Source organism: Micromonospora sp. LHW51205 (assembly GCF_003315815.1).
Taxonomy (GTDB): Bacteria; Actinomycetota; Actinomycetes; order Mycobacteriales; family Micromonosporaceae; genus Micromonospora; species Micromonospora chalcea.
Genome location: NZ_QMEZ01000001.1, coordinates 1,632,832 through 1,689,534, shown reverse-complemented (window position 1 = coordinate 1,689,534; position 56,703 = coordinate 1,632,832). Strand labels below are relative to the sequence as shown.

The following is a 56,703-nucleotide window of genomic DNA, read 5'->3' as shown; positions in this document are numbered from 1 at the left end:
GACTCCTTCATCACCCGGGCCGCCTCGTCCAGCGGGGTCTCCGCCGGGAGGTAGATCACCTGCCTGGTCATCACGTCACTGACGCGGTACATGAGAGCCTCCGAACACCTCGGTCGATCCGTATGCGGTACCCGGTACCGCGTTCGCTACACCCCGTCGTGGCGCGTCGCGCCCACCTCGTCGCGCAGACGCTCCACGATGTCCTCCACCGGCACCTCGGCCCGTTCACCGGTGGCCCGGTCACGTAGTTCCACGTACCCGTCGGCGAGACGGCGGCCGACCACGACGGCGCGCGGAATGCCGATCAGCTCGGCGTCGGTGAACTTCACCCCGGCGGACACGTGCGTGCGGTCGTCGACCAGCACCCGCAGGCCGGCGGCGGCGAGGCGCCCGCCGAGGTCGAGCGCCGCGTCAAGCTGCGGCCCCTTTCCGGCGGCGACCAGGTGTACGTCGCACGGCGCGACAGCCGCGGGCCACACCAGCCCCCGGTCGTCGTGGTGCTGCTCGGCCACCGCGGCGACCGCCCGGGACACGCCGATGCCGTAGCAGCCCATCGTGGGCCGGACCGGCTTGCCCTCCGGGCCGAGCACGTCGACCGCGAACGCGTCGGTGTACCGGCGTCCGAGCTGGAAGATGTGCCCGACCTCGATGCCCCGCCGGATGGTCAGCTCACCGGCGTCGCAGGCCGGGCAGGGGTCGCCGGGCCGCACCTCGGCCGCCTCGATCGTGCCGTCCGGTACGAAGTCGCGCCCGCAGACCACGTCGGTGGCGTGCCGGCCCGGCTCGTTCGCGCCGGTCAGCCAGGCGGTGCCGGGCACCACGCGGGGATCGACCAGGTAGCGGATGCCGTGCTTGGCCAGGATCTGCGGCCCGATGTAGCCGCGGACCAGCTCCGGGTGGGCGTCCCAGTCCTCGAAGACCGCCACCGTGGCGGGGGCCAGCACCGCCTCGACCCGCTTCAGGTCCACCTCGCGGTCGCCGGGCAGGCCGATGACCAGCGGTTCAGCCTGATCGGCACCGGGCCTGCGGACGGTGAGGACCACGTTCTTCAACGTGTCGGCGGCGGTCCAGCCGGTGCGCCCGCCCAGCTTGCGGGCCTCGGCCAGCTCGACCAGCGCCGCGATGGTGGGCGTCTCCGGGGTGTCGTGCGTCTCGGCGGGCGGGTGCGCGTCCGGGTCACCGGCGGCCGGGGCGCGGGTCACCACCGCCTCGGTGTTCGCCGCGTAGTCGCAGGCGGTGCAGCCGACGAACGCGTCCTCACCGACCGGCGTGGCGGCCAGGAACTCCTCCGACGCCGACCCACCCATCGCGCCGGACATCGCGTGGACAGTGGTGAAGTCCAGCCCGAGCCGGGTGAAGACGCGCTCGTAGGCGGCCCGGTGCCGGTCGTACGCGGCCTGGATTCCGGCGTCGTCGAGGTCGAACGAGTAGGCGTCCTTCATCAGGAACTCGCGCCCGCGCAGCAGACCGGCGCGGGGACGGGCCTCGTCGCGGAACTTCGTCTGGATCTGGAACAGCGTCACCGGGAAGTCCCGGTACGAGGTGAACAGGTCCTTCACCAGCAGCGCGGCCAGCTCCTCGTGGGTCGGCGCGAGCAGATGGTCGGCGCCCTTGCGGTCGGCGAGCGTGAAGATGTCGTCCCCGTATTCGGTCCACCGCCCGCTCGTCCGGTAGGGCTCGGCCGGGAGCAGCGCCGGGAAGTGCACCTCCTGGTCGCCGATCGCGGTCATCTCGCCCCGCACGATCGCGGTGATCCGGTCCAGCACGAGCTTGCCCAGCGGCAGCCAGGTGTAGCCGCCCGGCGCGGCCCGGCGGACGTATCCGGCGCGCAGCAGCAGCCGGTGGCTCGGCACTTCCGCGTCGGCCGGGTCCTCGCGCAGGGTCCGGAGCAGCAGGGTCGACATGCGCAGCAGCATTGCCGCAGCTTATGGCGCGAGCGGAGGGCCGGGCGACCCCTTTCGGTGTCCGCGCGGACCGATCGTCGCCGGCTCGGCGAGGTGGCGGCATCCGACTGGTGTCGATGCCGCCACCCCGCCGAGATGGTGCGGATGGGCCGGTAAATGTCGCGGGTGCCGGGTAGGAATGCGGCATGGCTGAGCGACCGCTGATGAAGCTGACGACAACGGTGCTGGACGCGCCGTCCGCAGAGGACCTGGCCGCGTTCTACGAGCGGCTGCTCGGCTGGATCCGGCGCGAGAAGGAAGCCGACTGGGTCCTCCTCGCCCCGCCCGAGGGCGGCCACTGGCTGGCGTTCCAGGACGAGCCGGCCTACGTGCGGCCGGTGTGGCCGGCCGGTCCCGGCGACCAGCAGATGTCTGTCCACCTGGACATCAAGGTCGACGACCTGGAGGCAGCCGTGGCGTACGCGGTGTCCGTGGGCGCGACGCTGCCCGACTTCCAGCCGCAGGACGACGTCCGGGTGCTCCTCGACCCGGCCGGTCACCCGTTCTGCTTCTACCTCTCATGACGGGCGACGCAACCGCATCGGCGCGGGCGACCAGCCAGTACGCGACGACGACCGGCAACCTGACCGCTCGCATCGCGCTGCACGCGTACGGCACCAATCCGCAGAACTGGTACGCCTGGCTGGGCGAGCGGCTGCCACTGGCCGGGGACGTGCTGGAGGTCGGGGCCGGCACGGGCGAGCTGTGGCACCGGATCGGCCCACATGATCAGCGCGACGCGCGGCTCCCGCTGAGCCGGACGAAGGCCCGCCAGGCGTCGGGTGTGAAGGTGAGCACCGGCCCGGCCGGGTCCTTGCTGTCCCGCACCCCGACCACAGCGGCCAGGTTGTCCGCCACCTCGACACACTCGCTCTGCCCGCTGCGGGTTGACTTGCGCCAGAACGCGCCGATCAGCTCCATGACTCGACCACTTCCTTCATCAGCTCGATCGACTGCCGGCGGGAAAGCGCCTCACTGCGGACGCTCTCCCATCTGGACAGCAGGATAGCCACGTCTTCATCTTTGTCGATCACTGTTCCGCCGAGCTGGTTCTCCAGATAGCCGATCCAACCCCCGTCACCGCCGCGAGCCAGGGTGAATGGTCCGGTCAGTCCGATGTGCAGTCCGATGTCGGCCGGAATGACGTGCACCGCGATGTGTGGGTGGCTGCTCGCCTCGATCAGGTGCGTCACCTGTTGACTCATCAACCCGCGAAAGCTCTCGTCGGCGCGGCGCAGCACGGTTTCCTCGATCACCGCGACGAACTTGGGTGGATCGGCGCCGGCCAGAACGGTCTGCCGGTCGAGCCGGACCGCGAGTCGCCGTTCGGCTTCCTGCTCGGCGAGCATGTCGTCAGTGCGGATCATCGCCCGGGCATAGTTCTCGGTCTGCAACAGGCCAGGGATGAGGCTCGGCTGGTAACAGCGCAACTGTTGCGCCTGGCGTTCGGCTTCGAGCCAGGGGCGGAACCAGCTCGGCTGGCCGTCGCGCTCGGCGAGCTTGAGCAGCGACATCAACAGTCCGCCGGTGCCGAGCACCTCGTCGGCCCGGGCGAGGAAGAACCTGTCGAGCGGCCGGTGGCCCAGCTCGACCGCCGACACCTGGGAGCCGGAGAAGTGCACGAGCCTCCCGAACTCCTCCTGGCTCAGTTCGGCCCGCACCCGCAGCCGCCGCAGTTGCGCGCGGATCAGCTCGGCGGTCGGCTCGTTCTCCACACGCCCTCCTCAGATTGCGGCCGGTCTCCCGGCCTCTCCCCGGACCTGCAGCGAGGACTTCCGAGCGTAGTGGCGCGATCAGCAGACTGTCACGCATGAACCTTCCCGTACCGCGGCTCGGGCCGTACCCCGATCGGCCCCGCCCCTACCCGCCGGACCACCCGGCCCACCTGCCGATCCGGCCGCTCTGGCTGTGCCGCGCCTGCGGCGCGCCGTGGCCCTGTGCGCAGGCGCGCCTACTGCTCAAGGTCGAGTACGCGGACCACCCCGTCGACCTGGCCGTCTACCTGTCCGGGCTCTACCACGAGGCCACCCACGACCTGTTCCGCCTCAACCCGCAGGACGGGCCGACCCCGCGCGAGCTGTTCGAGCGGTTCGTCGGCTGGGGCCCGTACCGGCGCGGCATCACCGATACGATGCCCGCGACATGACTGCGCCCGGGGACTTCGACCTGACGATGGACGAGTTGCGCGAGGTGGCGCGGTACGCGGTCCGGCACGCGGAGGACGTCCTCCCGGTCTACGAGCGGGCGGTTCCCGGCGATCCGCGTCCCCGTGCGGCTGTCGACGCGGCGTGGACGTTCGCGCGCGGCGCCGCCCGGACGAAACTCCAGCGGGTCACGTCCCTCGACGCGCACCGGGCCGCCCGGTCCGCGCCCACCGAGTCCGCGCGCCTGGCCGCCCGGGCCGCCGGTGACGCCGCCGCGGCCGCGTACCTGCACCCGATCGCGAAGGCCACCCAGGTCGGCCACATTCTGCGGGCCGCCGCCAACGCCGCGCGCGTCGCCGAACTGGAGGCCGGCGGTGACGAGACCGTCGGCGTGGCAGCGCTGGACCGGTACCGGCAGCTCGCCACCCCCGTGCTGGTCGACGTGCTCCGCCGCTATCCGCCGGTGACCGGCGGCGGCAGCCGGGTCGCCCGGCTGATGAGCGCACTCGACCGCGACCTGCGCCAGGGCGCCGCCGGGCCGGAGGCCGCGTCGTGATCCTGCCGAAGGTCCGCGATCCCCGGTTCACCACGATCCGCCGGGGCGGCACGCTCACCGACGAGCACCACCATCTGCTGGCGCTCTGGGCCGCCACCTGCGCCGAGCACGTCCTCGGTCTGTTCGAGGCGGTCCGGCCGGACGACAGCCGCCCGCGCGAGGCGATCGCGTACGCCCGCGCCTGGGTGCGGGGCGAGGTCAGGATGATGGAGGCGCGCGCGGCGGGCGGGCACGCCATGGGCGCGGCCCGGGACCTGCGCGGGGCGGCACGCAACGCCGCGTACGCCGCCGGACAGGCCGCCGTCGTGGCCCACGTGGCCGCGCACGAACTCGGCGCCGCCGCGTACGCGATCAAGGCGGTACGCGCGGCGGCGCCCGCCGGTCTCGGCGAGGCGGCCGGGCGCGACGAGTGCCGGTGGCAGCGCGATCAGCTTCCGGCCGAGATCCGCGAGCTGGTCCTGGACGACCAGCGGCTGCGCAACGACATCTGCTGGTCGGTCTTCGACTGCTGACACCGGCCGGAGCCTGTCGGGAAAGTGCCACCGGAGGCGGCAACCATGGCGTGGCCGGGTGGCGTCTCGGAAGGCGTCACGCCGATGCACCACTTGACCCCAAGGACCGGCTCGTGTGGATCTTCTCCTGACTGAGTTCGACCTGTTCGTCCGAACTCGTACGCCCGCGCTGCTGCGCTCCGCCTACCTGCTGACCGGCGACCAGCACCTGGCCGAGGACCTCGTCCAGTCCGCGCTGGCCCGTACGCACCGTGCCTGGAATCGGTTGCACGAGACCGGCAACGCGGAGGCGTACACCCGGAAGGTCATGTACCACCTGCAGGTCTCCTGGTGGCGACGCCGCCGGGTGGCCGAGTCGATGCCGGGCGACGTGCCCGAGCCGCGCGGAGGCGACTCGGCCCCCGACCACGCCCAGCAGACCACGCTCCGGCTGACCCTCCGGGCCGCGCTGGCCCGGCTCTCTCCCAGACAACGGGCCGTGCTGGTTCTGCGGTTCTTCGAGGACCGCACCGAGAGCGAGGCCGCCGACCTGCTCGGTGTGACAGTCGGCACCGTCAAGAGCCAGACCTCGAAGGCGCTGGCGAAGCTGCGCAGCGTGGCACCGGAGCTCGCCGAGCTGTACGTCACGGAAGGAACCGCCCGATGAACCAGGACCGACTGCGTTTCGACCTGGCCGATCTGGCCGAGGAGGTCACCCCGGTCGACCTGCGGGACCGGGCACTGCGTACCTCGCGGCGGCTCGGCCTCCAGCGGGCCGCCGCCACTTCTGCCGCCGTGCTGGTGGTGCTGGCCGCCGCGACCGGAACGGCACTGGCGATCCGGCCGAACAGCCAGACGCCCGTGCCGGCCGGGCCGTCGGTCACAGTCACCGCCCCGCCGGTCGAGCCCACCCCGACCCCGTCCGCCGAGCCGTCGAGCACGCCGTCGACCAGTCCCAGCGAAACCACAGGCGGGGGGCCGAACGGTGACGCGACCTTCGGGCGGCTCGTCTACGGCCCGTCCGACCTGGCGAACGCCCCGTCCCCGACGAGCACCGTCCGGCTTCAGTCCTGGCGTCCGGGCGACGACCCGGTCCGCCTGCTCGGTCTCCCGTACGGGCCGGCGCAGGTAAACGTCTCGGTGTCCCCCGACGGACAGAGGGTTGCCTGGGTCGAGACGACCGGTGCGGTGTGGGTGTCGGCCATCGACGGCTCGGGGCGGCGCAAGCTCCGGGACGGCGTCGACGACGTCTGCTGGTCACCCGTCTGGCTGCCGAACTCGCAACAGCTCGTCGTGCGTCTGAACGCTGGCGGCGACGACCCGGCCACCGGCGTGCTCGACGTCTCCTCCGGGAAGTTCACCAGGGTGACGGGCCTCGACGGCTGTCACGCCGTGTTCGCGGCGGACGGGACGCTGGCGTTCGCCGACGGCTCCGACGGCACGATCGTCCTCACCGACCGGAACGGCAGGGCGCGCCGGACGGTGCCGGGCCTGGGCACCAAGGGCAGCCGGTACGTCTCCTTCGACCTGTCCAGTCTCTCCCCGGACGGCCGGCGGGTCGCGCTCCTGCGGATCGACCGGAACGGCACGTACGGGGACGCGGCACGGGAGCTACTGGTCAACGCCGTGCTCGACACCCGGACCGGCGCGGAGGTGTCGCTGCCGCTGGAGGGACGTCAACTGCGGCAGGTCTTCTTCCAGCCGGACGGGTCGATGGTGGTCCGGGTGCGCAGCGGTGACCGCTACACGGTGGTCCTGGTGGATGCGAACGGCAAGAAGATCACGGAGCGGGCGGAGCCCTCGGCGCTGCGGGACATGCAGATCATCACCGCAGGACCGTGATCGCCGCGTCCGCCGTGACCTGCTTCCACGGCACCAGCACCACTGTGCCGTCGCGCTCCAGCACCTTCGCGTCGCTGCCCTCGGTGCCGGCCGACAGCGGCGCCTCGGCCACCACGCCCACCTTCCCGGTGGCGGGGTCGATCCGGACCAGCCGTGGGGCGAGATCCCGCCGGTCACCCACCTCCCACGCCAGCACGCCCTGCCCGTCGAGGCGGACGAGTTCCACCTCGCTGTCGGTGTGCCCGGCCGACACCCAGCGCCGCTTCCCGGTGGCCAGGTCGATCGCCACCACCTGGTTGGCCTGGCGCATCTTGTCGCCCACCGGAGAGGGCTCGGTCGGCAGGTAGAGCGTGTCCGCGTCGGCCAGGTACGGCCGGACCGCCGGCCCGCTCACCGTGTTGGAACGGTTGACCGGCAGGTCGCTGAACCGCGTACCGTCGACGGGGTTGCCGAACGCGGCCCGCTCCTTGCCGGTGGCGTCGCGCGCGACGAACGTCTCGGTGTTCAGGCCGGGCCGGCTGACCAGCGGGTCGACGCTGAGCACCCCGTCGCTCTGCTGCGCGGCGGGCAGGTCCTGCTTCCAGCGCGGCTTGCCGGTGGCCGGGTCCAGGCCGAGCAGCGCGCCCCGGTCGCCGTCGCAGAGCGTGGTGACGACGGCCTGGTCCCCGGCGGCCTGCGCGTCGGTCAGGCGGCAGTCGCGGCCGGGCAGCAGCCGATCGGCGTCGGTCTGCCACAGCCGCCTGCCGTCGGCCAGCGAGTAGCCGAGGACGTTCCCGCCGCTGCGGACGATCACCTGCCCGGCGGCCACCGACAGGTCGGGCGCGACGGTCTCGGACCGGCCCGTCCGGCGTTCCACAGGGAACGTCGCCCGCCACGCCTGCGTGCCACCGGCCGCGTCGAACCCGACGAGCGTGTCGCACGAGTCGGCCGGGCCGAGCGCCACCACACCCCGCCCGTCGGCGAGGGTCTGCGCGGCCGCGCACAACGATGCCCCCTGCGGCGCGGGCACGCCCCACGCCTGGCCGCCGTCGCCGAGCCGGTAGGCGATGATCCCGTCCGGCTGCGCCCGGACCACCGCGTCGCCGACCAGCCAGGCGCCGAACATGTCCTGCCCGTCGTACGTCTTCAGGCCGTTGCGCTGCAGCTCCGGGAAGTCGAGCACCCACGCGGCACGCAGCTTCCTCCCGCCGTCGTCACCGCCGCCGACCAGCCGGGACACGCCGTAGGCGGTGCCGGCCGCGACCGCGAGCACGGCCACCAGCCCACCGGCCACCAGCAACGCGACGCGCCCGCGCCGCTTCGGCGCCGCCGGCGGCGCACCGCCCGGACCCGGCCGGCCCACCGGTGGGTACGCGGGCGGCGGGTACTGCTGGTGCTGATACGTCATCGGTCGTCTCCCGTTTCCGTCAGCCCGCCAGTTCGCGGACGTAGTCGGACCAGCCGGCCTGGAACTCGTCGAGCGACACGCCGAGCACGTCCCGGGCGGCGCGGTCGGTCGGGGTGCCGGCGTAGACGGCCTCGACGAAGCGGAACAGCTTCGGCTCACCGTGCTTCTCGGCGAGGTGCGTCATCGCGGTGTGCCCGAGCCAGTAGTGGAAGGTCAGCAGGCCGCTCTTCTGCCAGTCGGCGTTGCTGGGCAGCGTGCCGTTCCAGCCGTTCCCGCCGTCGCGGACCAGTTGCAGGGCGGGCGCGGTGCGCTCGCTGGCGGCCAGCGGGCGGCCGTGGAAGGCGATGTACTCGGCGAACCCCTCGACCACCCACTCGTCGAGCTTGCTGAACTCGTCCACGGCGGCCGGGTCGGTGCGGGGCGTCATCAGCGAGTGCGCGATCTCGTGCCGCAACACCATGTGGGCGTCGTTGTCGCCGCCGGAGCGGGTGAAGTAACGATCTCCGGTGTCCACCACGATGCGGGTGCCGCCGATCGTGTTCCTGCCGTCCTTGCGCTCGGCCGCGACCATGCCCACCGAGTAGCCCGCCTCGGTGGCCTTCTCGGTGCCGATCCGGTAGAGCGAGGTCATCTCGTCCTTGCCGGCGGCGAGCGTGACGACGAACTTGTCCGACACCGGCTCGGGCGGCGCGTTGGCCCGCCACACGGCCAGGTTGCTCGTCACCGCCTTGTCGACGGCCGGGGCGTACCGCCTCGCCACGGCCGCCCGGGCCGCATCGGTGATGATCAGGGCGTACGGGGTCCGCTCGACATGGATGTCCCGCCACTTGTCCCACGGCCCGGGGTAGTAGACGGTTTTCGAGTCGCCGTTGCCGCCGGCCGGTGCGCCGGTGACGGCGGTGACCTGGATCGGCGCGTCCTTGCCGGCGCGGACGACCGTCCAGCGGTACCACTCGGCGACCGGCGCCAGGTCGTAGCCGTCCAGCTGGTGCACGAAGGAGACGTCGAGCTGGAACGTGACGCCCTGCCCGAAGGCGTCGCTGACGCGGCCCTGCTTCTCGATCGTCTCGTAGCGGGCCACCGACAGCGGCAGTTTGCCCAGGTTACGGAACAGCTGGGTCTGCCCGGCGATCAGTTCCTTGCGGGCCGGGTCGAACGCGGCCAGGTAGCCGTCCAGGTCCTTCGCCGCCAGCGCCTTGCTGTGCCGGTCGAGCAGGGCGGTCAGCTCGGCGTCGGTGACGGTGACACCGTTCGCGCCGGCTGCCGCCTTCGGCGCGGAGCCGTCCTCGTCGTCGCCGCGCAGGCCCAGCCCGACGCCGACCGCCGTGCCGGCGCAGACCGCCAGCGCGAGCGCGCCCGCCGCGAGCCCGATCCAGAGCCCACGGCGGGACTTCGGCGCGCCCGGGGGCGCCCACTGCTGCCCGGGGGGCGGCGGTCCGCCGTACCGGGGGTCGGCGTTGCCGGGCGGTGGCCAACCTGCCGCCGGTGGGTGCCCCTGCGTCATGTGGTTCCTCGCTCGTGCCGGATGCGGGACCGGCCGGACGGTTTCGCGCGGCCGGATGACGGCAGCCATCATCCCCGGTCCGGACGACGGATTCTGCCCCGCCTGGACGGGTCGGGGCTTTTGTCCCCGGGGGTGGTTGTCGTGAACAGGACGTCGAGACATCCGCCACGTCCGGCGTCCAGGGCCAGCGGGAGCGGCCCGCGCGGTGACAGACTGTGCGACGCACTTCTGCCGGGACGTCTGAGGGAGGCGCCGTGCGCTGGCGCAGCTACGTGGCGGTGGGCGACAGCTTCACCGAAGGCATGGACGACGCGTATCCGGACGGCAGCTACCGGGGCTGGGCCGATCTGGTCGCCACCCGTCTCGCCGTCGAGGCCGGGCCCGACTTCGGCTACGCCAACCTGGCCATCCGGGGCCGGCTGTTCCCGAACGTGGTGGCCGAGCAGGTGCCGTCCGCGCTGGCCATGAAGCCCGACCTGATCAGCTTCGCGGCCGGCGGCAACGACGTGCTGCGCCGCACCTTCGACCCGGACGCGTTCGTCCCCCGCTTCGACTCGGTCGTGCAGCGGCTGCGCTCCGGCGGCAGCGACGTGGTGCTGTTCCGGTTCGCCGACGTGATGTCCCGGCTGCCCGGCCAGCGGCTGATGGCCCCGCGTGTGACGCTGCTCAACCGGGTGGTCGGCGAGGTGGCCGAGCGGCACGGCGCGATCCTGGTCGACCTGTACTCCGACGACACCTACCTCAACCCGCTGCTCTGGAGCACCGACCGGATTCACCTGTCGGCGGCGGGCCACCGCCGGGTCGCCGCCCAGGTGCTCACCGCGCTCGGCGTCGGCTGCGACGAGGAGTGGCTGCTGGTCCCGCCGCACCCGGCGCCCAGCCCGTGGCTCGCCGCGCGCGCCGCCGACCTGCGCTGGGCCGGCAAGCACCTGGCGCCGTGGATCAGGCGCCGGCTGACCGGGCGGTCCTCCGGCGACTTCGTCACCGCCAAGCGGCCGGTGCTCGGGCCGGTCGAGCGCGACTGAGCGTGCGTACCGTCCACGCCGCCGACCTGCTGCGGCTGACAGCCGACGACCCGCCCCGAGCGGGGCTGGCCGTCGTGGTCGCCGGTGACCGGGTCGAGGCGATCGTGCCGACGGACGAGCTTCCCGGCGCGTACCCCGGGATGCGGGTGCGGCGGTGGGCCGGCACGCTCGGGCCGGCGCTCGTGCACGACGGTCCGCTGCCCCCGGCGCCCACGCCGCGCGAGCGGGTGCACGCGCTGTTCCGGCTCGGCGTCGCCGCGGTGGTCGAGGAGCACGTGGCCGACCCGGCGCTGCGGGCTGCCGCGGCCCGCAACGACGTGGCGGTGCTGCCCGGCGTGCGGCCGCCAGCACTGGTGACCGGCGGGCGGGCCGACCTCGCCGTGTTCGGCCCGGACGGCGCCTGCCTGGCCACAGTGGTCGCCGGCCGCCTGGTGCACCGCCGCGCCTGACCCCGCCGCACGGCTCGACCTTCACCGCCGTTCGTCCGATGTGTCCGGTCGGCCGCTTATCGGGATCGCCCGATGTCCGCCCCACTGGATAGCATCCGCTACCCCCGTCGATCGAGTACGGGGCGAAATCGGGGAAAGGTGGATGAGGGATGACCCTCATGCCTGACAGAAATCCACGTCGAACCGCCCGGCGAGGCGTGCTCGCCGCCGCGCTGTCGATGGTGGTCGCGGCCGGAACGGTGGCCGCCACCGCGGCGCCGGCAGCCGCGTACGACATCCGCTACGAGACGAACACCTCGTGGGCCTGGACCGACTCGCACTCGCCCACCACGGTCGACATCGACCGGTCCGGGGACGTGCCGGTCGGCACGTGGAAGGACGGGAAAGGCCGCCCGCACACGTCGCGCGCCTACTTCACGTTCGACATCTCCCGCTACCGGGGAGCGGACATCCAGTCCGCAGTCCTCGACGTGAAGGAGACGGCAGGCGGCGACTGCACCAGACGTCCCGTGGTCGAGCTGCGGCGTACCGCCGCCTACACCGCCCGGTCGAGCTGGCGGAACCCCCCGGCCGACCTGGGGCTGGTCGACAGCCGCCAGCTCACCGACCAGACCGTCTGCCCGGCGCCCCGGGTGGAGTTCGACGCGGTCGACGGGCTGCGCCAGGCGCTCGCCGAGGGCCGGTCGACGCTGACCCTCTCGCTGCGGCTGCCCGCCGACGCCGAGCGGGACCCGGCACTGGCCCGGAAGTACGCCAGCAGGGTCGGCATCTCGATCGACTACAACTTCCGCCCCGGCGTGCCGACCGACCTGCGGAGCGAGACCGGCACGGCGTGCACCACCACCGAGCCGTACCAGGTGATCCGCTACCCCGTCCCCTCCGGAGTGGTGCACGACCGGGACCGCACCGACAGCGGCGGCACGGACCAGCTCACCGTCTCCTTCGCGGCCTGGCCGGTCGACCAGCCGGAGGCGCGGATCGAGCAGACCGACTACGCGCGCGACGGCGAGCGGGCCGTCGGCCGCTACGACACCATCTATCCGTCGCCGTTCGAGCACGACCGGACGTACGCCTGGCAGATGCGGGCGGCGGACAGCCGGGCCACCGGCGAGTGGAGCCCGGTCTGCTACTTCCGCCTCGACGTCCGGGGGCCGGCCACGCCGCCCGTCGTGACGTCGACCGACTTCCCCGACGACGACGGGTGGTACCCGGCTCTGCCCGGCGAGTTCACCTTCACCGCCAACGGCGCCGCCGACGTGGTGCGGTACGGCTACTCGCTGGACTCCGGCGTCGAGAAGACGATCGACGCGGACCGGACGGGCGGCACGGCCACCGTCACGCTCACCCCGGACAGCGGCCCGAACACCCTGCGGGTGTGGAGCCTCGACGCGGTCGGCAACCCCTCGGCGACCACCGAGTACACGTTCCGCGCCTCGGACGTGTCGCCGGTCGTGGAGGGACGGCTGAGTGAGATCGGGGTGCCTGCCACGTTCCAGCTGCGTCCGCAGATGGACGGCGTGGTGCGCTACCGCTACGCCCTCGACGGCGACCCCGAGCAGACGGTGGACGCGGCGGCGGACGGCTCCGCCGCGATCACCGTCACCGCGACCCGGGGCGGCTCCCGCACCCTCACCGTCACCAGCGTCACGGCCGACGGTGTGGAGGCCACCAGCAGCCGGCAGTTCAGCCTGCCGACCGCGCCGAAGGTCTCGGCCACCGTCTACCTGCCCATCCCCAGCGGTGGGCAGGGCATTCCGGGCGTCTTCACCTTCACCCCCCGCCTGCCCGGCACGGTCAGCTACCGCTACCAGTTCACCGGCGAGGACCAGCAGGTGGTGGCCGCGCAGGCCGACGGCACCGCGTCTGTCACCTGGGCGCCGACCGAGGCGGGCGTGGTCAACCTGGTCGTGCGCAGCGTGAGCGGGGACGGCACCGTGTCGGAGCCGGCGACCTTCTCCTTCCGGGTGCGGGACCTGCGCCCCGCCGTCACCGCCGACCCGTACCGGACGGACGTGCCCATGGGCGGTCCGGGCCAGCCGGGCGAGTTCCGGTTCACGTCGCAACTCACCACGACGGTGGCCTTCCTCTACCGGTTCGACGACGGCGTCGAGCAGCGTGTCGAGACCGGCAGCCGGGCGACGGTGAGCTGGACGCCCACCGAGGGTGGGACGCACACGCTCACTGTCGTCGGGGTCACCGCGGACGGCACCCGCTCGCCCGAGCAGGTCTGGACGTTCCTGGTGGCCGAGGGCTGAGCACCTGACCGCGCCGGCCCCACCACCTTTCCGAGGCGGTGGGGCCGGTGTCACATCCGTGGCCCGCGATCCGGCGTACCTTGGGGATCATGCCTGTGCCGAGCGATCCGCATCCTGATCTCCAGTCGTACGCCGACCCGCAGCGCCTGGTCACCACCGAATGGCTGGCCGAGCACCTGGGCGACGAGGGGCTCGTGGTGGTCGAGTCCGACGAGGACGTGCTCCTCTACGACACCGGCCACATCCCCGGCGCCGTCAAGGTCGACTGGCACACCGAACTCAACGACCAGGTCACCCGCGACTACCTGGACGCCGCGAGCTTCGCCGAGCTGTGCGCGGCCAAGGGCATCGGGCGGGACGACACGGTCGTCTTCTACGGCGACAACTTCAACTGGTGGGCCGCGTACGCCCTCTGGGTCTTCACCCTCTTCGGTCACCCGGACGTACGGCTGCTCGACGGCGGCCGGCAGAAGTGGATCGCCGAGGGGCGGGAGCTGACCCGGGACAAGGTGAGCCGGCCCCGCGCCTCGTACCCGGTGCCGGAGCGCAACGACGCGCCGATCCGCGCGTACCGGGAGCAGGTCATGGCGCACGTGGCGGCCGGTCGGCCGCTGGTGGACGTGCGGTCGCCGGGCGAGTACACCGGCGAGATGCTGCACATGCCGGACTACCCGCAGGAGGGCGCGCTGCGTGGCGGGCACATCCCGGGCGCGGTGAGCAAGCCGTGGAAGTCCGCCGCGAACGACGACGGCACGTTCAAGTCCGCCGACGAGCTGCGCGCCATCTACGCCGACCAGCTCGGTCTGAGCCCGTCCGACGACGTGGTGGCGTACTGCCGGATCGGCGAGCGGTCCAGCCACACCTGGTTCGTGCTGCACCACCTGCTCGGCTTCCCGCAGGTGCGCAACTACGACGGTTCGTGGACCGAGTGGGGCAACCTGGTCCGGGCTCCCGTCGTGAAGGGCGACCAGCCCGGCGGCCTGACCCGCTGAGCGTCCCGGCCGGTCCCGCCGTCACCGCGGCGGGACCGGCCGCGTTCCGGACCCGTCAGCGGGCGGCGATCGACAGGCTCCCGGGGACGTCGGCCGCCACCAGGTCGACAGCGCCGGTCTCCGGCCGCCACCGGGCCAGCCCGGCGTCGTAGCGGAACAGCAGGCCGCCGTCGGCGGTCCAGCCGTACACCTCGCAGCACGCCTTGGCCCGGCCCTCCCGGCCCAGGTCGAGCAGGCGCGTCACCGCGCCGGTGCGGGCGTCCAGCACCGCCACGCCCTCGCCCCCGCTCATCGTGCCGGCGCCACTGGCGGTGGTGGTCCACCCGGCCTGGCCGATCCGGTCGCCGCGCTGCCAGCCCCGCCCGTACACCTCGTCCAGCCGGTAGCCGGGGGGAAGCGCGCCGGTGGTCACCGGCCGCCGGTCCGGCGCGCCGCCGGAGGCGGGGAACCGGCGTACGGCCAGGCCGCCGTCCCCGGACCAGCCGCCCACTGTGAGCAGGTCGCCGGACCGGGCCGGCTCGGGTACGACGAGTGTCCACGGGTCGACTGTCAGCTTCGGCGCCGCTCCGGTGCGCCGGTCCAGCTCGTACGCGGTGTCGTTGTCCCCGACGATCAGCCGGTCACCGGCCCAGACCACGTGTTCCAGGTAGCCCGCGAGCGGATAGCGACGCACCTCGGCGTCGGTCAGGTCGACCACCACCACCTCGCCGGTCTGCGCGAACGCGGCGGTCCGGCCGTCCGGCGACAGGCTGCCCGGCTTGAGTGCCGTCGCCTCGTTGCCCTCGGCGTCGCGGGTGGGCGCGAGCGTGACCACGTCGAGTTCCCGGACGATGCCGTCGTCACCCAGCACCCGGACCGTGCCCGCCTCGCCGGTGGCCGGGTCGACCGGCTGGTACAGCGCCAGCGCCCGGCTCACCGGCCGGTCGGAGAGGCGGTAGGGGACCCGGTCGCCGAGCCGGCCCAGCGGGTCGCCCGCCTCGCCGAGCCGGTCCGGGGGCCGCTGCACGACCGGCGCGCTCGGTGCCGAGGTCACCGCCGGGCGGGGTGGCGCCGCGGGGGGCGGGCCGGAGCGGTGCAGGAGCGCCGTCGTACCGCCGCCGACAAGGACCACGGCGACGGCGGCGGCCCCGGCGGCGCGGCGGACACGACGGACCCGCCCGGCCCGTTCCCATCCGGCGGCGGCCGGCCGGGTCGGGCGGATCTCCTCGGTGGCCCGGGTCAGCAGCCGGGTCAGCTCCGTCTCGTTCACGGGTTCACCTCGCTTCCGGCGGCCAGGCCGTCGCCGGACCGGCCGGGGGCGGGCACCACGTCGCGCAGCCGGCGCAGCGCGTCGTGGCACTGGCTCTTGACGGTGCCGACCGTGACGCCGAGCGCCTCGGCGGTGGCGACCTCGGTCAGGTCCTCGAAGTAGCGCAGCACCACGACGGCCCGCTGGCGTGGCGGCAGCCGGTCCAGCGCGGCGCGCACGGTGAGCCGCAACGCGGGGTCGCCGTCCTCGTCCGGCCGTTCCGGCGGGTACGCGCTGAGCCACTCCCGCCGCCGGCGTCGCCACCAGGACACGGCGTCGCGGTAGAGGATGGCGCGCACGTACGCGGCCGGGTCGCCGTCGCGCACCGACGGCCAGCGCAGCGCCAGCTTGAGCAGCGCGTCCTGGAGCAGGTCCTCGGCCTGGTGCCGGTTGCCGCAGATCAGGTACGCGGCGCGCAGCAGCCGGTGCTGGTGCGACTCGACGAAGGCGAGGTAGTCCGCCCGCCCGTCGTCCGAGTCACGCCCCATCCGGCTCCTCCTCCGTCACCGGCCAGACGCGCGGGACGGGGGCAAAGGTTGGGTCAGGTAGCGCTGAATCGTCGGGCCGACCCAGGCGGTCAGTTCCTCCGGGTCGAGGTCCACCACGGGTGGCAGCCGGACGACGTACCGGGTGAGGGCCAGTCCGAGGATCTGGCTGGCCACCAGACCGGCCCGCCGCTCGGCAGTCGCCGGGTCGGCGCTCGACCGGGCCACCGCGGTGGCGAGCTGGCCGGCGAAGATGCCGCGCATCCGTTCGGCCGCGCCGGGGTTGGTGGCGGCGGCCCGGAGCAGGGCGACGAGTGTCCCGTCCGCCTCCCAGCGGCGTACGAAGTGCCGGGTCAGTGTCTCGCCGAGCCGGTCCGGCGGCACCTCGGCCAGGTCGGGCAGGCGCAGGTCGAACTCGGCCGCCGCGGCGAAGAGTCCCTCCTTGCTGCCGTAGTAGCGCATCACCATCGACGGGTCGATGTGGGCGTCGGCGGCGATGGCCCGGATGGTGGCCCGGTCGTAGCCGTCGGCGGCGAAGCGTTCCCGGGCGGCGCGCAGGATGGCCGCCCGGGTGGCGTCCGAGCGGCGGGTTCGGGTGGCGGGTTCGGTCACGTCCACGACTGTAGGCCAACACGTGTTGACATTGGTTCTACAGTGAAGTCAACATGTGTTGGCAAACAGTTGTTGACCGAGCCGGAGGTGAGAGCGATGCTGCCCGAACGCACCGACGTCCTCGTGGTGGGCGCCGGGCCGACCGGCCTGGCGGTGGCCGTGACGCTGGCCGGGCACGGGGTTGCCGCGACCGTCGTCGACCGGCTCGCCGAGCCGCCCGTCACGTCGCGCGCCGCCGTCGTGCACGCCGGCACCCTCGAAGTGCTGGACCGGATCGCTGTCGCCGCGCCGCTGGCCGCCCGAGGGCTGCGATCGGCCCGGTTCAGCGTCCGCGACCGGGACCGGGTGCTGCTCACCGTCCCCTTCGACCGGTTGCCGTCGCGCTACCCGTACGCGCTGCTGATCTCGCAGGCGGAGACCGAGGCGGTGCTCACCGACCGGCTCGCCGCGCTCGGCGGGCGCGTGCTGCGGCCGTACGAGATGACCGGCCTGGACCTCGACGGCGACGGCGCTCTCGCGCGCTTCGACGGCGGCCGTGCGGTCCGGGCGCGCTGGGTCGTCGGCGCGGACGGGATGCACAGCCGGGTCCGCGAACTCGCCGGCATCGGCTTCGGCGGCCCGGCCGACCCCGGGGAGTCGTTCCTGCTCGCCGACGTCCGGGTGGACAGCGCGTTGCCGCGCGACCAGGTGAGCCTCTTCCTGTCCCGGCGGGGCCCGCTGGTCTGGGCGCCGCTGCCCGACGGTACGGTGCGGCTGGTCGCCGCGGTGGCGGACGCGCCGCGCGACCCGCAGGCGCACCACTTCCAGGCGCTGCTCGACGAGCGCGGTCCGGCGCGCCGGCCGGACCGGATCACCGGGATGGACTGGTCGTCCCGGTTCCGGATCCACCACCGGATCGCGAGCACCTACCGCTGCGGGCCGGTGCTGCTCGCCGGGGACGCGGCGCACGTGCACAGCCCGGCCGGCGGGCAGGGGATGAATCTCGGCCTGCGCGACGCGGTCGCGCTCGGCGACGCGCTCGCCGCCGGTCCGCGGGCCCTCGACGGGTACGCGGCCGACCGCCGCCCCCGCGCCGAGGAGGTGCTCGGCTTCGCCGCCACCCTGACCCGCCTAGCCGCCGCCCCACCCCCACTCCGCCCGTTGCGAAACCTCCTGCTCCGCCTCGTCTCCACCCTCCCCCCGATGCGCGCCCGAATCGCAACCCGCCTCGCCGGCTTCGAACCCCCACCCCGCTGATCTTGCAGTTCGGGCCCTCGACGGGTCCTTTTTGTGCGCCTTCGACCGGGCGGAAAGTGCAAGATCAGCGAGGAGGTGGGTGGGCGGGGGAGGGATGAAACGGGTCGGACACTGTCGGCGCTGACCGGTACGGTGAGCGCCGAAATCCGAACCGGGAGCGCGATTGGACCGCACCTTCCAGGTGGACCTCCGTGGCGTGGTCGACCTGCTCAGTCACCACCTGTACGGCAGCCCGCGCGTCTACGTGCGCGAGCTGCTCCAGAACGCCGTCGACGCGATCACCGCGCGCCGGTCCACCGAGCCGAACGCCCCGGCCCGGGTACGCATCGAGCCGCCCGAGCTGACCGGCGACGGCACCCTGCGCGTGCACGACACCGGCATCGGCCTGACCGAGGCGCAGGTGCACGAGCTGCTCGCCACCATCGGCCGCAGCTCCAAACGCGACGAGCTGGGCTTCTCCCGGCACGAGTTCCTCGGCCAGTTCGGCATCGGGCTGCTCTCCTGCTTCCTGGTCGCCGACGAGATCCGGGTGGTCACCCGGCACGCCGACGAGCCCACGGTGCTCTGGACGGGCTGGTCCGACGGCCGGTACGCGGTGCGGCTCGCCGAGCCGGAGCAGGCCCGCGACGAGCCCGGCACCACAGTGACGCTGGTGCCCCGGCGCGACGCCGACCAGTGGCTCGGCGTACCCACCGTCACCGAGCTGGCCCGCCTCTACGGCAGCCTGCTGCCGGTCGACGTCCGGGTCGGCGACATGTCGACCACCTCCGGGCCGCCGCCGTGGCCCACCACACCCGGCGCGCCCGTCGACCGCGCCGGGCTCCAGCGGTACGCGCAAGAGCTGCTCGGGTTCGTCCCGTTCGACGTGGTGCCGCTGTCGGTGCCCGAGGCCGGCCTCACCGGAGTGGCGTTCATCCTGCCCACCGCGGTGAACCCGGCCGCCCGCGCCGGGCACCGGGTCTACCTCAAGCGAATGCTGCTCAGCGAGCACGCCGACGGGCTGCTGCCCGAGTGGGCCTTCTTCGCCCACTGCGTGGTCGACGCGAGCGAGCTGCGCCCGACCGCGAGCCGCGAGGCGCTCTACGAGGACGCGCTGCTCACCTCCGTTCGGGAGGCGCTCGGCGACCAGATCCGGGGCTGGCTGGTGCGGCTGGCCAAGCACGACCCGCGCCGGCTCGGCGAGTTCCTCCAGGTGCACCACCTCGGCGTCAAGGCGCTCGCGATGCACGACGACGAGATGCTGCGGCTGGTCGACCAATGGTGGCCGATGGACACCAACGTGGGCACGATGACGCTCGCCGAGTTCCGGCAGCGCCACGGCGTGCTCCGGTACGCCGCCGGCCTGGACGAGTTCCGCCAGCTCGCCGCCGTGGCCGCCGCGCAGGACCTGGCGGTGGTGAACGGCGGCTACACGTACGACACCGAGCTGATCGAGCGATTGCCCACAGTGGATCGATCGGTGCTCATCGAACGGCTGGAGCCGAGTGACCTCACCACCCGGTTCGAGATCCTCGACCCGGCGACCGAGCTGGCCCTGCGGCCGTTCCTGACCGGCGCGCAGCGGGCGCTGGAACGGCTCGGCTGCGAGGTCGTCATCCGGGCGTACGACCCGGTCTCGCTGCCCGCGCTCTACCTGGTGTCCCGCTCGGCCGCGTTCCACGACCAGCTCGCCGCCAGCCGGGACAAGGCCGACGAGCTGTGGGGCGGCGTGCTCGACGCGCTTGCCGCCTCCGCCCCGCCGGACCGCCCGCAACTCGTGCTCAACCACCGCAACCCGCTGGTCCGCCGGGTGACCACGCTCGCCGACCCGGAGCTGGTCGGGCTGGCCGTCGAGGCGCTCTACGGGCAGGCCCTGCTGCTCGGGCACCACCCGATCCGGGCGGCCGACGCCGCGCTGCTGAACAGTTCCTTCCTCGGCCTGCTCGGCCGGGCCGTACCGGGAGTGACCCGTGACTGACGACGACCTCTGGCGCATGCACCACGAGATCGAGACCATGCCGTACGGCCCGGGGCAGATCGCCGCGCTGGAACAACTGCTGCGCCGCGCCGACGCGGGCGACGACCGGCATCTCGCCTTCGCCGCCCGGGTCACCGGCACCACCGCGTACGTCTACGGCGGCGAACCGGCGAAGTCGTTCGTCACGTTCTCCTGGTGCCTGTCCGAGTACGACAAGGATCCGCAGCCCTACCACCAGGGCTACACGCACCAGCTGCTCTGGGCCTTCAAGTACATGGTCAACGCCATGGTGAAGTTCCCGGAGCTGCCGCTGGACCGGACGTACGCGGTGCTCGACGACATGGAGCGGCGCTACCGCGACGCCGGGCACTCGTTGCAGGCGGTCCACAAGCACCGCTACCTGGTCGCCGCGCACGTGGGCGATGAGGACGCGGCGGAGCAGTGGTACCGCAAGTGGATGACCACGCCCCGCGACACGCTCTCCGACTGCGCCGGCTGCGACCCGACCACGCAGGTCGCGCACCTGGTCCGGCTGGGCCGGCACGAGGAGGCGGTGGCCCTCGCCGAGCCGGTGCTCGCCGGCCGGCTGACCTGCAGCGAGCAGCCGCAGGGGATCCTCACCGCGCTGCTCACGCCCTACCGCGAGACCGGCCGGGGCGACGCCGCGCGGGACGCGCACCGGGAGGCGTACCGGCGGCTGCGCGGGCACCTGGCCAACCTGTGGGACGTCGCCGAGCACATCGAGTTCTGCACCGCGACCGGCAACGAGGCCCGCGCGCTGGAGCTGGTCGAGCGGCACCTGGACTGGCTGGACCGGGCACCCACCCCGGCTGCCGCGATGCACTTCGCGGCCGCCGCGTCGGCAGCGCTGCGTCAGGTGCCGGCCGAGCTGACTGTGCACCGTCGCGCCTCCGGTGACCGGCCGGCCGCCGACGTGCCGGTGGGCGCGCTCGCCGACGAGCTGGCCGGTACGGCCACCGGGCTGGCCGGGCGCTTCGACGCGCGTAACGGCACCACGCACCAGTCCGCGTTGATCGCCCGGAAGCTGGTGGCCGGGCCGGAGGGCGAGCACCTGCCGCTCTCCGCCAGCGTGCGCCGTCCGGTGGTGCCCGCGCCGCGTACCGCGCCGGACGACCGGGCGACGACCGAGCCGCCGGTCAGCGTGCCCGCCGACGCCGGCGCCGACGAGCTGCTGGCGCTGGCCGAGGAGTGCTGGCGCACCAACTGCCGGGAGGGGCTGGGCACCGTACTGCGCGCGTACGACGAGCGGTACGGCGACGCCGACCTGCCGCCGGCCACCCGGGCGTGGCGGCTGGAGCTGCGGGCGGGCGAGTTGTCCCAGGAGGACGACGACGGCGTGGCGGTGGCGACCGCTGTCAACCGGGAGGCGCTGGCCGCGTGGCGGGAGGTGCCGGACCCGCTGCGGGCGCAGGTGGTGGCCGGGCGGCTCGGTGTGCTGCTGAGCATGACCGAGGAGAGCGCGGACGAGGGGCTGACGCTGGCCCGGGAGTCGGCCGCGTACCTGGCCGCGCACGGCGAACCGCGGGATCGGGCCGCCGGTTGGGACCGGCTCGCGCTCGCCCACGTGCACCGGGAGCGGTGGGCGGAGGCGCTCGACGCGCTCGACCGCGCCGACGCGGAGGCGGACGCCGATCCGTGGCTGGCCGGGCGGGTCGCGCTGCACCGCACGCACGTGCTGGAGCAGTTGGAGCGGGCCGAGGAGTTCCGGGACGCGGCGGCACGGTCCCGCCGGCTGGCCGGCGAGCTGGGCGACGCCGAGATGCTGACCAGCGCCTGCCTGGCGTACGCCCGCTCCACCGACGATCCGGCCGACGCGGTGGCCGCCTGCGACGAGGCGCTGACTGTCGCCCCGGCCGGCGCCCACCTGCCGCTGCGGGTGACCCGGGGCCGGGCGTTGCTGGCCGCCGACCGGGCCGGCGAGGCGGTGGACGATCTGGCCGAGGCGGTCACGCTCTGCGTCGAGCAGGGGCTGGAGGGCGACGCGCTGCTGCGCTGGGAGCTGGCCGAGGCGTACCGGATGGCCGGCCGGCTGGCCGAGGCCGCCGAGGTGGCCGAGGAGGCGGTGCTCGGGCTGGACCGGGCCGGCGCGCAGGCGGAGGCGGACCGGTGCCGGCACATGCTGTCGGGGATCTACGCGGGGCTCGGTGAGACGGATCTGGCGCTCGCGGTGCTCGACACGTTGGCGGAGAACCTGGACGGGCCGGACAATCTTCCCCGCCGGGCGCAGGTGCTGGAGGAGTCCGGCGGCCTGCTCTACGACGCCGACCGGGACGCGCTGGCCGCGCAGCGGTTCGCGGCGGCGGCCAGCGCGTGGCGGCTGGCCGGATTCCAGGTGGACGAGTTGCGGGCCCGGCGGCGGGAACTCCTCGCCCTGCACTGGTCCGGTGACCTGCCGGCCGCGGTGGCCGCGATCGAGGGGGTGGACGCCGCGGCGGCCGCGGTCTCCGGTCAGCCCGACGAGCCGCCCGTGGTCACGTACGAGCGGGCGATGGCCGCCGACGCGGTCGCCCGGGTGCTGATCGGCGAGGACCGGCTCACCGCCGCGCTGGACCGGCTGGAGGGTGTGCCGGGGCGGCTCCGGTCGATCGAGGCGTTCGGCGAGGCGGCGCAGGTCGAGGTGCTGACCGGCGAGCTGCTGTTGCGCGACGGCCGGCCGGAGCAGGCCGAAGGGCTGCTGCGTCCGGTGCTGGGTGGTCTGCCCACCGGCTCCCGGCCCGCCGCGCATGCCGCCTGGCTGCTGGCCCGCGCGCTCGACGACCAGGGCCGGCCGGCCGAGGCGGCGACGGTCCGCGCCGAGCACGGCATCGAGGAGGACTGAGGCGACTGCCGGGTAACCGCGGCTGCTCTAGATCGACGCCGAGGTCTAGGCTGATCCGGTGGCGGTGGAACAGCAGGCACGGGGGACGGCGGGCACGGCCCGGCGCCGATCCCGGCGGGACGAGATCCTGGAGATCGCGGTCGGCCTCTTCGCGGCGCGCGGCTACCACGGCGTGTCGATGGACGACATCGGCGCGGCGGCCGGTGTCACCGGGCCGGCTCTCTACCACCACTTCGCCGGCAAGGAGGCGATGCTCGTCGCCGCGCTGGTGCCGGTCAGCGAGGGGCTGCTCGCGGGCGGGCGGGAGCGGGCCGCCGGGCACCCGGACGACCCGCGTGGCGCGCTGGAGTCGCTGATCGACTTCCACGTCGAGTTCGCGCTGGCCAACCCGGCGGTGATCGCCCTGCACCTGCACGAGCTGGACCGCCTGCCGGACGAGCCGCGCCGGCGCATCCGCCGGCTTCAGCGGATGTACGTCGAGGAGTGGGTGACGGTGCTGACCGCGCTGCACCCCGGCCTGCCGGACGGCGCGGCCCGGGTGCTCGCCCACGCGGCGTTCGGCCTGATGAACTCGACGCCGTTCCTCGGTGGCGAGGTCGATCGCCGGCGCCGGGCCGAGCTGCTGCGCGGCGCGACGCTCGCGGCCCTGCTCGCGCCCACCGATCCGACCTGACACGCCGCCCGGACCTTAACGCATGTTAAGAAGAGACCCCGGCTTTGCGTCGAGAAGGGGTCACGTCCGTGCAGAAGATGATCGAATCGTTGTTGGTCGCCAACCGGGGGGAGATCGCGCGCCGGATCATCCGTACCGGCAGGCGGCTCGGGATCCGGACGATCGCTGTGCACTCGGAGGCCGACGGCGCGCTGCCGTTCGTGACCGAGGCCGATGAGGCGGTCTGCGTCGGCCCGGCGAACCCGGCGCAGAGCTACCGGAACGTCGAGGCGATCCTCGAGGCCGCCCGCAGCACCGGCGCGCAGGCGATCCACCCCGGCTACGGCTTCCTGTCCGAGAACGCGGACTTCGCCCGTACCGTCGAGGGGTCGGGCCTGATCTGGGTCGGACCCGGCGCGGACGCGATCACCGCGATGGGCGACAAGATCAACGCCCGGAACCTGATGGCGGCGGCCGGGGTGCCGGTCGCGTCCGGCACCACCGAGCCGGCGGCCGACCTGGACGCGGCGGTCGCGGCCGCCGCGGAGATCGGCTACCCGGTGATGGTCAAGGCCGCCGCCGGTGGCGGTGGCATGGGCATGGGCGTGGCCGCCGACGAGGCGGCGCTGCGCACCGAGTACGACAAGGTCCGCGCGTTCGCGGAGCGGATGTTCGGCGACGGCTCGGTGCTGATCGAGCGGTACTTCCCCCGGGTACGCCATGTCGAGGTGCAGATCCTCGGCCTGGCCGACGGCCGGGTGGTGGCGCTCGGCGAGCGGGAGTGCTCGGTGCAGCGGCGCAACCAGAAGCTGGTCGAGGAGTCGCCGTCCCCGGCGGTCTCGCCGGAGCTGCGCGAGCGTTTCCTGGCCGCGGCGGTACGGGCCGGCGAGGCGGTGAACTACCGCAACGCGGGCACCGTGGAATGTCTGCTCGATCCTTCGACGCAGGAGTTCTTCTTCCTGGAGATGAACACGCGGCTGCAGGTCGAGCACCCGGTCACCGAGTACGTCTACGGCGTCGACCTGGTCGAGGAGCAGCTCCGGGTGGCGGCCGGGCTGGTGCCGACGTTCGACCCGGACGCGCTCGCCCCGCGCGGCCACGCCATCGAGCTGCGGATCAACGCCGAGGACCCGAAGCGTTTCCTGCCCGGCCCGGGCGCGATCACCACCTGGAACGAGCCGGCCGGCACCGGCGTACGGGTGGACTCCGGCTACGTCGCCGGCAACACGGTCACGCCGTTCTACGACAGCCTGATGGCCAAGCTGATCGTCAGCGGGGACACCCGCGAGGAGGCGGTCGAGCGGGCCCGGGCGGCGGTCGCCCAGTTCGAGATCGCCGGCCCGAAGTGCAACCTGCCGTTCTTCGCCGAGCTGCTGGAGAACCCGGAGTTCCTCTCCGGCGACTACGACACCGGCATCGTCTCCCGGATGCGCTGACCTTCGACCCGAACGAGGTGAACCTGATGGCGGAACTCCCCGACTCCGTGAGCATCCGTGAGGTCGGTCCCCGGGACGGCCTCCAGAACGAGGAGCCCATCCCCACCGACGCGAAGGTGCGGCTGCTCGACGCGCTGTCCCGTACCGGGGTGCGGCGCATCGAGGCCGTCTCCTTCGTCCACCCCCGGGCGATTCCGCAGATGGCCGACGCCGACGAGGTGTGGCAGCGGGCGGAGAAGGCCGACGGGGTGCGCTACTCCGCGCTGGTGCCGAACACCCGTGGCGCGCAGCGGGCGCTGGCCGCCGGCTTCACCGAGATCGAGGTGGTGGTCTCGGCCAGCGACACGCACAACCGCCGCAACGTCAACCGCTCCACCGACGAGTCGCTGGACGACATCGCCGAGCTGATCGACCTGCTGCACGGCGCGGGCGCGACCGCCGAGGTGATCGTGGCGACCAGCTTCGGCTGCCCCTACGAGGGCGACGTGGACCCCCGCCGGGTCGCCGCGATCGTGGACCGGGTCGCCCGCGACGGCGCCGACCGCGTCGCCTTCGGCGACACCACAGGCATGGGTACGCCCCGGCGCGTCCGCGAGCTGGTCACGGCGGTGCGGGACCGCAACGCCCACCTGCCGGTGCTGCTGCACTTCCACAACACCCGGGGTACCGCGCTGGCGAACATGCTCACCGCGATGGAGCTGGGCGTCACCGAGTTCGACGCCAGCGTGGGCGGCCTCGGCGGCTGCCCGTACGCGCCGGGGGCCAGCGGCAACCTGGCCACCGAGGAGGCGGTGCACATGCTGCACGACATGGGCATCGACACCGGCATCGACCTGGACGCCCTGATCGCTGCCGCCGAGCTGGCCGAGACCCTGGTGGGCAAGAAACTCCCGTCCGGACTCCTCCGAGCCGGCCCCCGTACCCGCCTGACCCCCCTCCCCTCCTGACCATTTCGCGCGTTGATCAAGGAGTTTGTGTCCTCATTCGGCCGCGCGGAGGACGCAAACTCCTTGATCACGGGAGTGGATGGGTGGGGGTGCGAGGAGCGGGTCGCCGGAGAGGGCGGCGGTGGGGTAGCCTAACGATCGTTCAGGTCGGTGGCGCCCTGCGCGGGCGGTGGCAACGGGAGTCGGCGTGACGCTCGACGGTGAGGCACTGGAGCAGCTGCGCAAGCGCGCCCGCGCCGGTGGTGCGGACAAGTACCACGCGGCGAACGCCGCGAAGGGCAAGCTGTTCGCCCGGGAGCGGGTGGCGTACCTGGTCGACGAGGGCTCCTTCGTCGAGGACGGGCTCTACGCCAACGCGATGGCCGACGGGCTGCCCGCCGACGGCGTCGTCACCGGCACCGCGAACATCGACGGCCGCCAGGTCTGCCTGATGGCGAACGACTCCACGGTCAAGGCCGGAAGCTGGGGCGCGCGTACCGTCGAGAAGATCATCCGGATCATCGAGCGGGCGTACGCGACCGGCGTGCCGATGGTCTACCTGGTCGACTCGGCCGGGGCCCGGATCACCGACCAGGTCGACCTGTTCCCCGGTCGGCGCGGCGCCGGGAAGATCTTCTGGAACCAGGTCCGCGCCTCCGGCTCGATCCCGCAGGTGTGCGCGCTGTTCGGGCCGAGCGCGGCGGGCGGGGCGTACATCCCGGCGTTCTGCGACGTGGTCGCCATGGTGGACGGCAACGCCAGCATGTACCTCGGCTCCGACCGGATGGTCGAGATGGTCACCGGCGAGAAGACCACGCTGGAGGCGATGGGCGGCGCCAAGGTGCACTGCGCCGAGTCCGGCGTCGGTCACTTCCTCTGCAAGACCGAGAACGACGCGCTCGACGTGGTACGGACCTACCTGTCGTACCTGCCGTCGAACTGGAAGCAGGACCCGCCCGCCGCCGACGCGGTGGACGCGCCGGAGAAGGCCGACCTGGCCGCGTTGGTGCCGGCCAGCGAGCGGCAGGCGTTCGACATGCGCCGGTACGTCAAGGGCCTGCTCGACTCCGGCAGCTTCTTCGAGATCCAGGCGCTGTGGGCCAAGGAGCTGACCATCGGGTTCGGCCGGCTGAACGGCGAGGTCGTCGGCGTGGTCGGCAATAACTCGATGTTCAAGGGTGGCGTGCTCTTCGTCGACTCGGCCGACAAGGCGACCCGGTTCGTGCAGCTCTGCGACGCGTTCAACGTGCCGCTGCTGTTCCTGTCCGACGTGCCCGGCTTCATGGTCGGCAGCGCGGTGGAGAAGCAGGGGATCATCAGGCACGGTGCGAAGATGATCACGGCGATCTCCGAGGCGACCGTACCCAAGATCTGTGTGGTGGTCCGCAAGGCGTACGGCGCGGGTCTCTACGCGATGGCCGGCCCCGGCTTCGAGCCGGACGCCACGATCGCGCTGCCCACCGCGAAGATCGCGGTGATGGGCGCGGAGGCCGCCGTCAACGCGGTCTACGCCAACAAGATCGCCGCCATCTCCGACGAGGCCGAGCGGGCCGCGTTCGTGGCCGCGAAGCGCGAGGAGTACGAGCGCGACATCGACGTGGTCCGCCTCGCCAGCGAGCTGGTGGTGGACGCGATCGTCGAGCCGCACGAGCTGCGCGCCGAGCTGGTACGCCGGTTCGCCGCCGCGCGCGGCAAGGAGCGGCACTTCTCCCGGCGCCGCCACGGCGTCACCCCCGTCTGACCCGGTAAGGAAGGGCCCCCTCTTAACGCCTGGTGCATGTAAAGGGGCCCCTCCTAACGCTTCAGCCGCTCACGGCGTCACGAGCGCCCGGCGGCCCGCCCTTTCCAGGAGGATCGACATGGACTTCCGGCTCGACGAGGAGCAGCAGGCGCTGCGGGAGAGCGTCCGGGAATTCGCCCGCGAGGTGGTCGCGCCCACCATCGCCGAGCACTACGAGCAGCACACCTTCCCGTACGAGATCGTCCGTCAGATGGGCAAGATGGGCCTGTTCGGGCTGCCGTTCGCGGAGGAGCACGGCGGTATGGGCGGCGACTACTTCGCGCTCTGCCTGGCCCTGGAGGAGCTGGCCCGGGTCGACTCCAGCGTGGCGATCACGCTGGAGGCCGCGGTGTCGCTCGGCGCGATGCCGATCTACCGGTTCGGCACCGAGGAGCAGAAGGCGCAGTGGTTGCCGAAGCTGCTCAGCGGTGAGGCGCTGGCCGGGTTCGGGCTCACCGAGCCGGGCACCGGGTCGGACGCGGGCGGCACCCGGACGCGGGCGGTCCTGGACGGCGACGAGTGGGTGATCAACGGCTCGAAGGCGTTCATCACCAACTCCGGCACCGACATCACCGCGCTGGTCACCGTCACCGCAGTCACCGGTACGCGGCCGGACGGCGGCAAGGAGCTGTCCACGATCATCGTGCCGTCGGGTACGCCCGGCTTCACCGTCGCGCCCGGCTACTCGAAGGTCGGCTGGACCGCGTCGGACACGCACGAGCTGACGTTCGACGACTGCCGGGTGCCGGCGACCAACCTGCTCGGCGAGCGCGGCCGGGGCTTCGCCCAGTTCCTGCGCATCCTGGACGAGGGCCGGATCGCCATCGCGGCGCTCGCCGTCGGCCTGGCCCAGGGCTGCGTGGACGAGTCGATCAAGTACGCCAAGGAGCGCCAGGCGTTCGGTCAGCCGATCGGCAACTACCAGGCCATCCAGTTCAAGATCGCGGACATGGAGATGAAGGCGCACACCGCCCGGCTGGCCTACTACGACGCCGCCGCGCGGATGCTCGCCGGTGAGCCGTTCAAGCGCCAGGCGGCGATCGCCAAGCTGCACGCCTCCACCGTCGCGGTGGACAACGCCCGCGAGGCGACGCAGATCCACGGCGGGTACGGCTTCATGAACGAGTACCCGGTGGCGCGCTTCTGGCGCGATTCCAAGATCCTGGAGATCGGTGAGGGCACCAGCGAGGTGCAGCGCATGATCATCGCCCGCGACCTCGGCATGTGAGAGGCGCACTCGTCCGCATCCTGTCGGATAACGGCAGGGGACGGTCGGGTGGGTGACGATGGGCTGTGGAGCGTCGGAGTCGATCCGTACTCTTCGTGCCCATGACTCCGGATCATGACGGTGCGCGGAGCCCAGGCGGTCGCACCGGTCTGTCCGATCTGTTGCGCGGGCACCGGCTCGCCGCCGGCCTGACCCAGGCCGAGCTGGCGGGCCGGGCCGGCGTGGGCGTGCGGACGGTCCGCGATCTGGAGCGAGGGCGGGCCGTCCGCCCTCAGCGCACCACAGTGGACCTGCTGGCCGACGCGCTCGGCCTGGCCGGTGACGACCGGCGGGAGTTCGTCGCCACCGCCCGGCCCACGCCGGCCCGGCCCGGACCCCGCCTCCCCGACACCGCAGCCGCCGGACCGTCGGCCGCGCCGGTCGCGTTGCCCCAGCCCGTACCCCTGGTGGGCCGCGACCGGGACGTCGCCGAGGTGTCCGGCCTGCTCGACGCCCACCCGGTGGTGAGCCTGGTCGGGCTCGCCGGGGTCGGCAAGACCGCGCTCGCCGTCACTGTCGCGCACGCGGTGGCGGCCCGGCACCCGGGCGGTGTCAGCGGGGTGCTGGTCGGGGAGGGCTCGGACGTCGCCGACGTGCTCGCCGCGTCCGCGTCGGTGTTCGGTGTGAACCGGCTGGCCGACCTCGCCTGCCGGCTCGACGGCCGGCCGGCGTTGCTGGTCGTCGACGCGGTCGACCGGGCACCCGAGCCGGTGGCCGGGGCGCTTCGCGCCCTGACCGCCGCCGCGCCGGATCTCCGGGTGCTGGTGACCGGCCGCCGCCCGGTCGGGTTGCCCGGCGAGCTGGTCCGCCCGGTCGCGCCGCTCGACGTGCCACCGGCGGACGCCGCGCCCGCCGACCGGGCCGACCTGGATCGCTGGCCCGCTGCGGCGCTGTTCGCCGCCCGCCTCGCCCAGGCCCGCCGCGAACCACCCACGGCGGCCGAGCTGCCGGCGCTCGCCGCGCTGGTACGCCGCCTCGGCGGGCTGCCGCTGGCGATCGAGCTGATGGCGGCGCGGGGACGCATCCTCGACGTCACCGAACTGCTCGACCGCTACGGCGACCGCGTGCTGGACCTGACCGGCGCCCATCCCGGGTGGGAGCCCGCCGCCGACCGATCGGCCGGCACGGTGACGCTGCGCGAGGCGGTGGCCAGCAGCTACCACCTGCTCGCGCCCGCCGACCGGGCCGCGTTGCGGCGGCTCTCCGCGTTCCGTAACCGCTGGTCGGTCGAGCTGGCCGAGGATCTGCTCGCCGGGGAGCTGCTCGCCGGGGAGCTGCTCGCCGGTGGCGGCGAGCGGTGGGACGCGGCGCCGATGCTGGACCGGCTGCGCGAGCTGGGCCTGCTCAGCGTCCGGGGCGCCGGCCCGTTCCGGTTCCGGTTGCTGGACGCGGTCCGTGACTTCGCGGCCGAGCAGGCCGACGTCGAGGGCGAGACCGCCGGGATCCGGCTCCGGCACGCCGCGGTGATCGCCAGGTTCGTCCACCGCACCGCGCCCGGGCTGGTGGGCGCACAGTTGTCCGGCGCGGTACGCCTGCTCGACGAGGCGACGAGCGACATCACCGCCGCCCTCGCGTACGCCGCCGAGCATGCGCCGGAGACGGCGCTGCTGCTGGCCGCGTCGCTGCCCCGGTGGTGGCGGCTGCGCGGGCGGGACGTCTCCGGCCGGCGCTGGCTGCGGCGGCTGCTGGCCGATCCGCGTACCGCCGGCACCCGGTCCACGCTGCGGGCCTGGGCGATGCTCGGCGCGGCCCGGCTGGCCGCCGAGCACGGCGCGGGCGCGGAGGAGTTGCCGGCCGCCCGGGCCGCGCTCGTCATCTTCGCCGAGGCGGGTGACGTGGTCGGGGAGCTGTCGGCCCGGTCCGTGCTCTGCGTGCTGCTGCGCGGGCTCGGTGCGCACGACGAGGCCCGTGAGCAGGCCGAGGCCGCGCTGGCGACGGCCACCCGCCACGGCCGGGTACGCGAGATGGCCGTTGCCCAGTCGCACCTCACCTGGCACGACGTACGCGCGGCGCGGCTGGCCGACGCCCGGCGGCGGCTGGCCACCGTGGACCGCCTGGCGGCGCAGTGCGGCGACCGGCGCCTGCGCCTGCTGGCGCGGGCCGATCAGGCCGAGCTGACCCGTCTGGAGGGCCGGTACGCGGAGGCGGTCGAGCAGGGCCGCCGGGTGGCGACCGCGCTCGCCGAGCTGGGCGATCCCCGCCGACAGCGGCGGACGGTCGGCAAGGTCGCGCTGGCGCTCGCCGGCCAGGGCCGGGGCGACGAGGCGCTGGCCGCGGCCGCCGAGCTGTGGCCCTCGGGTGCGGTGCCGGGCCAGCGTCGGCCGCCGGTCATGGAGAGCCTGAATCCACCCGGCGCGGTGGCGGACGCACGCGCCGAGGACGCGCTGCGTGGGCTGATCGAGGGGCACGTGGCGCTGCGCCGGGGGGACCGGGAACTGGCGGTGGAGTGGTTCGCGGCGGCGGCCGACGCGGCGGCGGGCGGCGCGGGCCGGCGCGACCTGGTCGAGGCGCTCGTGGGGCTGGCGGTCAGCAGCGGGGACCCGGCCGTGCTGGACCGCCTGGACGCCGCTCGGCGGGCCACCGGCGTCAGCCTGCTGCCGCAGGAGGAGGAACTGCTCTTCTCCCTGGCGGCCCGGCGTCAGAAGGCACGCTGACCAGCGGCTGCGTGCGCCAGGAGGCGGAGGGCGCGGGGGTGGCGCGAACGAAGTAGCCCCCTGGTGCTGCCCCTCGCTCGACGCTCGCGCCAGCACCCCCCGGTGCCCCCCGCTGCGGGAAGACTACCGATGGGCTGCAAGAGATATGGGGGCTTTTGCACCCTTTCGCCCGACTGTTTGAGCGGTTCTGCCGGTCATTCTGCCGGTGACCCGCCGGTATCAATCGGCGGACAGTGGAGCTGTGGACCGTCGGCAGTGGACTGTCAGGCGGCGTCCTCGTCCGGCTCGGTGCTGCCGGCCGTGGCACCCGGGTGGACCGCGTCCCGGACCCGGCGCAGCCCGTCCAGCAGCCCGTCGAGCTGGCTCGGGTCGAGCTGGCCGGTGAACCACTGCTCGATGATCCGCAGGTGGCCGGGAAGGATGGCGTCCAGCCGGCTCAGGCCCGCTGCGGTCACCACCGCGAAGGAGCTGCGGCGGTCGGACGGGCAGGCGCGCCGGCGGATCAGCCCGTCCCGCTCCATCCGGTCCACCACGCGGGTCACGCCGCTGGTGGAGAGCGAGGTCTGCGCCGCCAGGTCGGTCATCCGCAGCTGGTTGTTGGGTGAGCGGGCGAGTCGGGTGAGCACCTCGAACTCGACCGGGGAGAGGCCGTGCTCGTCGAACTGGGCGGCGAACCGGGCGGAGAGCCCGGCGTGCGCCTCGACGAGGAGGCCGACGGCGGTGATCCGGGGATCGTCGAACACGTTCTGGTCCACGCCACCATCCTAGCAACACTTGACACAGGGAATATTGCTGTAGCTATAGTTGCTCAGTCAGTCGTTGGGATACTAAAGCGTTTTCCCCGGAGGAGAGCACCATGACCAGCAGCACCGAGGCGACTACCCGCGACTGGGAGGGTCTCACCATCCCCACCCCCGGCACCTATCTTCTGGATGCCGCGCACAAGCGTGTCGGATTCGTCGCCCGGCACATGATGGTCAGCAAGGTACGCGGTGAGTTCGCCGACGCGACCGCCACCATCACCATCGCCGACGACCCGATGCAGTCCACGGTCACCGCCAGCATCCAGGCCGCCAGCATCAACACCGCACAGGCGGACCGCGACGCGCACCTGCGCAGCCCGGAGTTCCTCGACGTCGAGCAGTACCCGACGCTGGAGTTCCGCAGCACCGAGGTGAAGTCCCGCGACGGCAACGAGTTCGTGCTCGTCGGCGAGCTGACCATCAAGGGCGTGACCCGTCAGGTCGAGCTGGAGGTCGAGTTCGAGGGCGTCGGACGCAGCCCCTTCGGGCAGGACATCTTCGGCTTCTCCGCCTCCACCGAGATCGACCGCGAGGACTTCGGCCTGACCTGGAACGTGGCGCTGGAGACCGGCGGCGTCCTGGTCGGCCGCAAGGTCAAGATCGAGATCGAGGGTGAGGCCATCCGCCAGGGCTGAGCCCGGCCAGGCCCGCGGGGCCCGCACCGTCCGCCGACGGTGCGGGCCCTTCCCGTGTACGCGCATCGGGTGCGAATCGTCACCCGATGTTCTCCGGCCGACGGCGCTGGTGGGGGTGCCGACGGGGTACAGGTGCAGATCTGCCGCCCGTACAGCGGGCTGCGGACGGGGCGCACTTACGCGCACCACGTGAATGGTTCACAATGCGTTGCGGAACGGTACGGTTCCGTCGCACCGGCGTCGGGAGGACACATGGGCAGAGACGTCGACCAGGGCGCCTTCTCCCGCGAGGATCGGGTCCGCTACCGGCAGAAGGTCCGGCGCTGCCTGGACGTCTTCGCACTGATGCTCGACGACTTCGGCTTCGACGCCGACCGGCCGATGACCGGGCTGGAGATCGAGCTGAACCTGATCGACGCCGCCGCCGAACCCGCCATGCGCAACGACCAGATCCTGGCCGACATCGCCGACCCGCTGTTCCAGACCGAGCTGGGGCAGTTCAACCTCGAACTGAACGCCTCACCCCGGCTGATCGAGGGCAGCGGCTTCGCCGACTACGAGCAGGACCTGCGCAGCAGCCTCAGCCGCGCCGACGAGCGGGCCGCCAAGTCCGACGCGACGATCATGATGGTCGGCATCCTGCCCACGCTCACCGAACGCCACCTGGTCGCCGACAACCTCTCCACGAACGAGCGGTACCGCGTCCTCAACGACCAGATCGTGGGCGCCCGGGGCGAGGACATCGAGCTGGACATCAACGGCGTCGAGCGGCTGCGTACGCACACCGACTCGATCGCGCCGGAGGCCGCCTGCACCAGCCTCCAGTTCCACCTGCAGGTCGCGCCGGACAGCTTCGCCGACTACTGGAACGCGTCCCAGGCGATCGCCGGCGTCCAGGTCGCCGTCGGGGCCAACTCGCCGTTCCTCTACGGCCGGCAGCTCTGGGCGGAGACCCGGATCGCGCTGTTCCAGCAGGCCACCGACACCCGCCCGGACGAGCTGAAGGCCCAGGGAGTACGCCCCCGGGTGTGGTTCGGGGAGCGCTGGATCACCTCGATCTTCGACCTGTTCGAGGAGAACGTCCGCTACTTCCCGCCGCTGCTGCCGATCTGCGAGGACGAGGACCCGGTCGAGGTGCTGCACGCCGGGGGCGTGCCCCAGCTCGGTGAGCTGCGGCTGCACAACGGCACCGTCTACCGCTGGAACCGGCCGGTCTACGACATCATGAACGACCGCCCGCACCTGCGGGTCGAGAACCGGGTGCTGCCCGCCGGCCCGACAGTGGTGGACATGCTCGCCAACGCGGCGTTCTACTTCGGGCTGGCCCGCGGCCTCGCCGAGGCGGACCGTCCCATCTGGAGCCAGCTGACGTTCAGCTCGGCGGAGGAGAACTTCCACGCCGCCGCCCGGCGCGGCATCGAGGCGGTCCTGCACTGGCCGCGCCTCGGCGACGTACCGGTGACCAAGCTCGTCCTCGAGACGCTGCTCCCGGTGGCCGAGCAGGGGCTGGACCGGTTCGGCGTCGCCCCGGCCGAGCGGGACCGTCTGCTGGGCGTGATCGAGGGCCGTTGCCGTACCGGCCGCAACGGCGCGGTCTGGCAGACCGAGACGGTGTGGGCGGCCGAGCGGCACCGCGGCCTGGACCGCGAGGCCGCCCTGCACCACATGGTCAAGCGCTACGCCGAACTCCAGCGCAGCAACGAGCCCGTACACACCTGGCCCGCCGACTAACCCCGCCCCCGCCCCCGCCCCCCGCCCTCCCGCCCCCGCCTCGCCGATCTTGGAGTTGTGGCGCCTCGGATGCCCTTGTTGGGCGGTTTGGGAGGCACCACAACTCCAAGATCGATGGGAGTGGGCGGGATTCGGGCGAGCGCTGAGGAGCCTCGGGGTGCTACGAGGGCTTGTCTGAACGTGACGAAGGACCGTCCTGGCTGGTCTGCGGGTGGTCCAGGGCTTCGGGCTGGCGCTGCGGCGGGACGGCCCGACCCCGACGGCCGGTAGCCGACCGGGTGGCACGGCCCTTCTCCGTTCCGGTCCGGCCGACGGCTACGCCAGGCTCGGCTGCGGCCGTCGCCTCACGCGTGCCGGCCGAGGTGTCCGGTGCCTTGTCCGTCCCGGCCGCCCAGTCCGCCGACCGGTCCGAAGCTGACCGGTCCGACGCCGACCGGTCCGACGCCGACCGGTCCGACGCTGACCGGTCCGACGCTGACCGGTCCGATGCTGGCCGGCCGACCGCTGACGGGCTCGACGGATCTGCCGCTGACGGGCGGGCCTTCCGCGCCCCGAACAATCCGGTCGAGCGCCGGCGCGACACACCCGACGGGCGCTCGCCGGAACTGCCCGCCGACGACGTGCCGGACGGGTCCGACGCGGATCCGGCCGGCTCCGACGGCCCGTCCTTCGAGGCCGGGTCGCCGGTCGCCGGGTCGGCCTCGCCGACGACCGGGTCCGGCTCGCCGGTGCGCTGGCGCGGAACGGTGACCCGCTCGGCGGCGCGACGCTCGGCGGGCTGGGCGAGCGCGGCCGTCAGCATCGAGCCGCCGACGCCGGCGATCACCGCGTACGGGGCGATCAGGTGGGCCGACAACTGCTCGGCGGCGATCCCGGCGAGCCGCGGTACGGCGAGCAGGTACGCCAGTGCCACGAGCAGCGGTCCGGCCGCTCCGGAGGCGGCCGCGCCGACCCGTACCTCGGCGGCGCGGGCCGCGCGCCGGGCCGCCAGCACGCCGATCACGAGCGCGGAGAGCACCGACAGCAGCGCGCCGGGCCAGTAGAAGTAGTCGCGGATCCAGAACGCTCCTCGGTCCGCGCTGATCTGCCAGATGCCGAGTTGGGCGGTGGTCAGGCCACGGCCGGCGATCACCCCGTCGACCACCGACACGACGGCGAGCAGCCAGAGCCAGCCCGAGGTGGCGATGAGGTTGGTGGCGGCGGCGCGGGTGTGCAGCGCCCAGGTGGCGAGCAGCATCCCGAGAAGCAGTCCGGCTCCCGCGTACGCAGCGGCGACGGTCTGCGGCGCGGACACGTCCGGCACCTGGGCCGCCCGCGCCGGCACCGCCACCAGCAGTACGGTGACGAGCGCGCCGACAGCTGCGGCGAGCACCAGCGCGAACCGGGGCGGCCGGCCCTGCGACTCGTCGTCCCGGCCCCGCAGGCGCTGGGCGCAGACCGCGCCGGCGATGACCGAGGTCGCCGCGATCCAGGTCGCCCACGCGAGGCTCGCCACCCAGGCCGCCTCGATCCGTACCGCGCCGGTCGGCGCCCAGTTGATGATGCCCAACCCGTACCCGAAACCGAGCTGCGCGGCGCCCGCGCCGGCAGCGACGCCGAGCGCGGCGGCGGTCGATCCTCCCCAGCCCCGACTGACCATGCCGGGGAGCGTAACGTCCCGAGGTCGGCGCGGCGAGTCGTGGCGACACGCCGTGACCGTTTGGCAGCGGTGGATACGGTCGTCGATGAGCGGGGGCGGGGGACATGACGGACGAGCGGCAACCGGACGGCGACGGCACCGGCCCGGGACGGGCCCGGCTGTTCCTCGGGGGTGGCCTGGCAGTGGTTCTGCTGGCGGTGATCGGGGGCAGCGCCGGCTGGATCCTGGCCGGCGACCCGGACCGCCCGGCCGCCTCCGGCGAGGCCACGCCGGTTGTCACCGCCTCGACGTCCGCGCCCGCCACCACGCCTCCCGCGACCACGGCCCCGACCGGTACGCGGACGAGCACGCCCGCCGGGCTCACCGTGCCCGAGGTGGTCGGCGTCGACTTCGAGCAGGCCCGCCGGGAGTTGCGTGACCGCCGGCTCGGCTGGCGACTGGTCTTCGGCACCGGCGCCGGACGCTCGGTGGAGCGCGCCTCCCCGGCGCCGGGTACGCCGGTGAAGCGCGGCGTCACCGTCTCCCTGTTCGTGACCGGACCGGCTCCGGCGGTCAGCGTGCCCGACGTGGGTGCGCTGTCCTGCTCCGACGCCGCGGACGATCTGGTGGACGCCGGGCTCTATCCCCGCTACGGCACTGGTCGCCAGGGCCCGGTCACGGCACAGGAGCCGGTCGCGGGCAGCCCGGCGCGGTGGAACGACCAGGTGGTGCTGACCTGCGGCGACACCCGGTCCGAGTCGCCGTCCGCCACCCCGTCGCCGACTGGCTGACCGGCGCGGGCGCGCTGATCCCGGCCGACCTGGCGGTGGCCCGTTACGGTGGACGATCGAGGGCCGTGCGCCCCGTCCCGGTGGGGAAAGGACGTGCCATGAGCGACGACCGTCAGGATCCTCCCGCCGGTGACGCGGACGAGACCCGCGCCATGCCCCGGCATCCGGCCGGGGAGGACGCCGACGCCACCCGCGCGATGCCGCGCGACTCGGGCGGAGAGGACGTCGACGCGACCCGCGCCATGCCGCGCAATGCCGCCGGGAGCGACGAGACCCGGGCGATGCCGCCGGACGCGGGCGGTGACGCAACCCGTCCGCTGCCCGGCGGGCCGTCGCGGCGTCCGTTGGACGCCACCGCACCGCAGGAGCCGGTGGGCGCCTGGTCCGGCCGGGCCGGGGTGCCGCCGCCGCGACCGGCCGGCTATCCCGAGCCCGGGGGCGAGTGGTACGGCGACGAGCAGGCCGGACGCCGCTGGTGGATGCCGATCCTGCTGGGCATCCTGGCGCTGCTCCTGCTGGGCTTGATCGGGGCGGGCGTGTGGCTGGCGCTGCGTGCCGCTGACCGGGATTCGGATCCGGGCACGGTGCCGTCGGCGGTGCCGAGCACCTCGGCGCAGACCAGTGCCGCCCCGACGAGCGCCGCGCCGAGCAGTTCCCCGCCGAGCACGCCACCCACGACCGAGGCGGTCGAGGTGCCGATGCCGCCGCTTGTGGGGCTGCCGGAGGCCGCCGCCCGGGCGGCGCTCGACCGGCTGGACGTGGACTACCGGGTGCAGCGGCGGGCGTCGGACCGGCCGGCCGGCACGGTGATCTCGACCGATCCGGAGGCCGGCTACCCGGTGGGTGAGGACGACCGGGTCACCATCGTGGTGGCCGTACCCGCGCCGCCGACCGCCGGCCCGAGCTCGCCGGGTTCCGCCCCGGCGACCACCACCACGCCCTGACGTCCACGACCGGCGTCGGAACGTTCACCACTGACGCCGGCGGGCGCCGACCAGCCCGAGGCCGGCGAGGGAGATGGCGAGCCCGAGCAGGCCGGAGTAGAACAGTGACCGGCTGAGGTCGTCGGTGGGGTCGGTGGGCCGCTCGGCGAGCGTGCCCTCGCCGCCTCCGGTGCCCGCGGGCGGCGCGTCGGCCTCCGGATCGTCCTCGTCCTGCGACGGATCGGTGGGAGACCAGCCGTCGTCCTCGCCGGCCGCCGCCCGGGCGTCCTCGCCGGATGCGGCTCGGCCGTCCTCACCGGCCACGGTGATCTCCGGGGCCGGTACCGGCTCGGCGAGCTGCTGGGTGGCGGAGAAGGCGGGGTGCCGCACCACGAGCGCGAGCGCGGTGGCCACGACGAGGAAGGCGAACAGCCCGAGGGCATAGCCGACACGGGACCGGTGGTGCCGCCGCGCGGCGGGCAGATTGACCATGACCATCCCAGGTTCAGGGTCCGTGGCGCGCGGGTGGAACATGCCGGGGTGGGCGTACCGATTCTATGGCGTCGGCACGCCCTCCCGACCGGGAATCGTGAGGTCAGCCCACCCGGACCGGAGTCCGGACCACCGGGCGGCGGGCCGTCCGGACGGTGTGCTGCCGGGGAACCGGCGCAGCGTGGACCTGCTGCAACCCCTCTTCGAGTACGAAGATCGACCGCCGGTTGACCGCGTCCCCCGCCGCGTTCAACTCGTAGCCGTCGAGCCAGAGCCAACCGTCGTAGGTCGGCCAGTCGAGAATCCGGATCACCCGGAACATGATCGGTCGGAAGAACTGGACACTCGCCGCGCGCGTCACGTGCAGTACGTCACCGGAGCGGGGAAGCACATGGGCTCCTGGGGAGGGTCGGCCGGTCGTCGGGACCGGCGAGGCTGAACGAGGTCGGTGCGGTCCGGTGACGGGGGTCTGCCTCGTGGACCGGCGGTCGTTTGGCGGTGCTGGTCGGGCCGTACCCGCGGTGGCGGACCGCCACCCGACCATCACCCGGCTGCTCCCGGTTACCGCTCCCGCCGCCGCAGCCAAGCTGGCTTGCAGCGACGGGGTCTTCATTCCGGGGCAGGTCGCACGGCGCGGGACGGCTCCCCTCCGGCCGTCCCACGGACTGCGGTGTCACCACGCCCGGAGATCGTTCGAAGACGGTGAGTAACCCGTGCCATACGGACAGAGTGCTACAGCGACGTGCGACATGCAAGTTGCACGTCGTGTTTTGCGGATAGGTGAGGAGGACACGTGAACGGGAAACTTGAAGCGTCAGGTATCGGGGCGTCACACTGGACGCCGGTTTCGCCCGTCGCGGCCGGTCGACGACCGGCACCACCCCTGCCGCGAACGCTCGCCCGCCGCCCGCCGGTCGCGCCCGCGGTGGGTGCGGAATCGGGGCGCGACCGACCGGAGGTAGCCGGGTGACTGTGACGCAGTCGCGAGCCGAGGAGATGCCGTGACCGAACGGCGCAGCCCCACCATCCGGCGGCGCCGGCTGGGGGCGGAACTCCGCCGGCAGCGCGAGGCCGCGGGCATCACCATAGAAGCGGTGGCCGAGCAGTTGGAGTGCTCGGCGTCGAAGGTCTCCCGGATCGAGACCGGCCACACCACCGCCACGCCGCGCGACGTGCGCGACATGCTCCGTATCTACGGAGTCGTCGGCGCGGAGAGCGACGAGCTGGTGCAGATCGCCCGTGAGGCCCGGCAGAAGGGCTGGTGGCATCCGTACAGCACGGTGCTGGTCGGGGCGTACGTCGGCCTGGAGGCCGCGGCCAGCTCCATCCGGGCGTACGAGCAGCAGGTCGTGCCGGGGCTGCTGGAGACCGAGGAGTACGCCGGCGCGATGATCCGGGCGGCCCGGCCGGACTTCACCGCCGAACAAGTAGACCAACGGGTGCGTGTCCGATTGGGCCGTCAGTCGTTGTTGACGCAGGACGATCCGGTCGATCTGTGGGTGGTGCTCGATGAGGCGGTGCTGAGCAGGCCGGTTGGCGGCGACGCGGTGATGCGTGGTCAGCTCAAGCGGCTGGTGGAGGTGGCTGAACTGCCGAACGTGACAGTGCAGGTCCTGCCCTTCGAGGTGGGCGCGCACGCGGGCATGGACGGCACCTTCACGATCCTCAGCTTCCCCGAGCCGAGTGATCCCGATGTCGTGTACGCGGAGAACGCCACGGGTGGGCTCTTCCTGGAGAAGAGCGACGAACTGCAGAAGTACAGCTTCATCTTCGATCACATTCGAGCAGCGGCCATACGCCCGGAGGAATCCATCGCACATATCGCGAAACTGGCAGAGGAGCCACTGTGGAAATGGCGACCAAGGAGTTCCCCGTGGACCTGACGCAGGCGACGTGGTTCAAGAGCTCGAAGAGCGGGCCGAACTGCGACAACTGCGTGGAGGTCGCGTACGTGACCGGGGCGGTCGGGGTCCGGGACTCGAAGGACAAGACAGGCCCGGCCCTGATCTTCGCTCCGGACGACTGGCAGACCTTCGTCGCCCGCGCCCGGGGCGGCGCGTTCGGCCGGAGCTGACCGGCACCGCAGCGTGGTCCCGTCCGGCAGCGTCGCCGGGCGGGACCATTCGCGTCCGGACGCCGCACCCGTCGCCAGTTTCGATCCGCCTCGTTGAACCGCACGGATCGGCAACCGAACGAGGCAGGCGAGACGGATGACGACGATCGGTTCAGAGAACCTCACCAGCGGCCCGGGCAAGCCCGAGCGGTTCGGTGGCAAGTACCGCGGCGCCCGCCGGGACACCGTCCTCACCGAGGTGGTCTCCGGCGACGGCGAGGAGGCCCGCGAGGGTGGCGTGCCCGAGCAGGCCGCGACGCCGCTGTCCCTGCCGTCGCTGGACCCCAACCCGCTCACCGAGCCGTCGTTCCCGCCGAGCGGCTGGCCGATCGAGCAGCAGGAGTCCCTGGTGGACCATCCGCTGCTGCGCGGTCTGCTGATGGAACTGCCGCCGAAGGGCAGCGTCCCTCCGCCCGGCTGGCTGGACCGTTGGTTCGAGGCGACCCGCGCGATCCTGGAGCTGCTATACGTGCAGGGCGCGAGCCGGTCGCGCTGACACCGGCTCGGCCGCCGGCATGGCCCGCTCGGCGAGCCGGTTGTGCCGCAGCGCGTGGCGTACCCCGATCGCGCACACACCGAGCACCGCGACGGTGATCACCGGGCCGGCCACTCCGGGCGCGGCGAGCAGGTCGACGCCGAGCGCCGGCAGCACGGCCACCAGCACCGCGAGCGCTGTCGCCTGCAACGGCAGCGCGATCAGCGGATGCGCCGCGGCCGCGCGCAGCCCGTGCGGGGCGGGCGTTCCCGGCGCCGCCGCGAACGCGCCCGCGCCGGAGCGCAGCCGCCGGACCCGCCGTACCGTGCAGACCGCCACCACGGCCGCCGGCGCCGCCGCGAGGCCGAGCGCGGCGGCGGCCCGGTCCACAGCGGTGTCGCCGGCGCTCTGCAGGCCCGCGGCGAGGACCGCCGCGGTGAGCGCGAGGCCGGTCAGCACCAGGGCGGACAACCATCCGGTACGCCGGCGCAGCGCGCGGGCGCGGTCGAGCCCGGGCAGGCCCTCCGCGACCAGTCCGGCGGCCAGCCAGACGGCGGCGACGGGAAGCAGTACGGCGAGACGGTCATCCATGCCCCTCAGCCTTGCCCGTTTCGACGTTCGCCGAATCCGGGACGGCACCCCGGTTCGTCCCGTATCCGGGCCCGTAGGGGTCGTCGGGGCGGGTCAGACGTCGAAAGTGGCCGGTCGGGTGGTGGCCGGCGCCGGCGGGGTGGCCTTCCACAGCCCGGTCTTCTGGGCGGCGAGCCGGGCCAGGTAGGCCGGGTTGAGGATGACGTACCGGCGCCACAGGCGCTTGGGCTCCAGGCCGAGGCGCCAGAACCACTCCAGCCCGGCGCGCTGCATCCACGGTGGCGGGTTGCGCAGCAGACCGGCGTGGTAGTCGAACGCCGCGCCGACAGCCATCAGCGGCATGTCCAGCAGCGGGCGCATGGCGTACGCGAAGACCTCCTGGCGCGGGCAGCCCAGCCCGACCAGGACGAGGCGGGCGCCGCTGGCCCGGATCCGGTCGGCGATCTCGGCGTCCTCGCCCGGGGTGGCGGCGCGGAACTTGGATGGCTCGACCCCGGCGATCTTCAGCGCGGGGAACTTGCGCTCCAGCGCCGGGACGAGCCGGGACAGCGTCTCCTCGGTGGAGCCGTAGAGGTAGACCGGCAGCCCCTCCTCGGCGAACCGGGCGAGCACCCGCAGGGTCAGCTCCGGGCCGTAGACGCGGTCGGTGAGCCCGGCGCCGTGCAGCAGGTTGAGCGCCCAGCGCACCGGCTGACCGTCCGGGGTGACCACGTCGAACGAGTTGAGCCGGGCGTTGTGCGCCGGGTCGAGTACGCCGGTCATCACGCCGTGCACGGCGAGCGCGGTGAGCGCCAGCGGGCGGCGTTCGTGCGCGGCCGAGACCACGGCCTCGGTGGCCCGGGCGTAGTCGGTCGCGTCGACCCCGACGCCGAGGACGTTGCGCTTGGTCCCGGCGCTCATGCCTTCGGCACCCACTTGTCGACGTTGGCCTCGTAGATCTCGCGGAGGATCATCGGCACGTCGTACGTGATCTTCCAGGACGGGTAGTGCTCCTCGAAGCGGGCCATGCTGCTGACGTACCACTGGTGGTCGCCGGTGCGGGCCTGCTCGACGTAGTTGATCCGGGCCTCGCGGCCGGTGATCTCCTGGGCGATCCGGAACGCCTCGATGTGCGAGGTGTTCGAGTGCCGGCCGCCGCCGAGGTTGTAGACCTGGGCCGAGCGCGGCTCGCGGAAGAACGCCTCGAACGCGGTGAGCACGTCGTGCGAGTGGATCGCGTCCCGGACCATCTTCCCCTTGTAGCCGAAGAGGTTGTACGTCCGGCCCTCCATCACGCAGCGCATCAGGTACGCCAGGAAGCCGTGCAGCTCGGCGGCGGAGTGCGCCGGGCCGGTCAGCGTGCCGCCCCGGAAGCAGGCGGTCTTCATGTCGAAGTAGCGGCCGTACTCCTGGACCATCACGTCCGAGGCGACCTTCGAGGCGCCGAAGATCGAGTGCAGCGACTCGTCGATCGACATGTCCTCGGTGATGCCGTCGTACCAGCGGTGGTCCTCGGGCAGCTCGTAGCGGGTCTCCAGCTCGATCAGCGGCAGCGAGTTGGGCCGGTCGCCGTACACCTTGTTGGTGGAGCAGTGGATGAACGGCGCGTCGATCGCGTGCCGCCGGGTGTACTCCAGCACGTTGAGCGTGCCGCCGGCGTTCACGTCGAAGTCGGTGAACGGCTCCTTGGCGGCCCAGTCGTGGCTCGGCTGGGCGGCGCTGTGGATCACCACGGCGATGTCCTTGCCGTACCGCTTGAAGACCTGCTCCAGGCCGTCCCGGTCGCGGATGTCCACGGCGTGGTGGGTGTACGCGGAGCCGAGGTCGGCGGCGAGCCGGTCCAGGCTCCAGGCGGTCGAGCCGTCCTCGCCGAAGAAGTACCGCCGCATGTCGTTGTCGATGCCGACCACGTCGAGACCCAGTCCGGCGAAGTGCCGGGCCGCCTCGGAGCCGATCAGACCGCCGGAACCGGTCACCAACGCGACAGTCACACGCCACTCCTGGTCCGTGGGAGGCAGGGAAACCATCGGAGCATAGCGTGACGTCCGAAACGCCCCGATACGAAGCAAGGGCCCCGCTGTGTGCGGAGCCCTTGTTCTGGTGGGGATGGGGGGAGTTGAACCCCCACGTCCTTTCGGACACACGGACCTGAACCGTGCGCGTCTGCCATTCCGCCACATCCCCGTGGCACGACCCGGAACACCATATCGCATCCCGCGCCCGCCATCTGCGACGGGTGCCGGGACATATTACGCTGTCCACTGGCCACGCCACGAACGATCACCGCTCGTGGCGGGCGAAACTTTAGCACGTCCGCGGGCCTGGTCACGAACGGGCCGACGGCAGCCGGCCGAGCGGCGTGTGAGCTGCGGAGGCGGTGTCCGGATACCATCATTGCCTCGGGACCCGAGGAGGAGCCGGTGAGCGTGCTGCAACGCTTCGAGAAGCGTCTGGAAGGCCTGGTCGAGGGGGCCTTCGCCAAGGTCTTCAAAGGGGTGGTCCACCCCGTGGAGATCCTCAACGCCATGCAGCGGGAGGCCGAGGCGCACAAGGCGATCCTGGCCGGTGGGCGCACCCTTGTGCCCAACCGCTACGTGATCGATCTCTCGCCCTACGACCACAGTCGGCTGGCGCCGTACGCTGCCGCGCTGGCCCAGGAGCTGGCGCAGTCGCAGGCCGAGTTCATCGGCGAGCAGGCGTGGACGGTCTACGGCGACGTGATCGTCGAGGTCGAGCGCGGTGAGGGCCTGGACACCGGCATGTTCCGGGTCACCGCCGAGGTCTACACCGGCGGGGACGTCGCCCCGGTCTCCGCGCCCGGCGGCTACGACGCCGGCCCGGCGTACCCGGCGTACGACCAGGGCGGCGGCTACGGCCCTCCGCCCGGTCACGGCGGTGGCCGCAACGTCCGCCTGGTCTCCGGCGACGGCCGCACCTACCCCCTCCAGATGGGCTCGACCGTGATCGGCCGCGGCGACCAGGCCAACCTGCGCCTGCCCGACGTCGGCATCTCGCGACGCCACGCCCGGCTGGACTTCGACGGCGGGCAGGTCGTGCTGACCGACCTGGGCTCCACGAACGGCACGATGGTCAACGGCCAGCGCGTCTCGGCGGTCGCCCTCAACCCCGGCGACATGATCCAGCTCGGCACCACGACGCTGACCTTCCGCGTGGACGGCTGATCCCCGTTGCCGGAGCTCGTCATCACCGTCGCCCGGTTCGGGTTCCTCATCCTGCTGTGGATCTTCGTGTTCACGGTCGTCGGTGTGATCCGCCGGGACCTGTTCGCGGGCGCCCGGTCGGGCCGCCTGGTGGCCGCGCCGCGGGGGATCGGCGCGTCGACCGGGCAGGCGGGGAAGCCGGCGAAGGCCAAGCGCGGCCGGGCCGCCCACCAGCTCGTGGTCACCGCCGGCCAGCTGGCCGGCACCCGGATCACGCTCGGCGAGGCCCAGATCACCATCGGCCGGGCGGAGGACTCGACGCTGGTGATCACCGACGACTACGCCTCGGCGCGACACGCCCGGCTGGTGCCCCGTGAGGGGCAGTGGTACGTCGAGGACCTCGGATCGACTAACGGCACCTATCTCGATCGCGCTAAGGTCACCGGACCAACCCCCGTCCCCCTCGGCGTGCCGATCCGGATCGGCCGCACTTCCCTCGAATTACGGCCATGACTCTGACCCTGCGCTACGCGGCCCACAGCGACCGCGGTCTGATCCGAGACGGCAATCAGGATTCCGTCTACGCCGGACCGCGGCTGCTCGCCGTGGCCGACGGCATGGGCGGCATGGCCGCCGGTGACGTCGCCAGCAACATCGTCATCGGTGCCATGGCGCCGCTCGACGAGGACGTCCCCGGTGACGCCCTGGTCGACGCGCTCCGCTCCGCCGTGGGCACCGCCAACCAGCAGCTCCGCGACACCGTGGACGCCAACCCGCAGCTGGAGGGGATGGGCACCACGCTCACCGCGACCCTCTTCTCCGGCAGCAAGCTCGGGATGGTCCACATCGGTGACTCGCGGGCCTATCTCCTGCGCAACGGTGAGTTCGCGCAGATCACCAAGGACGACACGTACGTCCAGATGCTCGTCGACGAGGGCCGGATCAGCGCGGAGGAGGCGAGCAGCCACCCCCAGCGCTCGCTGCTCACCCGGGCGCTCGACGGCCGCGACATCGACCCGGAGTACAGCGTCCGGCAGGTGCTGCCCGGCGACCGCTACCTGATCTGCTCCGACGGGCTCTCCGGCGTGGTCAGCGCGGATACCATCGCCGACACCATGCGGGAGTACCCCGACCCGCAGCGGTGCGTGGAACGCCTGGTGCAGCTCGCGCTGCGCGGCGGCGGCCCGGACAACATCACCGTGATCATCGCCGACGCCACCGACCAGGACATCGTCGAGGCGTCCCCGATCGTGGGCGGCGCCGCCGCCCGGGACCGCGGCATGGCGACCTCGGCCGACGACTCCACCCCGGCGGCCCGCGCCTCGGCGCTGTCCGCGCCCCGGCCACCCGTCCCCGAGGAGCCGGCGGACAACCGCGACGACGAGCCCGACGGCCGGCGCCGCCGACCGCTGCGCACCGTCGCGATGGTGCTGGCGCTCGCGGTCATCGTCGGCGGCGGCGTGTTCGGCGGCTGGACGTACACCCAGCGGCAGTACTACGTCGGCGCCACCGACGACGGCCAGCTCGCGGTCTTCCGCGGCGTGCCCGGCCAGGTCGCCGGGCTGGACCTGTCGAACGTGCACGAGCGCAGTAACGCCCGGCTCGACGACCTGACGCTGGCCGCCCAGGAGCGGGTGAAGCAGGGCATCCAGGCCCGCAACGAGCCGGACGCCGAGCGCCGGCTGGCGGAGCTGACCAGCGACGACCCGGGCAACCCGAACCTCAAGCCGCTCTGCCCGCCCGACCCGACGCCCGGTGTGACCAGTCCGACGCCGGTGGCCACCACCGACCCGCTGCCCCCGCCGAGCGGCAGCCCGCTCCCGTCCACGCCGCCCGCGGGCGCGTCGACGCCCACCCCCGACGCGCCGACGCCGACGTTCACCACCACGCCCGACGCCGTTCCCTCCGACACCGTTCCGCCGGCCGATCCGGCGGGTTGCCGGTCGCCGCAGTGAGTGCCGGCTCGATCCCGAGGACGTATCCGTGACCGCAGCCGCCGTACCGGCCGCCTCGCCCGCTTCGACGGGCGAGCAGTCCGGCGTACGCCTGGCCCGGTCCCGGCGTAACGCCGAGCTGTCCCTGCTCCTGCTCGCCATGGTGCTCGTGGCGGCGTACGCGGCGATGGTCGAGGCGAAGGCGCTGGACACGATCACGTCCGACTTCTGGATCCCGGCCGCCGCGCTGGGGCTGGTCTTCCTCGGCCTGCACCTGGTGATCCGCTGGCTGGCGCCGTACGCCGATCCGGCGCTGCTGCCGGCGGTGGCCCTGCTCAACGGCATCGGCGTGGGCTTCCTGCGCCGGTACGACCTGGCCAAGGCCGCGCCCGCGGAGCGGGAGGACCTGGCCATCTTCGCCGGCACCGGTGGCCGGCAGCTCGCCTGGACGCTGGCCGCCGTGGTGCTTGCCGCCGGGCTGCTGGCGATCCTGCGCGACCACCGGTCGCTGTCCCGGTACGCGTACACGCTGGGCCTCGCCGGCATCGTGCTGGTGATGATCCCGGCGGTGCTGCCCAGCCGCTTCTCCGAGATCAACGGCGCCAAGCTGTGGATCAAGTTCGGCGGGTTCTCCATCCAGCCGGGCGAGTTCGCCAAGCTGGCCCTGCTCACGTTCTTCGCCTACTACCTGGTGCGCAAGCGTGAGGTGCTCTCGCTCGCCAGCCGGCGGGTGCTCGGCATCGACTTCCCGCGTGGGCGCGACCTCGGCCCGGTGCTGGTGGTGTGGCTGGTCAGCCTCCTGGTCCTGATCTTCGAGAAGGACCTGGGCACCTCGCTGCTCTACTTCGGCATGTTCGTGGTGACGCTCTACATCGCCACCGAGCGGGTGAGCTGGCTGCTCATCGGTCTGATCCTGTTCTTCGGCGGCGCCTATCTGGCGTACGTGCTGGGCAGCACCGTGGGCGGCCCGTTCGCGAACTTCTACGACCGGGCGCAGATCTGGCTCGACCCGTTCGCCGAGCCGTACGACCGGGGTTACCAGTTGGTGCAGGGCCTGCTCACGCTCGGCACCGGCGGTCTGTTCGGGGCCGGTCCGGGTGGCGGCCAGCCGACGCTGCTGCCCGAGGTGCAGACCGACTTCATCTTCGCCGGCATCGGTGAGGAGATCGGCCTGTTCGGTCTCTCCGCGCTGCTGGTGATCTACCTGCTGATCGTGGAGCGGGGTCTGCGCGCCGCGCTGGCGGTGCGGGACTCGTTCGGCAAGCTGCTCGCCGGTGGCCTGGCGTTCACGCTGGGCCTGCAGGTCTTCGTCATCGTCGGCGGCATCAGCAAGCTCATCCCGCTGACCGGCCAGACCACCCCGTTCCTGTCCGCCGGTGGCTCCTCGCTGATGGCGAACTGGCTGCTGATCGCGGTGCTGTTGCGCGTCTCCGACGGTGCCCGCCGACCGGTGACCGGTGGTGGCGGCCCGGCGGCCCGGCCGTCCGGTGGTCCACCCGAGCAGTTGCACGGCGCCCCGACGGAGGTGATCCGACCGTGAACGCCCCTCTGCGCCGCGTCGGCGTGGTCGTGATGGTCCTGTTCGGGCTCCTCTTCGCGAACCTGAACTGGATCCAGGCCTACAAGGCCGACGAATACCGCAACAGTGACTACAACGGCCGGGTCCAGGTCGCCGAGTACGACCGCAAGCGCGGCAACATCGAGGTCGGCGGCACCGCGTACGCGCTCAGCAAGGAGACCGGCGGTGAGCTGAAGTACCAGCGCACCTACCCGGGCGGCGAGATGTACGCGCACGTGCTCGGCTGGAAGCCGGTAAACGGCAGCGCGAGCGGTATCGAGCGGGTGGAGAACGACTTCCTCGCCGGCACCAGCGACGCGCTGATCGCCAACCGGATCAAGGACATGTTCACCGGTGACGAGACCGGTGGCGGGAACGTGGTGCTGACGCTGTCGAAGCGGGCCCAGGAGACGGCGTACAAGCAGCTGAACGACAACCAGGTGGGCGCGACGAAGGGCGCGGCGATCGCGATCGACCCGCGTACCGGCGCGGTGCAGGCGCTGGTCTCCATGCCGAGCTTCGACCCGAACCCGCTGGCCAGCCACAACAGCACCGAGGCGGACCGGGCGTACAACACGCTGGAGAAGGACAAGGATCGGCCGCTGGCGAACCGGGCGCTGTCCGAGACGCTGCCGCCCGGCTCCACCTTCAAGATCATCATGGCGGCTGCCGCGCTGGAGAACGGCGTCGGCCAGCAGACCCGCATCCCCGCCGGCTCCAGCTACACCGCGCCCGGCGCCGGGCAGCCGATCCGCAACGCCGCGCCGTCGATCTGCCCCGAGTCGCAGGTGACGCTGCGCGAGGCGGTCACCGAGTCCTGCAACACCGGCTTCGCCCAGCTCGGCGTACGGCTCGGCGCGGACAAGGTGAAGGAGAAGGCCAAGCAGTTCGGCTTCGAGCAGGACGACCTCACCGTCGGCCAGCTCGGCGAGGGTGGCCTGCCGGTGGCGGCCAGCCGCACCGGCGACATGCAGAACCCGGACGGCAGCACCGACCCGGCCGCGCTCGCCCAGTCGTCGATCGGCCAGAACAACGTGCGGATGACGCCGCTGCAGGGCGCGCTGATCGCTGCCGCGGTGGCCAACAAGGACGGCAAGCAGATGCGTCCGTACCTGGTCAAGCAGTTGCTCGGGCCGGACCGCACCACCGTCTACGACCCCGCCCAGCCGCGCGAGCTGCGCCGCCCGATCAGCGGCCAGGTCGCCGCCGACCTGCGCGACATGATGCAGAACGTGGTGAAGGAGGGCACCGGCCGCCGGGCCGCCATCGACGGCTACCTGGTCGGCGGCAAGACCGGTACCGCGCAGTCCGGCCCGAACACCCCGGACCACGGCTGGTTCATCGGCTTCGCCCTGGACAAGGACGGCACGCCGCTGTCCGCCGTCTGCGTCGAGCTGGAGCAGGCGGGCAACGGCGGCAGCGCCGAGGCGGCCCGCATCGCCGGCCGGATCATGGCGGCGGCCATCGCGGACTCCGGGAGGCGCTGACGTGCTGAGCCCGGGGGTGAAGCTCGGCAACCGCTACCGCCTCGACGAGCGGATCGCCAGCGGTGGCATGGGCGACGTGTGGCGCGGCACCGACCAGGTGCTGGGCCGTACCGTCGCGGTCAAGAGCCTGCTCCCCGCGCTGCTGGACGAGCCGGGCTTCGCCGAGCGGTTCCGCGGCGAGGCGCGGACCATGGCGACCATCAACCACCCGGGCGTGGTCGACGTCTACGACTTCGGCAGCGACCAGCACATCGCGTTCCTGGTGATGGAGTACGTCGAGGGCGACGCGCTCTCGGCCACGCTCAGCCGGGTCGGCCGGCTGACCCCGGCGCGGACCATGGCGCTGCTGGCCCAGGCCGCCGACGCGCTGCACGCGGCGCACGAGAAGGGCATCGTGCACCGCGACGTGAAGCCCGGCAACCTGCTGGTCCGGCCGAACGGCACGCTCGTGCTCACCGACTTCGGCATCGCCCGCTCCGAGCTGGTGGGCCAGCTCACCGCCGCCGGCTCGGTGCTCGGCACCGCCTCGTACATCTCGCCCGAGCAGGCCACCGGCGCGGTGGCCACGCCCGCCTCGGACGTCTACGCGCTCGGCGTGGTCGCGTACCAGTGCCTCGCGGGCCGACGCCCCTTCGAGGGGGACAACCCGCTCGAAATCGCCATGAAGCACGTTCGGGAGACGCCCCGGGCGCTTCCGGCCGACATCCCGCCGCAGGTCCGGGCCATCGTGGAGCGGGCCATGGCGAAGGACCCTTCCGCCCGCTGGCCCAGCGCCGCCGCGCTGGCGAGCATCGCCCGGCAGGCCAAGCTCGCGCTCTCCCAGGCGGCCCGCGCCGGACGGCCCATCTCGGCCGCGCCCGCCTCACCGGCCGCACCCGTCGCACGCGCTCAGGTGCCGACCGCTCCCCGGCCGCAGCCACCGGCCGCCGCCGCGCATCCGCAGCCCCGTCCGCCGGTCTCCCCGGCCCGTCCGCCCGTTTCGCCGGCCCGCCCGCCGGTGACGCAGCGCCCGGCCGTGATCGCCCACCCGGCCCCGATGCCCCGCCCGCCGGTGGCGCCGCGTGGCGCGGCACCCGTACCGCAGCGGCCCGTGCCCCAGCACAACCCCATGCCGTACGCGCGCCCGGCCGCGCCGCCTCCGCCCCGGCGCTCCCGGTCCGGGCTCTGGACGACGGCGATCGTGGTGGCCGTGCTGGTCATCCTCTGCTCGGGCGTGATTTCGTTCCTGTACCGGAAATACGGTGCTACCGCATCCGCTCCGGCGAGTGTGAGCGTGACCTCCGGCGCGGTGCGGCCGCACGGAGGCGACTATCCGGTCCGCACGTCGTACCGTCGTGAGGTACGCCTCCTGCCGGCCGACGGCGGTACGACGACGAGCGAAGGACGAGACACGCGATGACAGCGCAGGCCCGCCTGCTCGGTGGCAGGTATCAGGTCGGCGAGCTGCTGGGCTACGGCGGCATGGCCGAGGTGCACCGCGGCCGCGACCTCCGGCTCGGGCGGGATGTCGCGATCAAGATGCTCCGTGCCGACCTGGCCCGGGATGCCACCTTCCAGATGCGGTTCCGCCGCGAGGCCCAGAACGCCGCCTCGCTGAACCACCCGGCCATCGTCGCCGTCTACGACACCGGTGAGGAAACCGGCCCGACGGGCGAAACCCTGCCGTTCATCGTGATGGAGTTCGTGAACGGCAGGACGCTCAAGGAGGTCCTCGGCGTCGAGGGGCGGCTCCAGCCGCGCCGGGCGCTGGAGATCTGCGCCGACATGTGCGCGGCGCTGGAGTTCAGCCACCGGCACGGGATCATCCACCGGGACATCAAGCCCGGCAACGTGATGCTCACCCAGACCGGCCAGGTCAAGGTGATGGACTTCGGCATCGCCCGCGCGCTGGCCAGCGGCGCCACCACGATGACGCAGACCAGCGCGGTCATCGGCACCGCACAATACCTCTCTCCCGAGCAGGCGCGCGGCGAGGCGGTCGACGCCCGCTCCGACGTCTACGCGGCCGGCTGCGTGCTGTTCGAGCTGCTCTGCGGCCACCCGCCGTTCGTCGGCGACAGCCCGGTCAGCGTCGCGTACCAGCACGTGCGGGAGCAGCCGCCGACGCCGAGCACGATCAACCCGGACGTCAACCCGGCGGTCGACGCCATCGTGCTCAAGGCGCTGTCGAAGAACCCGCTCAACCGCTACCAGAGCGCCGGTGAGATGCGGGCGGACCTGCTCCGCGCCGCTGCCGGCCGGCCGGTGCTGGCCACCCCGGTGATGCCGGCCGAGGAGACCATGCCGATGGGCGCCGCCGCGGGCGGCTACCAGCAGGCGCAGCAGACCCAGATGATGGGCCCGCAGACCCGCCCGCAGCCGGTGGCGCGGGTCGGCGATCCGGGCAAGCGAAAGAGCTCGTCCTGGGTCATCGCGGCGTTCGCCGCGCTCGGCGTGCTCGCGGTGATCGCGCTGGGGACAGCGCTCTGGCTCAACCAGGCCGGCAACGAGAAGGTGTCGGTGCCCCAGCTGGTGGGCCGGTCGGCGGACGACGCGAAGGCCGCGCTCACCCAGGCCGGGCTGCGGTACGGCACAGGCGATCCGGTGCAGAACACCACCTGCGAGAAGGGCTCGGTGGTCGAGCAGAGCCCGACGTTCGGCCAGCGGGTGGACAAGGACACCGAGGTCACCGTCAAGGTCTGCACCGGTCCGGGCCAGGTGACCGTCCCCACCGGGCTGAAGGGCAGTACCTACAACGCCGCGAAGGACCGACTGACGGAACTTGAGCTGGTTCCCGTTCGCGAGGATGTCAACGACAGCGCGCCGGAGGGTCAGGTCATTTCCGTCTCGCCCACCGAGGGCAGCTCGGTCGCCGAGGGCAGCAAGGTGACGCTCAAGGTCTCCAAGGGCAACGTCGGCGAGGTGCCGACCGTCATCGGCTACACCGAGGAGCAGGCGACACAACAGCTCAAGGAGGCCGGCTACACGGTCCGGGTCCGGGAGGGCAACGAGGTCGACCCGTCCCAGGCGGGCAAGGTCAGCAAACAGTCGCCGGCCGGCAAGACGAAGCTGGCCAAGGGCGAGCGGGTGACCATCGAGGTCGACGTGCCGCGCGAGGACGAGGAGCCGACCAGCCCGACGCCGAGCGGCAGCCCCAGCACGACGCCGACCACGCCGGGCGGTGGCGGCGGCAACGGCGGCGGCAGTGGTTTCCCGTTCCCGACCATCGCGCCCAGCCGTACCGAACGCTGAGCATCACCTGACCGACGACGCGGCGGCGTCCCCGATCCCGGGGCCGCCGCCGCGCCCGTCCCAGCGCCCGCCCCTTCCCCGTCGATCATGAACTTGACGGCGACAAATCGGGCGTCGAACGCCGTCAACTTCATGATCGTCGGGGCGAGCGGTCAGGCTGCGGCGAAGGCGGCCCGGCGGCGGGCGTCGACCTCGGCGGCCAGCTCCGGGGCACGCTCCAGCGCTTCCGGGAAGCCGTAGGCGGCCAGCCAGTTCGCCAGCATGAGGTGACCGCCCTCGGTCAGCACCGACTCCGGGTGGAACTGCACGCCCTCGATGGGCAGCGTCCGGTGCCGCATCGCCATCACCACGCCGGAGCCGGTCCGGCCGGTGACCTCCAGCTCGTCCGGCAGCGTCTCGGGCAGTACGGCGAGCGAGTGGTAACGGGTGGCGGTGAACGGGTCGGGCAGGCCGACGAGCACGCCCACGCCGTCGTGGCGTACCTCGGAGGTCTTGCCGTGCAGCAGTTCCGGCGCGCGCGCCACTGTGGCGCCGAACGCCTCGCCGATCGCCTGGTGACCGAGGCAGACGCCGAAGATCGGGAGCTTGCCGGCGTACTCGCGGATGACGTCCAGGCAGATGCCGGCCCGGTCCGGGCTGCCCGGACCGGGAGACAGCAGGATGCCACCGGCGCCCGCCCGGCCCACCTCGGCGACGTCGATCTCGTCGTTGCGCCGTACGTCGCAGTCGGCCCCGAGCTGGCCGAGGTACTGCACGAGGTTGAAGACGAACGAGTCGTAGTTGTCGATCACCAGGACACGCATCGGGGTCACCTGTTCGGGGTGGGGGGCGGGGCGTTGTTCGTCTCGGTGCTGTACGGCAGCTCCTCGTCGCCGGGCAGCCCGGTCGGCTCGGTGAGCCCGCCGTCACCCGGTACGCCGGAGTCCTGGGTGACCTGCACGTCGTCGAAGGGCAGCAGCGGCTCGGCCCACGGGAACACCACGAACCAGAGCAGCGCGACGGTGGCGGTGGCCAGCAGCAGCGAGCCGATCAGCTTTCCGGGCAGCCCGAAGGGAAGTTTCCGCCAGATCCAGGAGTACACGGCTCACGTCTCCAGTTCGGCCGGGCGGCCCGCCGACTTGGCCTGGACGGTGTCCAGCCGGGCGTGGATGATCAGCCGCTGGTAGTTGTCGAACTTCGGGTTGCAGGTGGTGAGCGTGAGCAGCTTCTCGGTGGGCTTCTGGCCCGGCTTGCCCGGCACCGGCGCGACCACCTCGACCTGGGACGGCTTGACGATGCGCTGCTCGTACACGCGGTAGACGAGCCAGTCGGTGCGGGTCTCGACCACTATGGCGTCGCCGGTCTTCAGCTCGTCCAGCCGCCAGAACGTGGAGCGGATCCGGTGGCCCGCCACGGCGAAGTTGCCCACCTCGCCGGGCATGGCGCTGTCCGGGTAGCGGCCCGGGGCGTACCGGATGTCGTTGGGGGTGACCCCCTCGACCACCACCCAGTGCTTGTCGAACTTGGGGATGTAGAGGCCGGCGACCGGTTTTCCGTTGGCCGGCGGCTTCGGCTTCACGGTCGGCCCGGTGGTCGGGGCGACCGTCGGGTCCGCGCCCCACTCCTGGGCGAGCTGGCTGTTCAGGTCGCTCTGGTGGGCGTCGACGATGACCGCCTTGCCCCAGATCTCGTAGCCGGCGAAGAGGAGCACCACCAGGCCGAACGTGATGAGCAGTTCGCCGGCGCCGCGTACGACGGTGCGCAGCCGGGAGCCGGCGCTGGGGCGGGTCAGCTCGGAGTAGACGCTCCGGTAGCCCTCGCCGGTCTGCTCGGGCCGCAACTGCACCACCCGCTCGCCGCGCCGGGGGCGGGGCGGCTCGGCCGGTGGCTCGTCGCCGCTGTCCGCCGCGTCCGGCGCCGGAGGCACCGCGCCCATCAGCCCGGTGGCGTCCATCCGGGGGTCCGCGGGCGGCCGGGTGACGGCGGGCAGCACCGCCGTCGCTCCCGGGTCGGCCGGCGGGGTCCGGTCCGCGTCGGCCGGGCCGCCGAACCGGGGTACGCCGGGCGCACCGGCCGCCTGCCGTCCCTCGCCCCCCGGCGTACGTCCTCCGTTCTCCCACGGCTGCGGGCCGGTGTGCGGCGGCTGGGCCCCGCGCACACCGCGTTCCGGCGGGAGCGCGCCGCCGGCCGGGCGGGCGGGATTCTGGTGCGCCGCCGGTCCGTACGCGCCCGGCCGCATCTGCCGCTCACCCGTCCCGGGCGGGGCATCGCCGGGTCGCGTCCGGCGTTGACCCGCCGGGGGTGGGACGTCGCCCGGTCGCGTCGTGCGTTCGCCCGTCCGGGGCGGCACGTCGGCCGGCGTGGCGGGACGCATCCCGGGCCCGCGCTGGGGCGCGGCCGTGTGCTGCGGTGGACCACTCGGCTGGCCGGTGCCGGGTCCGGCCGGCCCGGCGAAACGCGCCGGGCCGGACCCGCCCGCGCCCGGACGGCCGGGCGATCGGTGCGCCGACTCGGGGATCCCGTCACCGGAAGGCTGGAACCCGGACTCGGGAACTCTGCCACCGGAGGGCTGGAACCCGGATTCGGGAATCCCGCCGGCGGAGGGGCGGAACCGCCTGTCGGCCTCGACGTGGTGCGGGCCGGCCGGCGGATGGGCCTGGTTGCCCGGCCAGGGCGGCGGAGCGGACCGTGGCGGGGCGGCCGACGGTGGGGCGGTCGACGGCGGGGCGGTCGACGGTGGGGCGGTCCGTGGCGGGGCGCTCCGTGGTGGGGCGGGCGTCGGTGGGAACGGGCCCCGTCGCGCCGGAGAGGTGTGCGACGGTCCGGCGTCGGGCCAGGGCAGGTCGAGCGGGGGCGGCGACGCCGGGGCGGGGGCCGGGCGCTCGACCTTGGGGAGGAACGCGGTGGGCTCCTCCTGGCGGTCGTGGCCGCGGCGGTCCCGGGGGTCGCCGCCGCTCACCGGGGCACCGTCGCCGACTGCAACGCGGTGGAGTCCTCGAACGCCGGCACGGTGACTGTGGAGACGCGCTCGACGTAGCCGAGTTGGTAGTGCTCAGCCACTTCCTTGAACACCCGCACTCCCTCAGAGGCGGCGAGCGCCCGCTGGAGTTCCGCGGGGTCGCCGATTGCCACGATCTTGAAAGGAGGGGAGTACACCCGGCCGTGCAGCAGCAGGGTGTTACCGACGCAGCGTACCGCGCTGGTGCTGAGCACGCGGACGTTCATGATTGACATGGCCTCCGCGCCGCCGGCCCAGAGCGCGTTGACCACCGCCTGGACGTCGCCCTGGTGCACGACCAGGTCGTCGTTGCTGGCGCCCTTGGGCAGCGGCTGGTCGGGCCGGCGGTCGGCGTCGTTCAGCTCGACCGTCACGCCGCTGCCGGTGAGCGCGGTGAACCCGGCGGCCTGCCGGCTCGCGGCGGCCCGGTCCCGCTCGGTCTTGATCGGCCCGTCGGCGCCGGCCAGCGCGGCGGTCTGCTCCT

The 56,703-nt window shown here is 73.2% G+C and carries 53 protein-coding genes and 1 tRNA gene (2 of these 54 cut by a window edge); 33 read left to right on the top strand and 21 right to left on the bottom strand.

Features of this window, described 5'->3' with window-relative positions:
* A protein-coding gene (locus DQE82_RS08040; protein ID WP_030499538.1) for a CBS domain-containing protein crosses the window boundary here: on the bottom strand, positions 1–92 show its 5' end (the start). 328 nt of this gene lie to the left of the window's left edge; only the first 92 of its 420 coding nucleotides appear in the window; it begins with the start codon at positions 90–92; its stop codon lies beyond the left edge, outside the window.
* A 54-nt stretch (positions 93–146) separates the two neighbouring features.
* Positions 147–1,916 carry a proline--tRNA ligase gene (locus DQE82_RS08035; protein WP_113972316.1) on the bottom strand — a complete coding sequence of 590 codons (1,770 nt, stop codon included), beginning with the start codon at positions 1,914–1,916 and terminating at the stop codon, positions 147–149.
* Positions 1,917–2,089: 173 nt separating this feature from the next.
* On the opposite strand from DQE82_RS08035, the gene DQE82_RS08030 reads away from it, so the two are divergent.
* Entirely contained in the window at positions 2,090–2,467 is a 378-nt protein-coding gene (locus tag DQE82_RS08030; RefSeq protein ID WP_113972315.1) for a VOC family protein, read from the top strand.
* A gap of 205 nt (positions 2,468–2,672) precedes the next feature.
* Here the strand turns inward: DQE82_RS08030 and DQE82_RS08020 are convergent, their stop codons facing one another.
* The gene (locus tag DQE82_RS08020; protein WP_113972314.1) at positions 2,673–2,864 is read right to left on the bottom strand and encodes a DUF397 domain-containing protein; all 192 of its coding nucleotides are present in this window, start codon (positions 2,862–2,864) and stop codon (positions 2,673–2,675) included.
* Complete coding sequence (locus DQE82_RS08015) at positions 2,855–3,658, bottom strand: helix-turn-helix transcriptional regulator (protein WP_113972313.1); 804 nt, start codon at positions 3,656–3,658, stop codon at positions 2,855–2,857. The genes DQE82_RS08020 and DQE82_RS08015 overlap by 10 nt, the downstream gene beginning before the upstream one ends.
* Before the next feature lie 95 nt (positions 3,659–3,753).
* Between DQE82_RS08015 and DQE82_RS08010 the strand changes: the two genes are divergently transcribed.
* The 5 genes from DQE82_RS08010 (at position 3,754) to DQE82_RS07990 (ending at position 6,976) form a co-directional block, all read left to right on the top strand.
* Positions 3,754–4,089 carry a hypothetical protein gene (locus DQE82_RS08010; RefSeq protein ID WP_082931107.1) on the top strand — a complete coding sequence of 112 codons (336 nt, stop codon included), beginning with the start codon at positions 3,754–3,756 and terminating at the stop codon, positions 4,087–4,089.
* Positions 4,086–4,643, top strand: a complete 558-nt coding sequence (locus DQE82_RS08005) for a putative immunity protein (RefSeq protein WP_113972312.1) — start codon at positions 4,086–4,088, stop codon at positions 4,641–4,643. The genes DQE82_RS08010 and DQE82_RS08005 overlap by 4 nt, the downstream gene beginning before the upstream one ends.
* Positions 4,640–5,155 carry a putative immunity protein gene (locus tag DQE82_RS08000; protein ID WP_043327649.1) on the top strand — a complete coding sequence of 172 codons (516 nt, stop codon included), beginning with the start codon at positions 4,640–4,642 and terminating at the stop codon, positions 5,153–5,155. Before DQE82_RS08005 ends, DQE82_RS08000 begins: the two co-directional genes overlap by 4 nt.
* 115 nt (positions 5,156–5,270) lie before the next feature.
* Positions 5,271–5,801, top strand: coding sequence for a SigE family RNA polymerase sigma factor (locus tag DQE82_RS07995; protein ID WP_113972311.1), 531 nt, complete (start codon positions 5,271–5,273; stop codon positions 5,799–5,801).
* Positions 5,798–6,976 (top strand): WD40 repeat domain-containing protein, encoded by a 1,179-nt coding sequence (locus tag DQE82_RS07990; RefSeq protein WP_064448012.1) that lies wholly within the window; start codon positions 5,798–5,800, stop codon positions 6,974–6,976. Before DQE82_RS07995 ends, DQE82_RS07990 begins: the two co-directional genes overlap by 4 nt.
* On the opposite strand, the gene DQE82_RS07985 is transcribed toward DQE82_RS07990, so the two are convergent.
* Entirely contained in the window at positions 6,960–8,363 is a 1,404-nt protein-coding gene (locus DQE82_RS07985) for a PQQ-like beta-propeller repeat protein (protein ID WP_113972310.1), read from the bottom strand. The two genes, DQE82_RS07990 and DQE82_RS07985, sit on opposite strands and share 17 nt — an antisense overlap.
* A 19-nt stretch (positions 8,364–8,382) precedes the next feature.
* Positions 8,383–9,867 carry a hypothetical protein gene (locus tag DQE82_RS07980; RefSeq protein ID WP_113972309.1) on the bottom strand — a complete coding sequence of 495 codons (1,485 nt, stop codon included), beginning with the start codon at positions 9,865–9,867 and terminating at the stop codon, positions 8,383–8,385.
* A 254-nt stretch (positions 9,868–10,121) separates the two neighbouring features.
* Here DQE82_RS07980 and DQE82_RS07975 point away from each other — a divergent pair, with 254 nt between their 5' ends.
* The 4 genes from DQE82_RS07975 (at position 10,122) to DQE82_RS07960 (ending at position 14,588) form a co-directional block, all read left to right on the top strand.
* A complete protein-coding gene (locus DQE82_RS07975) occupies positions 10,122–10,892 on the top strand; it encodes an SGNH/GDSL hydrolase family protein (protein ID WP_043327644.1) in 771 nt (256 codons plus the stop codon).
* Between the two features lie 2 nt (positions 10,893–10,894).
* Positions 10,895–11,341, top strand: coding sequence for a hypothetical protein (locus DQE82_RS07970; RefSeq protein ID WP_043327643.1), 447 nt, complete (start codon positions 10,895–10,897; stop codon positions 11,339–11,341).
* 158 nt (positions 11,342–11,499) lie between these two features.
* A complete protein-coding gene (locus DQE82_RS07965) occupies positions 11,500–13,596 on the top strand; it encodes a hypothetical protein (protein WP_147265127.1) in 2,097 nt (698 codons plus the stop codon).
* Positions 13,597–13,685: 89 nt separating this feature from the next.
* The gene (locus DQE82_RS07960; RefSeq protein WP_043327642.1) at positions 13,686–14,588 is read left to right on the top strand and encodes a sulfurtransferase; all 903 of its coding nucleotides are present in this window, start codon (positions 13,686–13,688) and stop codon (positions 14,586–14,588) included.
* Between the two features lie 55 nt (positions 14,589–14,643).
* Here the strand turns inward: DQE82_RS07960 and DQE82_RS07955 are convergent, their stop codons facing one another.
* The 3 genes from DQE82_RS07955 to DQE82_RS07945 are packed head-to-tail and all read right to left on the bottom strand — an operon-like array spanning position 14,644 to position 16,979.
* On the bottom strand, positions 14,644–15,837 hold the full coding sequence (locus DQE82_RS07955) for a hypothetical protein (RefSeq protein ID WP_113972307.1): 1,194 nt from the start codon (positions 15,835–15,837) through the stop codon (positions 14,644–14,646).
* Positions 15,834–16,364, bottom strand: coding sequence for a SigE family RNA polymerase sigma factor (locus tag DQE82_RS07950; RefSeq protein ID WP_113972306.1), 531 nt, complete (start codon positions 16,362–16,364; stop codon positions 15,834–15,836). The genes DQE82_RS07955 and DQE82_RS07950 overlap by 4 nt, the downstream gene beginning before the upstream one ends.
* Positions 16,365–16,379: 15 nt before the next feature.
* Positions 16,380–16,979, bottom strand: a complete 600-nt coding sequence (locus tag DQE82_RS07945) for a TetR family transcriptional regulator (RefSeq protein WP_043327640.1) — start codon at positions 16,977–16,979, stop codon at positions 16,380–16,382.
* A 90-nt stretch (positions 16,980–17,069) separates the two neighbouring features.
* Here DQE82_RS07945 and DQE82_RS07940 point away from each other — a divergent pair, with 90 nt between their 5' ends.
* The 9 genes from DQE82_RS07940 to DQE82_RS07900 all read left to right on the top strand — a co-directional run bounded on the left by DQE82_RS07940 (position 17,070) and on the right by DQE82_RS07900 (position 31,720).
* Entirely contained in the window at positions 17,070–18,209 is a 1,140-nt protein-coding gene (locus DQE82_RS07940) for an FAD-dependent monooxygenase (RefSeq protein WP_113972305.1), read from the top strand.
* 163 nt (positions 18,210–18,372) lie between these two features.
* Positions 18,373–20,166, top strand: coding sequence for an HSP90 family protein (locus DQE82_RS07935; RefSeq protein ID WP_043327638.1), 1,794 nt, complete (start codon positions 18,373–18,375; stop codon positions 20,164–20,166).
* Positions 20,159–23,005: a hypothetical protein gene (locus tag DQE82_RS07930; protein WP_043327637.1), complete on the top strand. Its 2,847-nt coding sequence runs from the start codon at positions 20,159–20,161 to the stop codon at positions 23,003–23,005. Before DQE82_RS07935 ends, DQE82_RS07930 begins: the two co-directional genes overlap by 8 nt.
* Before the next feature lie 58 nt (positions 23,006–23,063).
* On the top strand, positions 23,064–23,678 hold the full coding sequence (locus DQE82_RS07925; protein WP_043327636.1) for a TetR/AcrR family transcriptional regulator: 615 nt from the start codon (positions 23,064–23,066) through the stop codon (positions 23,676–23,678).
* A 77-nt stretch (positions 23,679–23,755) separates the two neighbouring features.
* The gene (locus tag DQE82_RS07920; RefSeq protein ID WP_113972392.1) at positions 23,756–25,093 is read left to right on the top strand and encodes an acetyl/propionyl/methylcrotonyl-CoA carboxylase subunit alpha; all 1,338 of its coding nucleotides are present in this window, start codon (positions 23,756–23,758) and stop codon (positions 25,091–25,093) included.
* A gap of 26 nt (positions 25,094–25,119) precedes the next feature.
* The gene (locus DQE82_RS07915; RefSeq protein WP_113972391.1) at positions 25,120–26,040 is read left to right on the top strand and encodes a hydroxymethylglutaryl-CoA lyase; all 921 of its coding nucleotides are present in this window, start codon (positions 25,120–25,122) and stop codon (positions 26,038–26,040) included.
* Between the two features lie 187 nt (positions 26,041–26,227).
* A complete protein-coding gene (locus DQE82_RS07910) occupies positions 26,228–27,760 on the top strand; it encodes an acyl-CoA carboxylase subunit beta (RefSeq protein WP_113972304.1) in 1,533 nt (510 codons plus the stop codon).
* A 118-nt stretch (positions 27,761–27,878) separates the two neighbouring features.
* The gene (locus DQE82_RS07905) at positions 27,879–29,027 is read left to right on the top strand and encodes an acyl-CoA dehydrogenase family protein (RefSeq protein ID WP_113972303.1); all 1,149 of its coding nucleotides are present in this window, start codon (positions 27,879–27,881) and stop codon (positions 29,025–29,027) included.
* A gap of 101 nt (positions 29,028–29,128) precedes the next feature.
* Positions 29,129–31,720, top strand: coding sequence for a helix-turn-helix domain-containing protein (locus tag DQE82_RS07900; RefSeq protein ID WP_113972302.1), 2,592 nt, complete (start codon positions 29,129–29,131; stop codon positions 31,718–31,720).
* A gap of 263 nt (positions 31,721–31,983) precedes the next feature.
* Here DQE82_RS07900 and DQE82_RS07895 read toward each other — a convergent pair whose 3' ends face one another.
* Complete coding sequence (locus DQE82_RS07895) at positions 31,984–32,475, bottom strand: MarR family winged helix-turn-helix transcriptional regulator (protein ID WP_043327632.1); 492 nt, start codon at positions 32,473–32,475, stop codon at positions 31,984–31,986.
* A 101-nt stretch (positions 32,476–32,576) separates the two neighbouring features.
* Here DQE82_RS07895 and DQE82_RS07890 point away from each other — a divergent pair, with 101 nt between their 5' ends.
* Positions 32,577–33,158 (top strand): YceI family protein, encoded by a 582-nt coding sequence (locus DQE82_RS07890; protein WP_043327631.1) that lies wholly within the window; start codon positions 32,577–32,579, stop codon positions 33,156–33,158.
* Between the two features lie 252 nt (positions 33,159–33,410).
* On the top strand, positions 33,411–34,889 hold the full coding sequence (locus DQE82_RS07885) for a hypothetical protein (RefSeq protein ID WP_043327630.1): 1,479 nt from the start codon (positions 33,411–33,413) through the stop codon (positions 34,887–34,889).
* A 160-nt stretch (positions 34,890–35,049) separates the two neighbouring features.
* On the opposite strand, the gene DQE82_RS07880 is transcribed toward DQE82_RS07885, so the two are convergent.
* The gene (locus tag DQE82_RS07880) at positions 35,050–36,528 is read right to left on the bottom strand and encodes a hypothetical protein (RefSeq protein ID WP_370446780.1); all 1,479 of its coding nucleotides are present in this window, start codon (positions 36,526–36,528) and stop codon (positions 35,050–35,052) included.
* A 104-nt stretch (positions 36,529–36,632) separates the two neighbouring features.
* On the opposite strand from DQE82_RS07880, the gene DQE82_RS07875 reads away from it, so the two are divergent.
* Positions 36,633–37,298 (top strand): PASTA domain-containing protein, encoded by a 666-nt coding sequence (locus tag DQE82_RS07875; RefSeq protein ID WP_113972301.1) that lies wholly within the window; start codon positions 36,633–36,635, stop codon positions 37,296–37,298.
* Between the two features lie 98 nt (positions 37,299–37,396).
* Positions 37,397–38,242, top strand: a complete 846-nt coding sequence (locus DQE82_RS07870) for a PASTA domain-containing protein (protein ID WP_082931106.1) — start codon at positions 37,397–37,399, stop codon at positions 38,240–38,242.
* A gap of 24 nt (positions 38,243–38,266) precedes the next feature.
* On the opposite strand, the gene DQE82_RS07865 is transcribed toward DQE82_RS07870, so the two are convergent.
* Together DQE82_RS07865 and DQE82_RS07860 are read right to left on the bottom strand one after the other, a co-directional pair.
* Entirely contained in the window at positions 38,267–38,719 is a 453-nt protein-coding gene (locus DQE82_RS07865) for a hypothetical protein (protein WP_104112595.1), read from the bottom strand.
* Positions 38,720–38,816: 97 nt separating this feature from the next.
* Positions 38,817–39,104, bottom strand: coding sequence for a hypothetical protein (locus DQE82_RS07860; protein WP_030500482.1), 288 nt, complete (start codon positions 39,102–39,104; stop codon positions 38,817–38,819).
* A 610-nt stretch (positions 39,105–39,714) separates the two neighbouring features.
* Between DQE82_RS07860 and DQE82_RS07855 the strand changes: the two genes are divergently transcribed.
* From DQE82_RS07855 to DQE82_RS07845, 3 genes are all read left to right on the top strand, one after another.
* Entirely contained in the window at positions 39,715–40,596 is an 882-nt protein-coding gene (locus tag DQE82_RS07855) for a helix-turn-helix transcriptional regulator (protein ID WP_043327628.1), read from the top strand.
* Positions 40,566–40,787, top strand: a complete 222-nt coding sequence (locus DQE82_RS07850; protein ID WP_043327627.1) for a DUF397 domain-containing protein — start codon at positions 40,566–40,568, stop codon at positions 40,785–40,787. The genes DQE82_RS07855 and DQE82_RS07850 overlap by 31 nt, the downstream gene beginning before the upstream one ends.
* Before the next feature lie 136 nt (positions 40,788–40,923).
* On the top strand, positions 40,924–41,322 hold the full coding sequence (locus DQE82_RS07845) for a hypothetical protein (RefSeq protein ID WP_043327626.1): 399 nt from the start codon (positions 40,924–40,926) through the stop codon (positions 41,320–41,322).
* Here the strand turns inward: DQE82_RS07845 and DQE82_RS07840 are convergent.
* From DQE82_RS07840 to DQE82_RS07825, 4 genes are all read right to left on the bottom strand, one after another.
* Complete coding sequence (locus DQE82_RS07840) at positions 41,290–41,892, bottom strand: hypothetical protein (RefSeq protein WP_043327625.1); 603 nt, start codon at positions 41,890–41,892, stop codon at positions 41,290–41,292. The genes DQE82_RS07845 and DQE82_RS07840 overlap by 33 nt on opposite strands.
* 93 nt (positions 41,893–41,985) lie before the next feature.
* A complete protein-coding gene (locus DQE82_RS07835; protein WP_069088773.1) occupies positions 41,986–42,792 on the bottom strand; it encodes a WecB/TagA/CpsF family glycosyltransferase in 807 nt (268 codons plus the stop codon).
* On the bottom strand, positions 42,789–43,898 hold the full coding sequence (locus DQE82_RS07830; RefSeq protein WP_051611303.1) for an NAD-dependent epimerase/dehydratase family protein: 1,110 nt from the start codon (positions 43,896–43,898) through the stop codon (positions 42,789–42,791). Before DQE82_RS07830 ends, DQE82_RS07835 begins: the two co-directional genes overlap by 4 nt.
* A gap of 71 nt (positions 43,899–43,969) precedes the next feature.
* Positions 43,970–44,055: transfer RNA gene (locus tag DQE82_RS07825), tRNA-Leu, on the bottom strand.
* Between the two features lie 209 nt (positions 44,056–44,264).
* On the opposite strand from DQE82_RS07825, the gene DQE82_RS07820 reads away from it, so the two are divergent.
* Genes DQE82_RS07820 through pknB form a run of 7 tightly spaced genes read left to right on the top strand, consistent with a single transcriptional unit; the run spans position 44,265 to position 53,242 of the window.
* The gene (locus tag DQE82_RS07820) at positions 44,265–45,053 is read left to right on the top strand and encodes a DUF3662 and FHA domain-containing protein (protein WP_026267912.1); all 789 of its coding nucleotides are present in this window, start codon (positions 44,265–44,267) and stop codon (positions 45,051–45,053) included.
* 6 nt (positions 45,054–45,059) lie between these two features.
* Positions 45,060–45,545, top strand: a complete 486-nt coding sequence (locus DQE82_RS07815) for an FHA domain-containing protein (protein WP_030500489.1) — start codon at positions 45,060–45,062, stop codon at positions 45,543–45,545.
* The gene (locus tag DQE82_RS07810) at positions 45,542–46,987 is read left to right on the top strand and encodes a PP2C family serine/threonine-protein phosphatase (RefSeq protein WP_043327623.1); all 1,446 of its coding nucleotides are present in this window, start codon (positions 45,542–45,544) and stop codon (positions 46,985–46,987) included. Before DQE82_RS07815 ends, DQE82_RS07810 begins: the two co-directional genes overlap by 4 nt.
* A gap of 28 nt (positions 46,988–47,015) precedes the next feature.
* Positions 47,016–48,506 (top strand): FtsW/RodA/SpoVE family cell cycle protein, encoded by a 1,491-nt coding sequence (locus DQE82_RS07805; RefSeq protein WP_043327622.1) that lies wholly within the window; start codon positions 47,016–47,018, stop codon positions 48,504–48,506.
* Positions 48,503–50,011 (top strand): penicillin-binding protein 2, encoded by a 1,509-nt coding sequence (locus DQE82_RS07800; RefSeq protein WP_043327621.1) that lies wholly within the window; start codon positions 48,503–48,505, stop codon positions 50,009–50,011. Before DQE82_RS07805 ends, DQE82_RS07800 begins: the two co-directional genes overlap by 4 nt.
* A 1-nt stretch (position 50,012) precedes the next feature.
* The gene (locus DQE82_RS07795; RefSeq protein WP_043327620.1) at positions 50,013–51,410 is read left to right on the top strand and encodes a serine/threonine-protein kinase; all 1,398 of its coding nucleotides are present in this window, start codon (positions 50,013–50,015) and stop codon (positions 51,408–51,410) included.
* Positions 51,407–53,242, top strand: a complete 1,836-nt coding sequence (gene pknB / locus DQE82_RS07790) for a Stk1 family PASTA domain-containing Ser/Thr kinase (protein ID WP_113972300.1) — start codon at positions 51,407–51,409, stop codon at positions 53,240–53,242. The genes DQE82_RS07795 and pknB overlap by 4 nt, the downstream gene beginning before the upstream one ends.
* 152 nt (positions 53,243–53,394) lie before the next feature.
* Here pknB and DQE82_RS07785 read toward each other — a convergent pair whose 3' ends face one another.
* The 4 genes from DQE82_RS07785 to DQE82_RS07770 form a co-directional block, all read right to left on the bottom strand.
* Positions 53,395–54,045 carry an aminodeoxychorismate/anthranilate synthase component II gene (locus DQE82_RS07785; protein WP_113972390.1) on the bottom strand — a complete coding sequence of 217 codons (651 nt, stop codon included), beginning with the start codon at positions 54,043–54,045 and terminating at the stop codon, positions 53,395–53,397.
* 5 nt (positions 54,046–54,050) lie between these two features.
* Positions 54,051–54,323: a hypothetical protein gene (locus tag DQE82_RS07780; RefSeq protein ID WP_030500496.1), complete on the bottom strand. Its 273-nt coding sequence runs from the start codon at positions 54,321–54,323 to the stop codon at positions 54,051–54,053.
* 3 nt (positions 54,324–54,326) lie between these two features.
* Complete coding sequence (locus DQE82_RS31430) at positions 54,327–55,460, bottom strand: class E sortase (RefSeq protein ID WP_231915605.1); 1,134 nt, start codon at positions 55,458–55,460, stop codon at positions 54,327–54,329.
* A 716-nt stretch (positions 55,461–56,176) separates the two neighbouring features.
* On the bottom strand, positions 56,177–56,703 hold the 3' portion of the coding sequence (locus DQE82_RS07770; protein ID WP_043327617.1) for a DUF881 domain-containing protein. It continues 280 nt past the right edge of the window; 527 of the gene's 807 nt are visible here — the last part of the coding sequence; its start codon lies off the right edge, out of view — the gene reads right to left on this strand; the stop codon is at positions 56,177–56,179.

Coding starts and splice junctions, on each gene's coding strand:
- DQE82_RS07880 (WP_370446780.1), bottom strand. CDS start 36,528: ATGGTCAGTCGGGGCTGGGGAGGATCGACCGCCGCCGCGCTCGGCGTC.
- DQE82_RS08035 (WP_113972316.1), bottom strand. CDS start 1,916: ATGCTGCTGCGCATGTCGACCCTGCTGCTCCGGACCCTGCGCGAGGAC.
- DQE82_RS07965 (WP_147265127.1), top strand. CDS start 11,500: ATGCCTGACAGAAATCCACGTCGAACCGCCCGGCGAGGCGTGCTCGCC.
- DQE82_RS08005 (WP_113972312.1), top strand. CDS start 4,086: ATGACTGCGCCCGGGGACTTCGACCTGACGATGGACGAGTTGCGCGAG.
- DQE82_RS07875 (WP_113972301.1), top strand. CDS start 36,633: ATGACGGACGAGCGGCAACCGGACGGCGACGGCACCGGCCCGGGACGG.
- DQE82_RS07850 (WP_043327627.1), top strand. CDS start 40,566: ATGGCGACCAAGGAGTTCCCCGTGGACCTGACGCAGGCGACGTGGTTC.
- DQE82_RS07870 (WP_082931106.1), top strand. CDS start 37,397: ATGAGCGACGACCGTCAGGATCCTCCCGCCGGTGACGCGGACGAGACC.
- DQE82_RS07915 (WP_113972391.1), top strand. CDS start 25,120: ATGGCGGAACTCCCCGACTCCGTGAGCATCCGTGAGGTCGGTCCCCGG.
- DQE82_RS31430 (WP_231915605.1), bottom strand. CDS start 55,460: ATGCGGCCGGGCGCGTACGGACCGGCGGCGCACCAGAATCCCGCCCGC.
- DQE82_RS07810 (WP_043327623.1), top strand. CDS start 45,542: ATGACTCTGACCCTGCGCTACGCGGCCCACAGCGACCGCGGTCTGATC.
- DQE82_RS08020 (WP_113972314.1), bottom strand. CDS start 2,864: ATGGAGCTGATCGGCGCGTTCTGGCGCAAGTCAACCCGCAGCGGGCAG.
- DQE82_RS07885 (WP_043327630.1), top strand. CDS start 33,411: ATGGGCAGAGACGTCGACCAGGGCGCCTTCTCCCGCGAGGATCGGGTC.
- DQE82_RS07835 (WP_069088773.1), bottom strand. CDS start 42,792: ATGAGCGCCGGGACCAAGCGCAACGTCCTCGGCGTCGGGGTCGACGCG.
- DQE82_RS08010 (WP_082931107.1), top strand. CDS start 3,754: ATGAACCTTCCCGTACCGCGGCTCGGGCCGTACCCCGATCGGCCCCGC.
- DQE82_RS07845 (WP_043327626.1), top strand. CDS start 40,924: ATGACGACGATCGGTTCAGAGAACCTCACCAGCGGCCCGGGCAAGCCC.
- DQE82_RS07905 (WP_113972303.1), top strand. CDS start 27,879: ATGGACTTCCGGCTCGACGAGGAGCAGCAGGCGCTGCGGGAGAGCGTC.
- DQE82_RS07785 (WP_113972390.1), bottom strand. CDS start 54,045: ATGCGTGTCCTGGTGATCGACAACTACGACTCGTTCGTCTTCAACCTC.
- DQE82_RS07990 (WP_064448012.1), top strand. CDS start 5,798: ATGAACCAGGACCGACTGCGTTTCGACCTGGCCGATCTGGCCGAGGAG.
- DQE82_RS07890 (WP_043327631.1), top strand. CDS start 32,577: ATGACCAGCAGCACCGAGGCGACTACCCGCGACTGGGAGGGTCTCACC.
- DQE82_RS07840 (WP_043327625.1), bottom strand. CDS start 41,892: ATGGATGACCGTCTCGCCGTACTGCTTCCCGTCGCCGCCGTCTGGCTG.
- DQE82_RS07900 (WP_113972302.1), top strand. CDS start 29,129: ATGACTCCGGATCATGACGGTGCGCGGAGCCCAGGCGGTCGCACCGGT.
- DQE82_RS07950 (WP_113972306.1), bottom strand. CDS start 16,364: ATGGGGCGTGACTCGGACGACGGGCGGGCGGACTACCTCGCCTTCGTC.
- DQE82_RS07985 (WP_113972310.1), bottom strand. CDS start 8,363: ATGACGTATCAGCACCAGCAGTACCCGCCGCCCGCGTACCCACCGGTG.
- pknB (WP_113972300.1), top strand. CDS start 51,407: ATGACAGCGCAGGCCCGCCTGCTCGGTGGCAGGTATCAGGTCGGCGAG.
- DQE82_RS07865 (WP_104112595.1), bottom strand. CDS start 38,719: ATGGTCATGGTCAATCTGCCCGCCGCGCGGCGGCACCACCGGTCCCGT.
- DQE82_RS07920 (WP_113972392.1), top strand. CDS start 23,756: ATGATCGAATCGTTGTTGGTCGCCAACCGGGGGGAGATCGCGCGCCGG.
- DQE82_RS07980 (WP_113972309.1), bottom strand. CDS start 9,867: ATGACGCAGGGGCACCCACCGGCGGCAGGTTGGCCACCGCCCGGCAAC.
- DQE82_RS07830 (WP_051611303.1), bottom strand. CDS start 43,898: ATGGTTTCCCTGCCTCCCACGGACCAGGAGTGGCGTGTGACTGTCGCG.
- DQE82_RS08030 (WP_113972315.1), top strand. CDS start 2,090: ATGGCTGAGCGACCGCTGATGAAGCTGACGACAACGGTGCTGGACGCG.
- DQE82_RS07960 (WP_043327642.1), top strand. CDS start 13,686: ATGCCTGTGCCGAGCGATCCGCATCCTGATCTCCAGTCGTACGCCGAC.
- DQE82_RS07940 (WP_113972305.1), top strand. CDS start 17,070: ATGCTGCCCGAACGCACCGACGTCCTCGTGGTGGGCGCCGGGCCGACC.